60 protein-coding genes (1 of these 60 cut by a window edge) are annotated in these 55,006 nt (G+C 61.4%); 17 read left to right on the top strand and 43 right to left on the bottom strand.

Annotated features, from left to right (window positions below):
- Positions 1-265, bottom strand: the 5' portion of a protein-coding gene (copC, locus tag FHS79_RS13930; protein ID WP_184201306.1) for a copper homeostasis periplasmic binding protein CopC. It extends 137 nt beyond the left edge of the window; the window shows 265 of its 402 coding nt (coding positions 1-265); its start codon is at positions 263-265; its stop codon lies beyond the left edge, outside the window.
- Between the two features lie 155 nt (positions 266-420).
- On the opposite strand from copC, the gene FHS79_RS13925 reads away from it, so the two are divergent.
- From FHS79_RS13925 to FHS79_RS13895, 7 genes are all read left to right on the top strand, one after another.
- Positions 421-708: a hypothetical protein gene (locus tag FHS79_RS13925; RefSeq protein WP_184201303.1), complete on the top strand. Its 288-nt coding sequence runs from the start codon at positions 421-423 to the stop codon at positions 706-708.
- Positions 705-1,148 (top strand): periplasmic heavy metal sensor, encoded by a 444-nt coding sequence (locus FHS79_RS13920; RefSeq protein ID WP_184201300.1) that lies wholly within the window; start codon positions 705-707, stop codon positions 1,146-1,148. Before FHS79_RS13925 ends, FHS79_RS13920 begins: the two co-directional genes overlap by 4 nt.
- Entirely contained in the window at positions 1,145-1,741 is a 597-nt protein-coding gene (locus FHS79_RS13915) for an RNA polymerase sigma factor (protein WP_243453301.1), read from the top strand. Before FHS79_RS13920 ends, FHS79_RS13915 begins: the two co-directional genes overlap by 4 nt.
- An 83-nt stretch (positions 1,742-1,824) precedes the next feature.
- Entirely contained in the window at positions 1,825-3,399 is a 1,575-nt protein-coding gene (locus FHS79_RS13910) for a TolC family protein (protein ID WP_184201297.1), read from the top strand.
- A complete protein-coding gene (locus tag FHS79_RS13905) occupies positions 3,396-4,760 on the top strand; it encodes a multicopper oxidase family protein (protein ID WP_207792362.1) in 1,365 nt (454 codons plus the stop codon). Before FHS79_RS13910 ends, FHS79_RS13905 begins: the two co-directional genes overlap by 4 nt.
- Positions 4,761-4,816: 56 nt before the next feature.
- Positions 4,817-5,341, top strand: a complete 525-nt coding sequence (locus FHS79_RS13900) for a DUF305 domain-containing protein (RefSeq protein WP_207792361.1) — start codon at positions 4,817-4,819, stop codon at positions 5,339-5,341.
- Positions 5,338-5,895: a hypothetical protein gene (locus FHS79_RS13895; RefSeq protein ID WP_184201294.1), complete on the top strand. Its 558-nt coding sequence runs from the start codon at positions 5,338-5,340 to the stop codon at positions 5,893-5,895. Before FHS79_RS13900 ends, FHS79_RS13895 begins: the two co-directional genes overlap by 4 nt.
- 116 nt (positions 5,896-6,011) lie before the next feature.
- Here FHS79_RS13895 and FHS79_RS13890 read toward each other — a convergent pair whose 3' ends face one another.
- Entirely contained in the window at positions 6,012-7,061 is a 1,050-nt protein-coding gene (locus FHS79_RS13890; protein WP_184201291.1) for a Fic family protein, read from the bottom strand.
- Between the two features lie 110 nt (positions 7,062-7,171).
- Between FHS79_RS13890 and FHS79_RS13885 the strand changes: the two genes are divergently transcribed.
- Both FHS79_RS13885 and FHS79_RS13880 read left to right on the top strand, forming a co-directional pair.
- A complete protein-coding gene (locus tag FHS79_RS13885) occupies positions 7,172-10,585 on the top strand; it encodes a DEAD/DEAH box helicase (protein ID WP_184201288.1) in 3,414 nt (1,137 codons plus the stop codon).
- A 400-nt stretch (positions 10,586-10,985) separates the two neighbouring features.
- Positions 10,986-11,807, top strand: a complete 822-nt coding sequence (locus tag FHS79_RS13880) for an IS5 family transposase (RefSeq protein ID WP_184201285.1) — start codon at positions 10,986-10,988, stop codon at positions 11,805-11,807.
- A gap of 30 nt (positions 11,808-11,837) precedes the next feature.
- Here FHS79_RS13880 and FHS79_RS13875 read toward each other — a convergent pair whose 3' ends face one another.
- Together FHS79_RS13875 and FHS79_RS13870 are read right to left on the bottom strand one after the other, a co-directional pair.
- Complete coding sequence (locus FHS79_RS13875; protein WP_184201282.1) at positions 11,838-12,128, bottom strand: type II toxin-antitoxin system RelE/ParE family toxin; 291 nt, start codon at positions 12,126-12,128, stop codon at positions 11,838-11,840.
- On the bottom strand, positions 12,121-12,366 hold the full coding sequence (locus FHS79_RS13870) for a type II toxin-antitoxin system ParD family antitoxin (RefSeq protein ID WP_184201279.1): 246 nt from the start codon (positions 12,364-12,366) through the stop codon (positions 12,121-12,123). Before FHS79_RS13870 ends, FHS79_RS13875 begins: the two co-directional genes overlap by 8 nt.
- 239 nt (positions 12,367-12,605) lie before the next feature.
- Between FHS79_RS13870 and FHS79_RS13865 the strand changes: the two genes are divergently transcribed.
- Together FHS79_RS13865 and recD2 are read left to right on the top strand one after the other, a co-directional pair.
- The gene (locus FHS79_RS13865) at positions 12,606-13,094 is read left to right on the top strand and encodes a hypothetical protein (protein ID WP_243452894.1); all 489 of its coding nucleotides are present in this window, start codon (positions 12,606-12,608) and stop codon (positions 13,092-13,094) included.
- A 157-nt stretch (positions 13,095-13,251) separates the two neighbouring features.
- The gene (recD2, locus tag FHS79_RS13860; RefSeq protein ID WP_184201276.1) at positions 13,252-15,444 is read left to right on the top strand and encodes an SF1B family DNA helicase RecD2; all 2,193 of its coding nucleotides are present in this window, start codon (positions 13,252-13,254) and stop codon (positions 15,442-15,444) included.
- 3 nt (positions 15,445-15,447) lie between these two features.
- On the opposite strand, the gene FHS79_RS13855 is transcribed toward recD2, so the two are convergent.
- The 6 genes from FHS79_RS13855 to FHS79_RS13830 form a co-directional block, all read right to left on the bottom strand.
- Positions 15,448-15,885 (bottom strand): hypothetical protein, encoded by a 438-nt coding sequence (locus tag FHS79_RS13855; protein WP_184201273.1) that lies wholly within the window; start codon positions 15,883-15,885, stop codon positions 15,448-15,450.
- A 14-nt stretch (positions 15,886-15,899) separates the two neighbouring features.
- Positions 15,900-16,550 (bottom strand): hypothetical protein, encoded by a 651-nt coding sequence (locus FHS79_RS13850; protein WP_184201270.1) that lies wholly within the window; start codon positions 16,548-16,550, stop codon positions 15,900-15,902.
- Between the two features lie 192 nt (positions 16,551-16,742).
- Positions 16,743-17,261 carry a hypothetical protein gene (locus tag FHS79_RS13845; RefSeq protein WP_243452893.1) on the bottom strand — a complete coding sequence of 173 codons (519 nt, stop codon included), beginning with the start codon at positions 17,259-17,261 and terminating at the stop codon, positions 16,743-16,745.
- Positions 17,262-17,457: 196 nt separating this feature from the next.
- Complete coding sequence (locus tag FHS79_RS13840; RefSeq protein ID WP_188945112.1) at positions 17,458-17,760, bottom strand: hypothetical protein; 303 nt, start codon at positions 17,758-17,760, stop codon at positions 17,458-17,460.
- Between the two features lie 102 nt (positions 17,761-17,862).
- Positions 17,863-18,168: an SWIB/MDM2 domain-containing protein gene (locus tag FHS79_RS13835; RefSeq protein ID WP_184201261.1), complete on the bottom strand. Its 306-nt coding sequence runs from the start codon at positions 18,166-18,168 to the stop codon at positions 17,863-17,865.
- Between the two features lie 412 nt (positions 18,169-18,580).
- Positions 18,581-19,042 (bottom strand): Ros/MucR family transcriptional regulator, encoded by a 462-nt coding sequence (locus FHS79_RS13830; protein WP_184201258.1) that lies wholly within the window; start codon positions 19,040-19,042, stop codon positions 18,581-18,583.
- A gap of 315 nt (positions 19,043-19,357) precedes the next feature.
- On the opposite strand from FHS79_RS13830, the gene FHS79_RS13825 reads away from it, so the two are divergent.
- On the top strand, positions 19,358-19,915 hold the full coding sequence (locus FHS79_RS13825; protein WP_184201255.1) for an SOUL family heme-binding protein: 558 nt from the start codon (positions 19,358-19,360) through the stop codon (positions 19,913-19,915).
- A 56-nt stretch (positions 19,916-19,971) separates the two neighbouring features.
- On the opposite strand, the gene FHS79_RS19350 is transcribed toward FHS79_RS13825, so the two are convergent.
- The 7 genes from FHS79_RS19350 to FHS79_RS13790 form a co-directional block, all read right to left on the bottom strand.
- Positions 19,972-21,396 carry a UvrD-helicase domain-containing protein gene (locus tag FHS79_RS19350; RefSeq protein WP_184201253.1) on the bottom strand — a complete coding sequence of 475 codons (1,425 nt, stop codon included), beginning with the start codon at positions 21,394-21,396 and terminating at the stop codon, positions 19,972-19,974.
- A 37-nt stretch (positions 21,397-21,433) separates the two neighbouring features.
- Entirely contained in the window at positions 21,434-21,622 is a 189-nt protein-coding gene (locus tag FHS79_RS13815; protein ID WP_184201251.1) for a hypothetical protein, read from the bottom strand.
- Positions 21,623-21,742: 120 nt separating this feature from the next.
- Entirely contained in the window at positions 21,743-24,805 is a 3,063-nt protein-coding gene (mobF, locus tag FHS79_RS13810) for a MobF family relaxase (RefSeq protein WP_184201248.1), read from the bottom strand.
- Positions 24,806-24,836: 31 nt separating this feature from the next.
- Positions 24,837-27,326 carry a type IV secretion system DNA-binding domain-containing protein gene (locus FHS79_RS13805; RefSeq protein ID WP_184201245.1) on the bottom strand — a complete coding sequence of 830 codons (2,490 nt, stop codon included), beginning with the start codon at positions 27,324-27,326 and terminating at the stop codon, positions 24,837-24,839.
- On the bottom strand, positions 27,316-27,600 hold the full coding sequence (locus tag FHS79_RS13800; RefSeq protein ID WP_184201242.1) for a hypothetical protein: 285 nt from the start codon (positions 27,598-27,600) through the stop codon (positions 27,316-27,318). The genes FHS79_RS13805 and FHS79_RS13800 overlap by 11 nt, the downstream gene beginning before the upstream one ends.
- 594 nt (positions 27,601-28,194) lie before the next feature.
- Entirely contained in the window at positions 28,195-28,464 is a 270-nt protein-coding gene (locus FHS79_RS13795; protein ID WP_184201240.1) for a DUF4326 domain-containing protein, read from the bottom strand.
- Between the two features lie 3 nt (positions 28,465-28,467).
- The gene (locus tag FHS79_RS13790; protein ID WP_184201238.1) at positions 28,468-28,701 is read right to left on the bottom strand and encodes a hypothetical protein; all 234 of its coding nucleotides are present in this window, start codon (positions 28,699-28,701) and stop codon (positions 28,468-28,470) included.
- A gap of 433 nt (positions 28,702-29,134) precedes the next feature.
- Here FHS79_RS13790 and FHS79_RS13785 point away from each other — a divergent pair, with 433 nt between their 5' ends.
- The 3 genes from FHS79_RS13785 (at position 29,135) to FHS79_RS13775 (ending at position 30,761) form a co-directional block, all read left to right on the top strand.
- Positions 29,135-29,425 (top strand): DUF6437 family protein, encoded by a 291-nt coding sequence (locus FHS79_RS13785; protein ID WP_184201235.1) that lies wholly within the window; start codon positions 29,135-29,137, stop codon positions 29,423-29,425.
- Positions 29,415-29,657 carry a hypothetical protein gene (locus FHS79_RS13780; RefSeq protein ID WP_184201232.1) on the top strand — a complete coding sequence of 81 codons (243 nt, stop codon included), beginning with the start codon at positions 29,415-29,417 and terminating at the stop codon, positions 29,655-29,657. Before FHS79_RS13785 ends, FHS79_RS13780 begins: the two co-directional genes overlap by 11 nt.
- Before the next feature lie 72 nt (positions 29,658-29,729).
- Positions 29,730-30,761, top strand: coding sequence for a site-specific DNA-methyltransferase (locus tag FHS79_RS13775; RefSeq protein ID WP_184201229.1), 1,032 nt, complete (start codon positions 29,730-29,732; stop codon positions 30,759-30,761).
- A gap of 64 nt (positions 30,762-30,825) precedes the next feature.
- On the opposite strand, the gene FHS79_RS13770 is transcribed toward FHS79_RS13775, so the two are convergent.
- From FHS79_RS13770 to FHS79_RS13745, 6 genes are all read right to left on the bottom strand, one after another.
- The gene (locus FHS79_RS13770; RefSeq protein ID WP_184201226.1) at positions 30,826-31,143 is read right to left on the bottom strand and encodes a BrnA antitoxin family protein; all 318 of its coding nucleotides are present in this window, start codon (positions 31,141-31,143) and stop codon (positions 30,826-30,828) included.
- Positions 31,124-31,420, bottom strand: coding sequence for a BrnT family toxin (locus tag FHS79_RS13765; protein ID WP_184201223.1), 297 nt, complete (start codon positions 31,418-31,420; stop codon positions 31,124-31,126). Before FHS79_RS13765 ends, FHS79_RS13770 begins: the two co-directional genes overlap by 20 nt.
- A gap of 51 nt (positions 31,421-31,471) precedes the next feature.
- Positions 31,472-31,738, bottom strand: a complete 267-nt coding sequence (locus FHS79_RS13760) for a hypothetical protein (RefSeq protein ID WP_184201220.1) — start codon at positions 31,736-31,738, stop codon at positions 31,472-31,474.
- Positions 31,735-32,025, bottom strand: coding sequence for a zinc finger domain-containing protein (locus FHS79_RS13755; protein WP_184201217.1), 291 nt, complete (start codon positions 32,023-32,025; stop codon positions 31,735-31,737). The genes FHS79_RS13760 and FHS79_RS13755 overlap by 4 nt, the downstream gene beginning before the upstream one ends.
- On the bottom strand, positions 32,022-32,714 hold the full coding sequence (locus FHS79_RS13750) for a hypothetical protein (RefSeq protein WP_184201214.1): 693 nt from the start codon (positions 32,712-32,714) through the stop codon (positions 32,022-32,024). Before FHS79_RS13750 ends, FHS79_RS13755 begins: the two co-directional genes overlap by 4 nt.
- Before the next feature lie 495 nt (positions 32,715-33,209).
- On the bottom strand, positions 33,210-33,644 hold the full coding sequence (locus FHS79_RS13745) for a single-stranded DNA-binding protein (RefSeq protein ID WP_184201211.1): 435 nt from the start codon (positions 33,642-33,644) through the stop codon (positions 33,210-33,212).
- Between the two features lie 1,148 nt (positions 33,645-34,792).
- Between FHS79_RS13745 and FHS79_RS13740 the strand changes: the two genes are divergently transcribed.
- Both FHS79_RS13740 and FHS79_RS13735 read left to right on the top strand, forming a co-directional pair.
- Positions 34,793-35,173: a hypothetical protein gene (locus FHS79_RS13740; protein WP_184201209.1), complete on the top strand. Its 381-nt coding sequence runs from the start codon at positions 34,793-34,795 to the stop codon at positions 35,171-35,173.
- A gap of 6 nt (positions 35,174-35,179) precedes the next feature.
- Positions 35,180-36,547, top strand: coding sequence for a hypothetical protein (locus tag FHS79_RS13735; RefSeq protein WP_184201206.1), 1,368 nt, complete (start codon positions 35,180-35,182; stop codon positions 36,545-36,547).
- Positions 36,548-36,655: 108 nt separating this feature from the next.
- Here FHS79_RS13735 and FHS79_RS13730 read toward each other — a convergent pair whose 3' ends face one another.
- The 20 genes from FHS79_RS13730 to FHS79_RS13635 form a co-directional block, all read right to left on the bottom strand.
- Entirely contained in the window at positions 36,656-37,111 is a 456-nt protein-coding gene (locus FHS79_RS13730; protein ID WP_184201203.1) for a hypothetical protein, read from the bottom strand.
- 73 nt (positions 37,112-37,184) lie between these two features.
- Entirely contained in the window at positions 37,185-37,862 is a 678-nt protein-coding gene (locus FHS79_RS13725) for a DUF6927 domain-containing protein (RefSeq protein WP_373289701.1), read from the bottom strand.
- A complete protein-coding gene (locus FHS79_RS13720; RefSeq protein ID WP_184201197.1) occupies positions 37,849-38,046 on the bottom strand; it encodes a hypothetical protein in 198 nt (65 codons plus the stop codon). The genes FHS79_RS13725 and FHS79_RS13720 overlap by 14 nt, the downstream gene beginning before the upstream one ends.
- 90 nt (positions 38,047-38,136) lie before the next feature.
- Positions 38,137-39,081: a DUF2493 domain-containing protein gene (locus FHS79_RS13715; protein WP_184201194.1), complete on the bottom strand. Its 945-nt coding sequence runs from the start codon at positions 39,079-39,081 to the stop codon at positions 38,137-38,139.
- Positions 39,082-39,383: 302 nt separating this feature from the next.
- A complete protein-coding gene (locus FHS79_RS13710; RefSeq protein WP_188945108.1) occupies positions 39,384-39,695 on the bottom strand; it encodes a DUF5983 family protein in 312 nt (103 codons plus the stop codon).
- 13 nt (positions 39,696-39,708) lie between these two features.
- Complete coding sequence (locus FHS79_RS13705) at positions 39,709-41,409, bottom strand: ATP-binding protein (RefSeq protein WP_184201189.1); 1,701 nt, start codon at positions 41,407-41,409, stop codon at positions 39,709-39,711.
- 63 nt (positions 41,410-41,472) lie between these two features.
- Positions 41,473-41,832: a DUF6915 family protein gene (locus FHS79_RS13700; protein ID WP_184201186.1), complete on the bottom strand. Its 360-nt coding sequence runs from the start codon at positions 41,830-41,832 to the stop codon at positions 41,473-41,475.
- Between the two features lie 3 nt (positions 41,833-41,835).
- Positions 41,836-42,342, bottom strand: a complete 507-nt coding sequence (locus tag FHS79_RS13695; protein ID WP_184201183.1) for a DUF6878 family protein — start codon at positions 42,340-42,342, stop codon at positions 41,836-41,838.
- A gap of 56 nt (positions 42,343-42,398) precedes the next feature.
- Complete coding sequence (locus FHS79_RS13690; protein WP_184201180.1) at positions 42,399-43,043, bottom strand: hypothetical protein; 645 nt, start codon at positions 43,041-43,043, stop codon at positions 42,399-42,401.
- Between the two features lie 256 nt (positions 43,044-43,299).
- Positions 43,300-44,271, bottom strand: a complete 972-nt coding sequence (locus FHS79_RS13685) for an ArdC family protein (protein ID WP_184201177.1) — start codon at positions 44,269-44,271, stop codon at positions 43,300-43,302.
- A gap of 125 nt (positions 44,272-44,396) precedes the next feature.
- Positions 44,397-44,822 carry a type II toxin-antitoxin system VapC family toxin gene (locus tag FHS79_RS13680; protein ID WP_184201174.1) on the bottom strand — a complete coding sequence of 142 codons (426 nt, stop codon included), beginning with the start codon at positions 44,820-44,822 and terminating at the stop codon, positions 44,397-44,399.
- Positions 44,822-45,079, bottom strand: a complete 258-nt coding sequence (locus tag FHS79_RS13675) for a type II toxin-antitoxin system Phd/YefM family antitoxin (RefSeq protein WP_184201171.1) — start codon at positions 45,077-45,079, stop codon at positions 44,822-44,824. Before FHS79_RS13675 ends, FHS79_RS13680 begins: the two co-directional genes overlap by 1 nt.
- A 258-nt stretch (positions 45,080-45,337) precedes the next feature.
- Positions 45,338-45,631, bottom strand: a complete 294-nt coding sequence (locus tag FHS79_RS13670) for a type II toxin-antitoxin system RelE/ParE family toxin (protein ID WP_184201168.1) — start codon at positions 45,629-45,631, stop codon at positions 45,338-45,340.
- 24 nt (positions 45,632-45,655) lie between these two features.
- The gene (locus FHS79_RS13665; protein ID WP_184201164.1) at positions 45,656-45,931 is read right to left on the bottom strand and encodes a type II toxin-antitoxin system ParD family antitoxin; all 276 of its coding nucleotides are present in this window, start codon (positions 45,929-45,931) and stop codon (positions 45,656-45,658) included.
- Positions 45,932-45,997: 66 nt separating this feature from the next.
- Positions 45,998-50,341 carry a strawberry notch-like NTP hydrolase domain-containing protein gene (locus FHS79_RS13660; protein ID WP_243452892.1) on the bottom strand — a complete coding sequence of 1,448 codons (4,344 nt, stop codon included), beginning with the start codon at positions 50,339-50,341 and terminating at the stop codon, positions 45,998-46,000.
- 201 nt (positions 50,342-50,542) lie between these two features.
- The gene (locus tag FHS79_RS13655; protein ID WP_184201161.1) at positions 50,543-50,836 is read right to left on the bottom strand and encodes a type II toxin-antitoxin system RelE/ParE family toxin; all 294 of its coding nucleotides are present in this window, start codon (positions 50,834-50,836) and stop codon (positions 50,543-50,545) included.
- Entirely contained in the window at positions 50,833-51,078 is a 246-nt protein-coding gene (locus tag FHS79_RS13650) for a ribbon-helix-helix domain-containing protein (protein WP_184201158.1), read from the bottom strand. The genes FHS79_RS13655 and FHS79_RS13650 overlap by 4 nt, the downstream gene beginning before the upstream one ends.
- 206 nt (positions 51,079-51,284) lie before the next feature.
- Complete coding sequence (locus tag FHS79_RS13645) at positions 51,285-53,279, bottom strand: ParB/RepB/Spo0J family partition protein (protein WP_184201155.1); 1,995 nt, start codon at positions 53,277-53,279, stop codon at positions 51,285-51,287.
- 39 nt (positions 53,280-53,318) lie between these two features.
- The gene (locus FHS79_RS19345) at positions 53,319-54,236 is read right to left on the bottom strand and encodes a DUF7146 domain-containing protein (RefSeq protein WP_184201152.1); all 918 of its coding nucleotides are present in this window, start codon (positions 54,234-54,236) and stop codon (positions 53,319-53,321) included.
- Positions 54,233-54,880, bottom strand: coding sequence for a phosphohydrolase (locus FHS79_RS13635; protein ID WP_184201149.1), 648 nt, complete (start codon positions 54,878-54,880; stop codon positions 54,233-54,235). The genes FHS79_RS19345 and FHS79_RS13635 overlap by 4 nt, the downstream gene beginning before the upstream one ends.
- Between the last annotated feature and the right edge of the window lie 126 nt (positions 54,881-55,006).

Below are 55,006 nucleotides of genomic sequence, written 5' to 3'. Positions count from 1 at the left end.
TCGAAGTCACCGCGCCAACGGACATCGGTGACGTCATCTTCATGCCCGGCATATCGGTCATCAGGACATTCATTCCTGAGAATTGCGCGACCAATGCTTCACTGAATGTCAGTTTGAGCTCGTTGGTGCTGGCGATCGTGCCATTTGCCGCCGGCGACGATGCAACAAGACGAGGATGCGCCTCGACTGCCGTCGCAAGCGCCAGCGTGCCGAGGGCAAAGGCGAACGTGGCGAGCTTGATAGGGGGGCGCGAACGAAACGGCATGACAATGTCTCCTGCTGGTGATCATTGATGATACGCAGCCAGCGCACCTGGCCCTCAAAAACGCGGCCGACGCCCAAAACTTGGGCAAAGCTGCCGGCGATTTGAGGGCCGTTTGCTTGATGTGCGTATCTAGCGTGTCGAGGCGGGAGAACGAGATGACAGACAGTATCGATCGGGCGTTGCAAATGCTCGGGCAGTCGGCTCTGCCGCTGGCGTCGGACGATCTTCAACGCGGCGTGATGGCGCGGATCGACGTGAGGGTGCGTGCGCGTGAAGCGCGTCCATCGTTTGGGGTCGGTTTGGGCGCCGCCGCGGTGGCGATGACCATTGGGTTGGCCAGTGTCAGTGTCACGCCGGTGCCAGAAAAGGTGCCGCTGGAACTGTCGGTATTTTCCGCAAAGGCGGCGTTTGCGCCGGCGACACTGCTGGCGACTGAAGGATGACGCCGAGGCTGCGTCATGCGCTGCTGGTCGCGTTGATCGCTTTTTGCGCCGGGCTCGCCGGCGCCTGGGTCGGGCGGACAATTTTACCTGCGCCAGAGTCTCCGCCGGCCGAGCTGCATGATTTTCTGCATAATAATCTCGATCTCGATGCTGGTCAGCGCGCCAGGCTCGAAGCTCTGGAGTCCGGCTTCGGGGTCAAAAAGCGCGCGCTAGAGGCCGAACTACGTTCCAACAATGCTGAACTTGCCCATGCCATCGACGTGGAACACGGCGAGGGGCCAGAGGTGACGGCGGCGGTCGACAAATCGCATCAGGTGATGGGCGAGCTACAGAAGGCGACGCTCGCTCACATATTCTCGATGCGGGCGCTGATGCGCCCCGACCAGGCGGCAAAGTTCGACGCCGCCGTGACGCGGGCACTCACCGCTGAAGGAAAGTGAAACCTTCCGACCGCCAGGTGGCGGTAAGGCATGACCTTGAATTGTGTTCCGACGGCGAGTTGGCGGTGCTGGCACTCGATCGGGCCAATGCGGCGTTCGCCATTTTGATGCAGCGTTACGAGACCCGTATCTACCGCCTTATTCGCAGCTATGTCGGCCAAAACAATGACGCGATCGATCTTGTTCAGGAAAGCTTTGTTGCAGCCTGGCTTGCGCTGAGCACCTATGACCCCGCGCGGCCATTCGGCACCTGGCTGGCAAGGATTGCCATCAACAAATCGCGCGATTGGGGGCGGCGCCGCGCGGTGCGTGCGTTCTTCACTTTCGCGGCGCCACTCGGCGGTGATGTGCTGGAAATCCCGGATGAAAGCATCGCGGCCGACATAACCGTCAGCGATCGACAACGTATGGCGGCGGTGGCGCGAGCGCTTCCGCAATTGCCGGCCCAGCTGAAGGAGCCGCTCATTCTCTGCACCGTCGATGGCTTGTCCCAAGCGGATGCCGCTTCTGTGCTGGGGATCAGTGAAAAAGCCGTCGAGACGCGGATACGTCGCGCCCGGGCGCGGCTGACGGTGATTTTGGGCGACACTTGAGGGCCGCTATCCTGACATGCGTATAACCCATGACGGTGGCGCAGCCGCACATCAGGGAATGCAGCAACAGTGTTGATCGGCAAATGGTGAAGCAAAAGGGCTTGGTCGTCAGCCTCGTGTCGATTGCCGTGTTGCTTTCGGGCTGTGCAACAGTGCAGCCCGGGCTCGATCCGCCGCAAATCAACCGGCTACTGGCCGCGCGCGGCGCGCCGCAACTGGGGTGGGAGCAGAACGGCAGCGGCGCCGATGAAGCGCTGGTTACGAAATGGCTCGGTGAGCCGATGACGGCCGAGCGCGCCGTTCGGGTCGCCATGCTGCGCAGCCCGCGGCTGCAAGAGGAATATGCCCGGCTCGGCCTGGCGCGCGCCGATATCATGGAAGCTGTTCAGGTCGCCAATCCACGCTTCACAATCGGGAACCTCAATGCGTTGGGGGGTCCCGGTAGTCAGCTGACGCTGGGGCTGGCGATGCCGCTGGTTGACCTTCTTGTCCTCCCGGCCCGTGCTCGGTTGGCCCGGTCCGACTTTGAACGTGCCAAGCTGGCTATTGCGGCCTCTGTTCTTGGCGTCGGGTTCGATGTCGAATCGGCCTGGTATGATTATGTCGGCACCCAGCAAGTCGCCGACATGCGGGCGGCGGTTGCGTCGGGCATGTCAACATCGGCCGAGCTAGCCCGGCGCTTCTACGCTGCCGGTAACATCAGCGAACTCCAGCTGAAGCGCGAGGAAGCTGCCGCTGCTCAAGCGCGGATCGGGGCCGCGCGCGCCCTGGTGGCGGCACGCATGGCGCGGTTGCACCTGAATACGACCATCGGCCTGTCCGGCGCCGATGCCGAATGGCAGACGAGCGACCGGCTGCCGTTGCCGGTCGCCGCCGAGGACGATCCTGTCTTGCTCGAAACCATGGCGAACCAGGGCAACCTCGCTCTCCTGGCGCAGTCGCGCGAGGTCGATATCCTTCGCGACGCTGCCGGCATAACGCGCAAGACAAGACTGATCGGCGATGCCCAGATCGGCTTCGAGCGCGAGCGTGAAACCGACGGCTCGGTCATCCAGGGGCCGACCGGCAGTATCGAAATCCCGATCTTCAACCAGGGCGGCGCTCGGGTTCAGCGCGCCGAAGCGCGTTATCTCCAGGCCCGCGCGCAATTGCTGGCGCTGCAGCTGAAGACCGACAATGCCGTGCGGCTCGGCGCAGAGCGGGTGCGCGTGCTCAGCGATATCGTCAAGACCCACCGCGACGCGCTGATCCCTGCGCGCGAGACAGTGGTCGAACGCAGTCAGCAGGAGCAGAATTTCATGCTGATCGGCGTTTTCGAACTGATCCAGGCCAAAACCCAGGAATATGACGCCTATCAGGGTTATCTGGAAGCGATCCGCGACTATTGGCTGGCGCGCCTTGACCTGATGCGCGTCGTCGGGGCGCGGCTGCCGAGCGAACAGGAAGCCACCGGCCAGACGCCAAGCGTCAGCGAAATCCTGACACCGCGCGGCATTGCTATGGACCATAGCGGGCACGGCGCGGCAGGCGGTGGGGCAGGGGTAGCGCCCCAACCCATGGCTGACATGCCGGGCATGGATCATTCCGCGCACGGCGCGCCGGCAGCATCGCCCGAGCCGCCGCCGCCCGCTCACCGACATCCAGGAAGCCCATCATGATCGTCGATCGTCGCAGCCTGCTGCTCCGCACCGGCGCTGCCGCTGCCGCCCTTGTCGTCGCCGATCGCGCCGCGGGGCAGACACATGACATGGCCGGGATGGACCATTCGACGATGGACCATTCCGCGATGCAGATGCCGGCTACGCGCCCGCCGGCACCAACGCCAACCGGTCCGCGCGATCCGCGCTACACGCCGGTTCGGACTCTTAATGGGTGGACCCTGCCGTGGAAAATGGTCGACGGCGCCAAGGAGTTCCATCTGGTGGCAGAGGAGATCGTCCACGAATTCGGCCCCGGCTCAAAGGCAACCTGCTGGGGCTATAACGGCTCCACCCCCGGCCCAACCATCGAGGCGGTGGAGGGCGACCGGGTGCGCATCTATGTCACCAACAGGCTGCAGGAACACACCACCGTCCACTGGCACGGCCTCATCCTGCCATCGGGCATGGATGGCGTCGGCGGCCTCAATCAGCCGCACATCAAGCCGGGCGAGACCTTCGTTTATGAATTCACGCTGCGCCAGCACGGCAGCCATATGTACCACCCGCACGCCGATGAAATGACCCAGATGGCGTTCGGTATGATGGGCCTGTTCATCATCCATCCGCGCGGAGGGGAGGCGGTGCCGATCGATCGCGACTATGCGTTCATCCTGCACAATTGGGCGCTGCATCCCGGCACCTGGCGGCCCGACCCTTCGGTGATGGTGGATTTCGACCTGTGGACGTTTAATTCGAAGGTCTTTCCCGCCATCGACCCGATCGTCGCGCGGACCGGTGATCGCGTCCGCATCCGCATGGGCAATTTGTCGATGTGGAACCACCCCATCCACCTCCACGGCGTCGAATATGTCGTGACGGGCTCAGACGGCGGTCGCTGGCCGCAATCGCAGTGGCGGCGCGATGTCACCAGCATCGTCGGCGTCGGCCAGATGCGCGATATCGAATTCACCGCCGTCCCCGGCGACTGGGCCTTCCACTGTCACATGGCGCACCACACGATGAACGCCATGGGCCACGGCGTGCCCAACCCCACTGGCGTCGATCAGGATGATCTCGAAGCCAAGGTAAAGGCGATGCTGCCGGGATACATGAAGATGGGCCGAAACGGCATGGCTGAGCACCAGGAGCACACCGATGGTGGCCACCCCGGCCCCCCCAACACCATGGCGATGATGGTCGGAAACGGCCAGTTCGGTAATATCGAGATGGGAGGCATGTTCACCACCGTAAAGGTGCGCGATGATCTGGCGCGCGGCGATTACCGGGATCCGGGCTTCTACCAGTTTCCAAAAGGGACCGTCGCACGCCGGGTCAGCACCGACCCGAATTTCGGCGCGCCGGTGCGCCGCAGCATCTGACGCTCCACGGCGCAGAGCTGACAACTGTCCAGATTGGATGACACGGGAGACGGGCAATGCAGGAACAGAGCGACAAGATGAAAATGGGCTATGGCCGGTTCGCCGCGATGATCGTGACATCTACGGTTGTCATGTTCGGGCTGATGTACCTCAATAGCTATGCGCTCGACCACGTCTTCTACAGCCAGACCCGCACCTGGATGGCGGTCTATATGGGCGCGGTGATGGCGGTCATCATGCTGGGCTTCATGTGGTCGATGTATGCGAACAAGCGCACCAATCTGCTCATTATTGCCGGCAGCGTGATCGTGTTCGCGGGCGCGCTCTGGCTGGTGCGCAGCCAGGAAACAGTCGATGACGTTTCCTGGATGAAGGCGATGATTCCGCATCATTCGATTGCGATCATGACCAGCAAGCGCGCCCACATAAAGGACCCCGAGGTCCGCAAGCTCGCCGATGGCATCATCAATGCGCAGGTTCGCGAAATTGCCGAGATGAAGCGCATGATCGCCAGACTGGAAGCGACGCCGACTCCGAAGGGAGCAGCCGACCTTCCCGCCAACCAGGAAATTTCACAATGATGCGCGCAGCTGTTTGGACAGGTTGGGTTTTGCTGGGCACCACGCCATCAATGGCGCAGCCGGTTGATCCTCATGCCGGTCACGCCATTACCGAAGCGGCAGCCCAACCGGCGATGGATCATAGCATGATGGACCATGGCGGCATGCATATGGCGCCAACCCCCAAAGCGATGGTCCGCACGAATATCGGTCCAGCAGAATTCGCGCTCAAGGCCTTCTCCGACGCCCTCGAGGTCGGCAACCGCAAACTCGCAATCGCCCGCCTGGCACCCGATCTTACAGTCGTCGAAGATGGCGTCGAGGAAAGCCGGGCCGATTATATCGGCGGGCATCTTGCCGCTGATATTGAGTACCAGAAATCCGTCAAGACGGTGCTGCTCGAACGCACTGTTCTCAACGATGGTCCATCAAAGGTACGGATCGTGTCCAAGATCCGCATGATTGGCAATCGCAGCGACAAGCCGACCGATACGGTGATCGAAGAAAACGCCGTATTGGCGAAGATGCCCGATGGTTGGAAAATTATGCGTCTCGAATGGATTTCCGCACAGTAACGGGCTTCAGTCGCATCAAAGTCCTAGTTGAGGACCAAAACCCAATATAGAATCTTGATAATTTATCTTATGTTAAATAATATCAGTAGCCTAGCCGCGTCGATTTCACAGAAAAATCACGGAAGACTATACCAGGTAGAGCGTCCGCCGCCATGACGAACAATCATGCCCTTCGCCACCAAACCACTGAAAACTGTCTTCAGCGTATTGGGACTGCCCCCGTGTTCGCGTACCATATCTCGTGTCGCCACGCGGCCATGCTCCTTGGCGTAGTCGAGGATGTGCACCGCAAGCATGGGGAGCTTTGCCAGAGCGTTCTTCTCGCGCTCGACTTTCACCGCCAGGTGCCGCTTTTGCGTCTGGAGGGCGCGCATGAAAAACAGCAACCAGGGCTGCCAGTCGGGCGCTTCGCTGTTTATGGTAGTCTGCGTCTGGCGGAGGCCTAGATAATAGCCTTCCTTGTTGCGCTCGATGACGCTTTCGAGCGAGCTGTAGGGCACATAGGCGTAGCCGGCCTGCAGCAAAAGCAGGGTCGTCAGGACACGGCTCAAGCGACCGTTGCCATCCTGAAAAGGGTGTATTTCCAGAAAGGTGACAACGAAAAGCGCAATAATGATCAATGGATGCAGTCGCCTGAGATCGCGTTCCTGTGTGAACCAGGCGACGAGTTCCGCCATTCGGCGTGGCGTATCGAACGGGGAAGCCGTTTCGAATACGACGCCGATCATCCTGCCGGATGAGTCAAAGGCGCCAACGTCGTTTCGCACCTTTTTGTATTCGCCACGGTGCCGCTCATCCTTGTTGCTGTGGCGCAGCAGATCGCGGTGCAACTGACGGATGTGGTTTTCGTTGATGGGGATGTCTTCCCAGGCATGAAACACCGTTTCCATGACGTTGGCATAGCCAGCGACTTCCTGCTCGTCGCGGCTGTCGAACGATTTGATCTCCAGCTTGGCGAGCAGTTGCTCGACCTCGCGGTCGCTGAGCTTGCTACCCTCTATTCGGGTTGATGATCCGATGCTTTCAATCGTTGCCACGCGTCGCAGGGCGTTCAAACGCTCTGGTGCGAGGGTACCCAGCAAGCGCCAGGCGCCCTTGAACTCATCGAGTTCCGAGAGCAGCGCCAGCAATTCCGGCGTGATATGAATGGTGCCTGCGTTGAGCATACCGGACTTCATACCGGATTAGACCGGAATGTCCACCCGAATAGAGACCGGATTAGACCGGATACTAACCTTCATGGCCTGGTGGGGCGCTGTATCGGCGATGCCTGCGCTTGATCGCAACGCGCGGCATCGGGCATGTTGATGCAATGATACCGCCGATCACCAACGCGCTGATAGCGGATGCTATTCAAACGACCAACATGGTGAGCGCCGGACACGCCTATTGGCTGCAAGGCCGGGTGGGCGCGCTGGACATCGATATGGGCCTGGCATTGATATCCGCCGAGGTCAGGGGCGGTGTGGCCAAGCCCTATGAAGTGACCATTTTATTTCCCGATAACGTTGGGGGTCCTATGGAGGCCCTTATCGACTGCTCCTGTCCGGTCGGGTTCGATTGCAAACATGGGGCGGCCGTGTTGTTTGCGGCGCAAGCTCAACAGTCCACTGCGCCGGGGGCGTCACAGCATCTTGCGCGCGTCGCGCCTCAAGTGTCTGTCCGCCCGGTGCCGCTACCACAGCCGCTGCTACAATGGCTCGCAGAGGCGCAAAGCGAAGTCCAGGCTGCAAAGCGCAGTGTTTTCGATCTGGTCTATGTTTTTGCGCCGCGCGCGCTGCATGATGGAAAGAGCAAGAAGGGCAAAGCTCTCCCCGCAGCTGGCGAACCACTGGCGCAGCGTCTGGTGGTGAGCGTTTGGCTGTGGGGGCAGGACGCTGGCGGCCAGTTTGGTCGCAGCCAGCCAAAATGTCTCCAGCCCAGTTCCTATGCGCTACGTGACGGAGGTCTCTCGCTTGGACCGGTAGACCAATGGCTGGTCCGCCGCATGAGCAACTATGGCGGCGATCTCGACAACCACGGCACACCAAAAGGTGCGGCCGGTGGCGACTGGATCGAGAAGGTCATCGCCACTGGCCGGGCGCGCTGGCGCAAGGCCGACGGGCCGGTGCTGCACTGGGGCGACGATCAAGCGGCACAATGGCGCTGGGTAACACTCGCCGGCGGAGAGCAGCGGCTTGCGTTGTATGGCCTTGCTCAAAGCCAGATCCTGCTCGCGACAGCGCCGCCGATCGTCGTCGATGAAGAGACCGGCTTGATGCACCGGGTGCAATGCGATGCCGAAGCCACGCTTGCCCAGCGCCTGTTGCTGATGCCGCCAGTTCCGCCGGAGGCAGTTGCGCAATTGGCAACCCAATGGCCCGGCATTGTCGGCGCTGCGGTGCCGGCGCCCGAATTGGACAATTTGCAGAACCTCGGCCGCATTGCCCCAGCGCCGGTGCTGACATTTGTCCAGGAAAAAGTCGATGCCATCTCGCCTCGCCGCCGGGGCTATTACTCATCGTCTACCTATAAAGCCGACATGGCCATCACGCGGCTGAGCTTCGATTATGCCGGCACCCGCGTCACGTCATCGACAAATGGCGCCGATATTACCAGCAACGGGGAAGCCGGCTTTGTTCGCTTTAGCCGCGACCTAGCGGCGGAAGCGCAGGCGCTCGATCGGTTGTTTTCGCATGGGCTCATGCCAGTGGAAGCGTTCGACGAGATCAAGACCAGGCACGCCCAGCGCTGGGATTTTGCACCGCACCCGCTTGCAGAGGCAACGGACTTTGCCGCGTTCATGCAGACCGCACTCCCGCCGTTGCGCACCGAGGGTTGGCGGATCGAATATGGCCCGAAATGGCAACTGACCCTCATCGACGTGGGTGGCGACGACATGCAGTTCGATGTCGCCCCTTCTGGCACAGACTGGTTCGACATTAGTCTTGGGGCTCGCATCGATGGCAAGGTTTTCGATATCCTTCCCATGCTGCGCCAGTTGCTGGCGCTCTACGGACCAGCGCTGCTTGAGCAGGCGGGCGACACCATCACCGTCGCGATTGGTCCCGGCAAGCTCGCGCAACTGTCGACCGAGCAGATCAAGCCGGTGCTGGCGACGCTGCTCGACATGGCGCTGCATGAACGCGAAGCCTCCGGGCGCCTGCGTCTTCCGAGCAGCGACATTGCAGTGCTGGCCGATCTGGAGAACGCCAGCACCGGCCATATTGGCTGGCGCGGCGGCGATGCACTTCGGCTGCTTGCTCGCGCGCTCACCCGTATCGAGATGGAAACAACCGTCACTCCAGTCAGCTTCAAGGCGGTACTGCGGCCTTATCAACAGCAAGGGCTGGACTGGTTGCAGGCCCTTCACAGCGCCGGGTTCGGCGGCATGCTTGCGGACGATATGGGGCTGGGCAAAACCGTGCAGGCCCTGGCGCATATCGCTACGCTCAAAGCTGCCGGCAATCTCGGCGCGCCCGCGCTGATTATCTGTCCGACCTCGGTGCTGCCCAACTGGCAAGCCGAGATCGCCCAGTTTACGTCAGAACTTCGCGTTGTGCTCTGGCATGGTAACGACAGGCAAAGCCAGAACGATAGCCTCGCCGCGGCCGACATCATCCTGTCGAGTTACCCCCTGCTGCTCCGCGACCAGAAGCTGTTCGCCGCGCAAAACTTCGGCTTGATCCTTTTCGATGAAGCCCAGGTGTTGAAAAACCCCAAGACCGCAGGCTTCAAGGCCGCCAAGACGCTGAAAGCCGCGCAGGTGATTGCGCTGTCGGGAACGCCTGTCGAAAATCAGTTGACCGACATCTGGAGCCTGACGGACCTCGTGACACCCAATCTGCTCGGCCCGCTCGACCAGTTCAAGCGCATCATCGACAAACCGATCACACGCGACAATGACCTCGCAGCCAAGGCGCTGCTGCGCCGGCGCCTCAAGCCCTTCATGCTCCGCCGCACCAAGGACGAGGTGGCCCGCGATCTGCCGGAAAAGACCGAGATTCCGGAATGGATCGATCTCGAGAAGAACCAGTTGGCCAGCTATGAGAGTTTGCGGCTGCTGATGCAGAAGCGGGTCCGCGACGAGATCGCTCGCGTTGGCCTGCTCAGATCGCAAATCGTCTTCCTCGATGCGTTGCTGAAGCTGCGCCAGCTCTGCTGCGATCCGCGGCTCGTGCCGCAGTTGAGTGGCAAAGGCGCTGGCTCGGCAAAGCTCGCCCGGCTTCTCGAAATGCTGCCGGAATTGCTTCGCGAGGGACGCCGGATTCTGCTGTTCAGCCAGTTCACCTCGATGCTCGACCTGATCAAGCCCGAACTCGACGCGTTGCAGATTGCGCATGTTGAAATTCGAGGCAGCACCCAGGACCGCGAAACCCCGGTCCGCCGGTTTCAAGCCGGCGAGGTTCCGCTCATTCTCGTCAGCCTGAAGGCCGGTGGCACCGGGCTGAACCTGACCGCGGCCGACACCGTGATCCTCTACGATCCATGGTGGAACCCGGCGGTGGAAGCGCAAGCGATCGACCGCGCCCATCGCATCGGTCAGTCAAAGCCTGTCTTTGTCCACAGACTCATCGCGCGTGACACGATCGAGGAGAAGATCCTCGGCCTTCAGGACAAAAAGCGTGCATTGGCCGCGATGCTCTGGGAAGGCGATGATGCTACGCCGGCCAAGCTGACCGAGGCGGATATCGATTTTCTGCTTGGGTGACATGCCTTCAGCAGCAGGGATGGATTGCCGCAAACCAGTGTGACCGTGCTGCCGAATTCGGCGATGGCTATGGATGGGTACATTCCCGTTTTGTGTCATCATTCGAAAGTTTCGACACCGTCAATTACACTACATAATATCAATGAGTTATAGTAGAACTGTCATAACAGACGTTGCTATGGCTGGACCGGCTCTGGTTGAGAAGTATGTTTCTCTCGCAAAGGAAACCAGCAGCGATGATCGGGTCTGCGGGCACCGCCAGGTCACGGTGCTTAACTTGATGGTTCTTACGTCAGAGGCTGACCCAAAAGTAAGTTGAGTGATATCAGTCTGTTGCGCTTGACGTGCTGACGCATCGTTGATTCAGGAGGTTTTGCGAAGAACTTTCTGGAGATCAATGATGTGGACCGATACCACCCGCGCCATTCATGCGCGCAAGGGGTTGGCTTTGCCAAGCGATTTGACGGATGCGGAATGGGCTGTGCTCGAGCCGTTTCTGCCGCTGGCCTTGCCGGGTGGTCGGCCACGCAAATGGCCGACACGGCGACTTGTGGAGGCGATGCTGTATATGCTTCGAGGCGGTCTCCCGTGGCGGATGCTGCCATCCGGGTTTCCGCCGATGACGACGGTACAGCGCTACTTCTACGCATGGCGCGACAGTGGTGTCTGGCAGAGGATCAACCATTATCTGCTGATGGATCTGCGCGTTGCCGAGGGTCGCGAGGCCGCGCCCAGCGCCGGGGTCATCGACAGCCAGAGTGTGAAAATCACGGAAAGCGGCGGTGTTCGGGGTTACGACGCCGGCAAGAAGATCAAGGGCCGCAAACGTCATATCCTCACCGATACCTGCGGCTATCTCGTTCACGCCGTGGTTCACGCCGCCGATATTCAAGACCGCGATGGCGCGCCGCTGGTGCTGGCCGCCATCATCCAGCGGTTCCCCTGGCTCCGGCACGTGTTTGCCGATGGCGGCTATGCCGGCGACAAGCTCAGGAATGCCCTGGCCAGGATCGGAACCTGGACGCTTGAGATCATCAAGCGATCCGATACCGCCAAGGGCTTCGAACTGCTGCCACGCCGATGGGTGGTGGAAAGAACCTTCGCCTGGCTGAACCGTAATCGGCGTCTCGCCAAAGACTTCGAGCAAAAGATCGAAAGCGCCACCGCGTGGCTGTTCCTCGCCTCCGTCCAGTTCATAACACGCAGAATCGCAAGAGGTTAATCCAAATTAGCGACCTTATGAGTCAGACTCTCAGAGATGGCGCGCAGCGTCCATGCGCTGGTGTAGAATGCGGATGACCGCGATTCCATAGTCCGTCGGCTTCAGATAAATTACGTGGCTGCCAACGCTTTGGCGGCGGTAGCCGATCCGTATCCTGTCGCATTGCTGCGCTCGTTGCGGCGCTCGCGCCAACATAAAAAGTGTTTTCTCGAGGGCTTCGTCATACTCAAGCGCCTTCGTTAATCCCCATGCCGCGACACTCCGATCAAATATCTTGTTCAGGTCCAGCTTGGCCGCCGGACTAAGCCGGAATTCAGCCATGCTGGGCAATCTTGCGCTTTCTGAAGGCATCAAAATCAAAAGGCTCAGGCTCGCCGCTGTCTTCGCCTGCAATCAAGGCCTGGCGAAGGTCCTGCATTGCGACGTCACGCTCCTGGGCGCGGCGGATCAGGTCACGAATGGCTTCGCTGTCGTTGGTGTAGCTGCCACCAGCGATCTGATCGGCAATCCAGGCATCCTGCTGATCGGTCAGCGTGATAGTTTTGCGTACCGTGCCCACTGCTTGCCCTTCCAAAATAACTCGGAAATCATACTATTGGTGCATATTGGCGCGATCATTCCTGTAAATCAAGTGATACGGGGGCGTTCGCGTCAGGCTTTGCGAGACAAAGTTTTCATCGCTTCGGTCACTAAGCCCCCTCGAACGCCGGTCGCCGGGGCACAACGGCCTTTGCGCTGAATTGGGAATGTCCCGGAAACTGAATTTCGCACAATTTACCTCTTTTGTTCTCCAGCAAGATGACTCATAGAATCGTCATGCCGATCCGCCCAAGCCAGCGTTGGTTCTACCCCATCGACTGGCGCGAACTGTCGCAAGTCATCCGCTTCGACCGCGCTGGCGGTCGCTGCGAGCAATGCGGGCGACCGCATCTTCAATGGGTCATCGTCGGCCCGGATGGTGTTTGGTGGAATGAAGAACTGCAAGGATGGCGGGATCATCGCGGGCGGCGGACGCGGACATTGCCCTCCCTTGCCCACCTGGTCGCGCTGCAACCAGCGTTTTCAGGCTTCACGCCGCCGCCATTGCCAAGGTCATATGTGGTGCTGGCCACCGCCCATCTGGATCAGAACCCCGGGAACAACGCTCCGCACAATCTCGCGGCGCTTTGCCAACGCTGCCATCTCGCGCATGATCGATCGGCACATCGCCGGCAGCGCTGGGTTACCCTGTTCTATCGTCGTGCGCTCGGTGACTTGTTCGCTGGTCGCTATCCAGAAGGGCGTTAAAATCTTCTCGCCTGTGTTGCTACAGATTTGAGGCAAAGCCGAACAACCAAGCGTTTGCTTTCGGCTTCGGCTTCAGGTGGCGGTCCGGATATCAGTCGACCCTTATGATCTCGCCGCCGGACTGGCAGGCGGCCGGCTTAACACCCATAGTCCGAAGATGGCCAATGGTGTCGCCTCCTCATCGCAGCCAGCCCGGCGGCCCGGCGCCGAGCCGCTTTCTGGCGCTGTCGAGCGCATCACCTTTCACAGTGCCGAGACCGGCTACTGTGTGCTGCGGGTCAAAGTGCGCGGCCAGCGGGATCTCGTGACGATGGTCGGCCATGCCGCTGCGATCGGCGCTGGCGAGCATGTCGAAGCAATGGGTGTCTGGATCAACGACCGTCAGCACGGCTTGCAGTTCAAGGCAGACTCCATTCGTACAACAGTGCCGACAACGCTTGAGGGCCTCGAAAAGTATCTTGGCTCCGGGATGATCAAGGGGATCGGACCAGTTTATGCAAAAAAGCTGGTGACAGCGTTTGGCCAGGACGTGTTTGACATTATCGAGCGCGAGCCGGCGCGGCTGCGCGAGGTTACCGGCATCGGTCCGGGACGCGAGGCAAAAATCATTCGTGGCTGGACCGATCAGCGCGCCATCCGCGAGATCATCGTCTGGCTTTACAGTCATGGCGTCAGTTCGGCGCGGGCAGTGCGGATCTTCAAGACCTATGGCGAGGAAGCGATCGCGATCATCATGGCGGACCCCTATCGCCTGGCGCGTGATATTACCGGCATCGGCTTCAAGACCGCCGACGCCATCGCCGCCAGCCTTGGCTATGGCAAGGATGATCCACGGCGTGTCCGTGCCGGCGTCGCCCATGCACTGACCACGGCAATGGATGATGGCCACTGCGGTCTGCCGGTGCATGATCTGATCCGCTCAGGCGCCGAGCTGCTCGAGGTCCCGGCACCGCTCATCGAACTCGCGGTGGCGGCCGAGCTTGCCGCCGGTGAGGTCATTGCCGGGATCACTGACGAGCGCGAGGTGATCTTCCTTGCAGGGCTGTTCCGCGCAGAACAGGGTATCGCCGAACGGCTGCGGCGATTGCGCGAAGGACCTCTGCCATGGGCGGCGATCGATGCGGCAAAAGCGATTCCATGGGTCGAGCAAAAAACCGGCGTGACATTATCGGCGAGCCAGTCGCAGGCGATGCGCCTCGCGTTGACGTCGAAGGTCTGCGTCATCACCGGCGGCCCCGGCGTCGGCAAGACAACGCTGGTCAATGCGGTGCTCAAGGTGCTTGCAGCGCGCAAGCTCGACATTGCCCTGGCGGCGCCAACCGGGCGGGCTGCCAAGCGGCTGTCGGAATCAACCGGCATGGATGGCATGACACTCCATCGCCTGCTCGAGACCGATCCCAAGGAGGGCGGGTTCAAGCGCAATCAGGACAACCCGCTGGGTTGCCAGCTGCTGGTCGTCGACGAAACCAGCATGGTCGATGTGCCGCTGATGAACGCCATGCTCAAGGCCCTGCCGGCCGCAAGCGCGCTGTTGCTCGTCGGCGACGTCGACCAGCTGCCCTCGGTCGGCCCAGGGCAGGTACTGAAGGACGTGATCGCCAGCGGGGCCGTTCCCGTTGTGCGGCTGACCGAAGTCTTCCGCCAGGCAGCAACGAGCCGGATCATTGTCAGCGCGCACCGGATCAACAAGGGGTTGATGCCCGACCTGTCGGCCCGGGACGAAGGCGATTTCTTCTACGTTCCCGCCGACGATCCCGGCGAAGTCGCCGACAAGGTCGTCGAACTCGTGTCGCGCCATATCCCGCGGCGGTTCGGGTTCGACCCGGCACGCGATATTCAGGTGCTCAGCCCGATGCAACGCGGCGGTGCCGGCGCCCGGGCGCTGAACGCGCTGCTGCAGGGGCGGCTGAACCCGCCGACAGACCAGGCGATCGAGAAGTTCGGTCACCGGTACGGCCCCGGCGACAAGGTCATGCACATCATCAACGACCGCGAGCGCGACCTTTACAACGGCGATCTCGGCATCGTGACCCGGGTCGACCATAGCGAGGGCGAATTGACCGCCCGGTTCGGCCAGACCGAGACGGTATTCGATTTCGGCGAACTCGACGCGCTTCAGCTGGCCTACGCGATGACGATCCACAAATCACAAGGGTCTGAGTACCCGGTGGTAGTGCTGCCATTGACCATGCAGGCCTACACCATGCTCGGCCGCGAATTGATCTACACCGCCGTTACCCGGGCGCGAAAGCTGCTGGTCATCGTTGGACCCACAAAGGCGCTGGCGATCGCGGTCAAGCGCCGCCAGCCACGGCGGTGGTCGCTGCTGCGTGATCGGCTCTCGTCGTGACGCTCATCGCAGCAAACCGGGCTCGGCGATTTCTTCGGCCTCTTCGGTCGTGGCATAGACCTCCTCGCGAATGATCCTGTTGGTGATCTCGAGAAGGTGGGCCGACAGTGCGTCGCTGAGCGCCTCGAACTCGGGCCAAAGCACACCCTTTATGATGCTCGCCGGCGCCAGGACCATCACCGTCTGGCGGTGCATGCGCGAATAGCGGAAAGGCTTGAGCCCATAGCGGCGGCACAGGGCCGTAAAGAGTTGCCGCGACCAGGGATCCGGGATCGAGAATTTGAACTCTTGCGCCTTTTCGCGCTTGCTCGTCTCGGCAAACTGTCGCCGGATGCGATCGGCCGCGGCGCCAGCGGCCGCCTTTTCACCAGGGGTCGCAGCGCCCGCAAACAGCGCTTCGATCTTGCGCAGCTTTTCGCGAAGGCGTTGCTCGGCGTCCATATCCCGACCTGGGTTCAATGGCGGGTCGACGGCGGTGCGGTAAAGCCCGCGCCCCCCTTCCCCCGAGCCCCCACACACGAAACAACGGCGGCGTGGATTTCAGTCTCCATAATGCCGGTCAAGTCGCGCAGGTTCTTGATGGTCTGCTTGATCTCTTCGCGATCCTCAGGTTCGCCCTTTGTGCGTTCGATCAGATTAGCGATACCGAGCATTATGGCTCTGATTTCACCAAGGTTGGTGACCGCCACATGAGCGCGCTTGGGAAGGCTGGTTTCGTTCTCGCCATTGAAAAAGGCTTCAACGAACCCTTCGACCTCTTGGGCGCGGATCATGCCGAAGTTGCCAAGATTGGCGCTGGTCGGCTCCAGCGGCACCCAAATGGCGCGAAACGGCGCCCTTGGATTCTGATGACGGGCGAGTTCGTTCCACAAACCCATGATCAACGCGCCGAGCAATTCGTTGACATCGTCGACGCTGTCGAATTCAGGCAATTCTCCGCCCCACAGACTGGCGACCACCGTCATCGGTTTCAGATCAGGGTCGAGGCAGGCAATGCTGCCCAGAAACCGTGTCCGGACCGCATGGAAGGGAACCGGACAGGCGTGCCGATCAAGCAGCGCGCGGATTGCTCGCTCGCTTGAAGCTCTGGTTTTCGACTGTGCCATCGGGCTCCCTCGCAGGCATGGATCTTGGGACAAGTCCTGCTGCCTTGGCCCGGTGTATCGAGATTGTATATCGCCGTCGCAGCGGACTTCCATTATTTTATGACCTAGTCGGGGATGGTCTGGCTGGATCTCGCTGGCTTAGTCCGGCGAGATTTCCTTTCCGCTTTGAGAGCCATTCCCCCGGGTTTTTTCCTATCCCATTCTCCCGATCCGCTCCGCTGTGGCCTTTATGATCTGCTGCACCAGCGCCTGGGTTTGCAGCGGCAGTTCGGCGGACTGGAACTGGTAGATCAGTTTTTCGAGGTCGTCGGCCCAGCGCCACCGCGCGGTGGTCAGCCGGCCCTGATTGTCGCCGCGCCCATCGTCGGCGGTAGCCTGAAAGTCGCGCTCCAGATCGGCGGCCGCGCGCAGGACATGGACCAGCGCTGTCTTCAGTGGCTCTGGCAGATCAGGCAGATCGCCATAGGGATGCGTGCCGGACATCGCCATTGTCTGGTTCTGCTCGGACACCTCTTCCATCAGCATGGCGTAGCGCCCGAAGCCGGGGAACCGCTGGCAGAGTTTTCGCAAGTCGCGGTCGGAGGCGGTGTTGTAGATCATTTGCAGATCCGCCATGTGGCCCATCATCTGATTGGCCAACGCCATGCCGGTGACGCCCTGTTTTTCCAGCTGGACGACACGCAGATCGATCGCAGCGACGATCTGGCTCATCCCCGGCATCTGACCCCAGCCCCTTCGCTTCAAACGATCGACTGCACAGTGCCAGATCCGGGTGCGATCAGCAAAGCTCTTCGAACAGCCCCTCGGTCAGACACAAATGATCGGTCGCACGCGTGCATCCTGAAACAAACACCGACTTGTGGCTTTTGTGCAGATTTTCTGCTCCGCTGATTTTCGGACCCTGAAGTCAGTTGGATAGCATGCCATGGCTGAAGTCCCACAACGTCCCCCGCCAGTTCGAGACGCGTCCCTCAGTTCCGCAAGCAGGGCAATGCCAGACAACCGCGTCGTCGTCAGTCATGCCGGTGTCGACGTGGTGGTTGTCGCGCTTTCGACACTTGAAGCAGACAGGGCCGTGCGTGCTTTCAGATCGGTTGAAATCGGACGCATGGGCGATTACCGCGGTGGTGAAGTCTGCCAGTTTGCGGGCGGGACCTTTCTTCGGCTCGATGTCGCCTTTCTCGTCGAGATAGTGCCGGGTGTCGATCACGTAAAAGGTGTTTGCTCTTGGTTTCATGATGCCACCAGCTGCCACCTGTTGGCAGGGTCGGATAAAGCGCTCGGCAACGCGAGTCCCTTCCGCGGCAACGGGCTATCTCAGATGGCCAGCGATATGCTTGTTCATCTCGAACATCGAGCAGCTGTCCTTGCCAAAGATCTTTTTCAGCGCTGCGTCGGCGTTGATCTGCCGCCGGTCAGTGGCGTCCTGCAGGCCGTGCTTCTTGATATACTCCCAGACCTTGGCAACGACCTGGCCCCGGGATAGCGGGTCCGCCCCCACAATCACCGCCAGCTCGGCCGACGGCGTAAGCGGCTTTTGCAGCGCATCGGATTTGCGCGGTGCCTTGACGGCTGCCGATGCCGCCTTGGCGGGTTTTGCTGCTGGTGTCTTTGCCATTTGAACCTCCGTGTGTTCGGCTATTACTGTGCCGTTCCGACCGCAAGGCTGCAAGTCTTTACCCAGACATTTGTTTATGGCGATCGCCCGCTGCGTGTCAGGACAACGTTTTATACGCCGACCTGGCCCATAATGCCTGGGGACCACACCAACGAAGTCGACGCCAGTGCGCCTCCGTTCTCGTACAGCTCGTAACCCTGCAGGCCCTGTCTTTCAGTTGATGCCAGCGTTCGTTGGCTCCCTGAACAGCAGCCGGGCCGCCCGCACAATTAACGCCTGATCGTTGGCGTTGACGACCAGCGCCGATGGGACCTCCCTTTTCAGCGCGGCGATCGTCTTGTCCAGCGGCCTGTGTTGCGATGGGCCGCGGCTCGGTCGCCTGAAGATGTGGAATTCTCACAGGCCTGAGCGGCTATGCGGCCGGAATGGCGATCTTGAGCTTGCGCCGGGCATTGACCGGCTTTTCCTCAACCTTCTTGCGGCCAAGGCCGAGGCTCTTCGCCATCTCGCTGCGCTTGGCCGCATAGGCCGGCGCCACGATCGGATAGTCAGCCGGTAGATTGTAGCGAGCGCGATATTCGTCGGGCGACAGGCCGTGCGTTGTCAGGTGGCGGCGCAGGACGCGATAGGGTTTGCCGTCGATCATCGAGATGATGAACTCGGGCGAAGCCAGGCTCTTGCGGACGGTAACCGCCGGCACATATTCCGGCGCAGCGGCTTCAGCGACAAGGGGCGCAGCGGTCTGTGCCAGCGCCGCATAGGTCGATGAGATCAGCGCCGGCAATTCGGCAGCACCAACCTTGTTATGGGTCAGATAGGCGCCAACAATACTCGCCGTAACCTCGGTCAGCGCCATCACTTCGTCTTCATCCATCGTGCGATATCCTGTTTGTCCGGCGAGCCGGCCCATTGCGCAATCTAACGGCCACGGCTCGCCAAATTACTGTCGATGTTTCGTCGATCACGCCGATCAGCCGCCAGTCGTCGTGATCGTGATAGACGACAGTGAGGTCGGGTGCCACCGCCCAGGATCAATGCGACACACTGCAACCGCAATGCGCGACCCACCTTGTGGTATGAGAACCTCGAACCATGGCGCGCTGAGCGGCGTGGAAAGACCGATCGAGATTTTGTGAAGCCATTGTTCTTTGCCCTGATGCTCGGGCTCAACCTGTTGGGAAGCCCTGCCATGGCCACCGAAGAGCCGCCCTTCACTGTCCACCTCGCCAAGGGCAACTTCGAGGTGCGCGACTATCCTGCGCTGGTGGCGGCGGAAGTCTCGGTGCCGGGTGACCGCAAGGACGCAGCCAGCAAGGGCTTCCGCTTGCTCGCTGGCTATATCTTCGGCGGCAACACCGCCAAGCGCAGCATCGCCATGACCGCGCCGGTGACGCAGGCCGCTGCCAGCGAGAAGATCGCCATGACGGCGCCGGTGATGCAGATTGGCGGCAACGGCACCTGGGTGATCCGGTTCATCATGCCCCGAGGATCGACGCTCGAGACCCTGCCAAAGCCGAACAATCCTGCCGTCAGGCTTCGCGGTCTCGCGCCAGCGCGCGTCGCAGTGGTCAAGTTCAGCGGCCTTGCGCGGCAGGATGATGTCGATGCGAGGACCGCCGCACTATCGCAGTTCGTGAAGGCTCAAAATCTGCAGGTGATCGGGCCGCCGTCGCTGGCGCAGTATGACCCGCCTTGGACGCTGTGGTTCATGCGGCGGAACGAGGTGATGCTGCCCGTGGCGCGCTGAACAAGGAGCGCGGGGGGAGTGAGTGTCTAAATTCGCTTCGAGCCTTCCTGGATTCCTCAGCACAATTCGTTGAAGAGCCCTTCGGCCAGATAGAGCCGATCGGTGGCGCGGGTGCAGGCAACATAGAGCAGGTTGATCAGCTGGTTGGTCTCGTGAAGCTGGCTCGCGTCCTTTCGCCGACGCTTCACAAGTTCGGACGGCAGATCAAAATCGTCGAGCACAACGACGGTGGCAAATTCTCGCCCCTTTGCCTTGTGGGCGGTCGAGACGATCAGCGGTGCGTCTGCCTCGCGCGAGCAATGCAGACGGCCAAGACGATCGAGGATGGCCGGCAGCTGCACGCCATAGCGCTCCACGATTTCGCGCAACTTCCTGGCATCGGGATCGCCGCGCTCGGCGGCATTATCGAGGGCTGGCCAGGACGTGAACCGCGAGACTGTTTCGTCGATGACGAGGTTCAGCCGGTGGTGGCGCAGCGCATAGGCCGACGAGAGCTGGCGCTGCAGGTCCTCGATGCCACCAATCAGATGAAACGGCTTCTGGATGTTGGCGAGGCTTTCGAAAAGTCGTGCGTTGGTCCGGGCCAGAACTGCAGTACCCGGGCCGGTGCGGACATGCCCGCCGTATTTGAGGATTTCTGTAAACCGCGCCGGATTGCCGGTCAGCGGGTGCCGCGGCGGCGCCGAATGATGAAGGAGGATCCGGTTGGCGAGCTTTGCGACGTCAGCGCCGAACCGCCAGCTTTGGCTCAGCGGCATCGCGTCGACCGCGAACTGGTCCATCGCATCAACGGCGCCGCGGAAACGGTAAATGCTTTGGTGGCTGTCGCCAACGACGATCGTTGGCAGGTTCGATTTGGCCGCGATCGAGATCATGACGGGGTTGAGGTCCTGCGCCTCGTCAAGCAGCAGATATTGGAGATCACCCTCGATGCGGTGCCAGAGTTCGAACGCCTTCAGATAGGTGTCGTGAGTGATCGGCAGATCATGCTTTCGGAAGCGCAGCAGCTTGTTGGCCACCGCCAGCGTCATCCGCCTGACGGCGTTGCGTTGGCTGGTGTCGTCGAGAGCACAATGTGCCGCTTTGAGCGAAGTGCCGCCATCGATCAGGAAATTGTTGAGGGTGCGAAGGATCGATGCCCGGACCTGACCGTCCGTCATGCCAGGAACACCGCTGATCAATTCGTCATAGGCGCGAAGATGCTCGAACCGGAACGTGCTGATCAGCTGGCCTCGTTCGTGGATTTTCAGCGCGCGAAACGCTACGGAGTGACCGGTGCGGGTGTCGATGCTCTGGGGAAATTTGCGCCGGGCTTCGTCAGCAATCGACTTGTTGAAGGCAACATACAGGCCTCGTGCCGGCCAGCGCCGGCCGTACTCCGCCAATGTCGACGTCTTCCCGCAACCAGCGCCGGCGGCAACTTTGATCGTCCTGTCTGGAGGGCAAGCAAGAATGGCTTCCTGCTGGGCTGTCGGTCTCACTACGCGCCTTGTTTATCGTGATCGGAGTATCCGGTTGTCAGTATCCGTAGGGTCTCGGGTCCGTATCGGCTTTGTCGCCCGGCGCGCTTTCCCGGATGGAAAGTTCAACGCCGCTCCTGAAGTTGTCGATGCGCATATCATTTTGCGCGATGCCTTGTCGCCGGCACCAGTCATCTGCTTCGGCTGCGGTATTGAAGCTGCCGACCTTGCGCCAGAAATAGCTCATAACTTCGCTCCTTTCAAAGATATGTCAGAGGGTTGGTTAAATCTACAGCAACATCCATGGTCACACCCGGTTTGCGATTGCCGGTCGCCGCACCGTGTTGTTTGCTTGCGAACTTCGGCGTCATAGCCCGATATCCAGTTGCCGCTCAGGGAGGGGCAGCCGCGTCTGCTCGACCGGCTCCGGCCTTGCCGGCCAGACCGACGTCTTGCCATCCTTGGCCGGCTCTACCGCGGGTTCGTTGACTGCGGGTTGCGGCGCCGGGCCAGGGGAAGGGCCCTGGCTCGGTGTCGGGTTTATTGGTCCCTGCCGCCCTGGCGGGCGCGCACCCCGATCGATCGTCACCTCGCCTGTCGTTTCGAGGGCCGAGGTTTTCTCGCCGGCATTGCGCATGACACCGCGTTCGACACGCTCGCCGTTGTCGACGATCAGCTCGAGGCTGTCGCGGACGCGGGTGATGTTGACGAGGAACAGTTTCTCATTGGTAAGCTTGGTCTCGCGGCTGTCGAACACCGCGATCCCGCGATCGGCAGTGAGCCCCTGCGCCATGTGGGCATTGAGCGCATAGCCAAGATCGAGACGCTGGAGCATCGGGTCGCCGGCCGGTAGCGTGACCTGCATCTTGGTTGATGTCTCGACAGTTATACCAGCGGCGTCGATCTTGAGCACCCGCGCCCGGTCGGCGTTGATCAGTCCGCGATCACGGTCGGTTTCCGTCCAGCGAATGCGATCGCCTTCATGGATGCGGAGCGGTTTGGGCCGACTTATTCTTACTGTGTTTTCATGGCGATTTGTTGAAAGTCGCTGAGGGTAGAACTTGTGCATCTGGCCTTTGCTATCGATCAGCGTCACCTGACCTGCCGCCTTGTCGATGCCCACGACATTGGCGGCGCCTGGCGGTATGTTTTGTGACGGCACGCCTCTTTGAAAATCGACCCGCTGGCCTTTGGCATAGGTCTGCGTGAAACGTTCCTCCTCGCGCGTGGTCGTGACCTTGTCGAGAACTGTCAGGTCCGCCGCGTTGCCGCCAAGCTCACCCTTGGCAAGCAGGCCAGCTTGCACCTCGCTGTTGATGTCTGCGCGAACCTGCCGGCCGGATGCGAGCAGCACTGTCCTGTCGCGCTCATCGGCCGGAAGCGCGGTCCAACGCCGGGCGGCCAGTGCTGCCCCGCCATTGGGAACCTCGGTGGTCATTTCCTTCAGTGCCTTGAAAGCGTCGGCCGGCCTGTAATCGTTGGCGGCGGCCGCCGCGCTGATCAGTGCCGCCGAGCGGGCGCGCAGGTTGATGTTCATTTCGGCGGTGGCGGTGTTGGCGGCTTGCAGCACCTCGAATGGTTTTCCGGCATCGATGGCGCCGAGCTGCCGCTTGTCGCCGACAAAGGCGAGCCTGCCGACCTCGAGGCGTTCGGCAAGCGCTGTCAGTTTGTAGACCTGGTCGTTCGAGATCATCGAGGCTTCGTCGACAACCAGCACCGACCCCTTGAACATGGCCTTGGCCATCTCGAGCCGTTGCGGACTGGTCTTGTCACTGAGCAGCCTGCCGTGCGTTCCAAGGAACCGTGCGACCGTCATCGAAGGAATGCCCGTTTCGGTCTCGAGCATACGTACCAGCGTGTTCTGCAACCCAAGTCCGATGACGTTGCGGCCTTCCTCGCGGGCGACGGTGGCAACCGCGCCAAGGGCCGAGCTTTTACCAGCGCCCGCCACCCCCTGAACCGCCACGATGCGGTCTGTTCCAGCCAGCAGAAGTCGCCCGGCTGCCTCCTGTCCCGGATTGAGGGCGAACCCTTTCTTCCCCATCGCCCCGGCTATTGCTGCTGCCTGAAGTCGCTCACCGGCGGCCTCAGGGCGATCGATCACCCGATCGCCGCGGCCGCGTCCGGCGGAAACAAATTCAAGGATCGCTCTTTCGGTCGATATGGCACCCGGCGTGGTCAGCCGGCCCTTGTCGCCGTGTAGGCCGCGCACCAGCTGGCCCATGCGCTCGAGAACAGCGATGCGCTTCTCGACCTCGGCAACGGTGATAGGGAGACCCAGATCGAGTGCCGTCTTGGTGAGCTGCACAGCATCAAAGGCAGCTTCGCGTTCGCTCAGACTGCGAATTGCCGACGCATCTGATTTTGCAGCGCCGATAGCGGTCGGGGTCATTGACCAAAGCTTGTCGGGCATCAGCAGGTCCTTGTCGCCGCCACCGATCCGCTCCTTGATGAACTCGACTACCAGCGCCGCCCGCTCGGCGCCCGAGCGGGCTGCACCTACCGCGCGCTGCCAGACATCCTTGCCCTCGCGCGCCACTTCGCGCGCCGCCGCTACCTGCGCGGGCAGATCGAGGCCTAGTCCTGCCGCGCGCTCTGCCCATTCCGCACGAAGTTCTGCCCGATTCTCGACTGTCGCCTTGCGGGCGCGTGTTTTCAGCGTGGCGGCGTCACGGGTCGTATCATTCTGGATATCGAGTTTGCTGACAGCCTCGTTGATTTCTGCCCGCCTGGTCGAGAATGCCATGACAGCCTCACGGCTGATTCCAACGATCTCAAACTGGCCGTGCTTGGCAACAGGCTCAATCTTGTAACCTAGGCTTTCGACCTCGGTGCGTAGTTGGGCGTTATAAATCGATGCGATCGTCGCGTAATTTTGCCAGATCTTCCCGTTGCGCAGCGCTCGCCACTTGCCGTCCGGCCCGCGTGTGGCATTGGCAATTACCGCATGGACATGGGCCTGAGGGTCGAGATTGCGATTGGTGTCGTGCTGGAATAATGCCGCTACAAGATTGCCGGTCTTGACCGCCTGCATCTTCCCGTCTGCACCCTTCATTCTGGTCTCGGCGAGGTTCCTCTCTGCCCAGGCAATCGCTGTTTGTGCGGCTTTGAGGTTGGCGGCCAGCAGTCTTTCGTCACCGCCCACATAGGCCAGCATCGAGAGTGTCTTTGGCGCGGAGAATGTCATGTCGAACCCGACGGCGCGATTGCCGTCCCTGCCGCCCGTTCCGATCAAGGTGCCATCGGGCATTTTGCCATCGAGAATGGCCTTGAATGCTTCGATCTCGACCTGCCCTGAAAGGCCTGCCTTCTCGGCCCCCTCGCCTGCCCACAGGCTTGTCTCCTGACTGGCATCTGCGGTGTAGTAATTGTCCTTGGTGTAATAGCTCGAAGCAGCACCCGACGAGCCAACGGACGCTATCGAAAGCATAGGCTACCTCCGAAAAGGCGTGGCATCTTTCTCACCGTCCCAGCTCCGCATCCTGTTCGGGCGGTTCCTTGCCGGCGGTAAAATTGCTGCGAGCTTCCTGCTGTGTCAGGTTTTCGGTTTGCTCGCGCTGCCCCGGCGTCTTCTTGAGTTCGTCCTCCTCAAGGCTGAGCGTCACCGGGCGCTGTTGTCCCTGAAGACTGATGTTGTCCGGCGTGTCGCCTTGGTCCTTGATCTCGATCGGCCTGATGACGCCATCATCGTCGCGGCTGCGTTCGATGTCCGATTTGCCCCTGATCTCGCTGCCGATGGCCGCTGATTGAGGCCGGTCCACGGCGCTGCTCTTGTCGGCACCGCTGACGCGGCCGTCCTTGGTTACATCGTTGGCCTTTTCGGCATCATACGGCACCGGCAATGAGAGTTGGACCGGCCCTCCCGATCTGGGGCTGGCGGTTGCCTCGCCCATCACAACCTTGCTGGCAACGACGGTGATCACCCCGTTTACCATTGTCTTGCTGGTATCGATCTTGGCCAGCGCCTCTGGGCTTGTGTCGAGGACGCCAGGCGCCTCGATCTTCGCTGCCTGCTCCTTGGCAAAGTCGATGGCGCGGTTGACGATGCCATAGCCGCCATCGGCAGGAAGCGGGTTGGGGTCACCGCCCTTTGGTCCGTTGCTGATGACGCGAAGATGCTCTTTCAGATCGGGCCGCTCGATGAACCCGTTGGCGATCCTGGGCCAGTGCCGGTATTCCAGCTTGACCTTGGCCGCCGGCATCTTTTGCGGGAACACCAGCCAGCCATTGAGGTCGCGCAGTTTGGAGATGTCGTCGGGCAGCACCAGCGGCTCGAGCTGGCGCTTGTTCGTCAGTGTAATGGCGTCGCGGACGTTCGAGACGCCGAAGCTGACGCCCTGCTCCATTTCGCTCCATTCGCCATTGCCGATCTGCTCTGAACACCATTTCGCCGAGGTGTAGTCGGCAGTCGAAAGAATGAGTTTGGTGCGGGCCAGACTGCCCAGCGTCTCGGCGATTTTGTCACCATAGGTGTCGCGCAATTTGGCGATGGTATGGACACCCAGGACGAAGGCCCCGCCATAGTTGCGGGCGGTCTGCATTCCCTTCTCGATGGCGGGCAAGCGGTGGAGTGCGCCAAGCTCATCGAACAGGAACCAGATCTTCACGTCGCGCGGGCTTGGGCTCCCCGACATCATGGCGTTGATCGTCATATCCATCCACAACGTCAGCAGCACCTTGACCGTCGACAGATCGACATGGCGGGCGGAGATGAACAGGATCGAACCGTGCTCCTTGTCGGCCATGACCCATTCCTTGATCGAGAAGGGTTTGCCGGTGTGAGGGAGGCACTGGATGGCGTTGATGTTGGTATTCATCGTTGCCCGGATTGATTCCGCCATGCGGGCGGCTTGCGGGTCGGTCAGCGGCGAGGCAACCGACCCGCCGACCATGGCGTTCACCTCTTTCAGCGCGGCCGTCATCAGGTGCTCATAAAGCGCACGGTTGGTGGTCTTGCCGTCCTGCGCCAGGGCCACACAGGCTTCGACGAACAGCAACCTGGCTGCCTGCACCCAAAACGGTTCAGCGCCGCCGCCGTCGCTTGGGATCAGGGCCTCGGCCGCCGATGTGAACTCGGCCCGGGACTGACAGTCGTTGAAGATCGACCATTGCGGGCAGCGTTCGTCGAACGGGTTGAGGATGACGTCGCGCTCCGGGTCATAAAAGGATTCGATGAACGTGCCGGTGAGATCGAACACGACGGCTTTTTTGTTGCGCGTGCGGATCTGGTCGAGGAGGTCGCGCATCATTGTCGACTTGCCGGTGCCGGTGGTACCGATGCTGAACATATGGGTCTGCTCGGTGCGCCACGGATAGGACACGCCGGCGACCGTGTAGGGCTCGTACAGCCCAAGCTCGGCGCAATCCTTCTTGCTGGCGAAGGGTGCCTTCAGCGCCCACCAGGGGCCGAACAGGCGACGAAAATCCTCGCGTCGTTCCGCGCGCCGCGCTGCGCTGTTGAACGCCGCGATTTCCTCCTTCAGCTGATATAACTCGGCGATCGTTGCGCCGCGTTCATGGTTGCGTTTGAGGACATTGCGGCCGAGCCATTGCGAGAACCAGGCATAGGCAAAGCAGACCGGCAAGGCGACGAATGCTGTGAACAGGGCAGCGGCGCCAAGGGTTGACATCAATTGCCCCCAAGAGGCGACTACAGGTGGGTATTCATCGACGCTGCCAACGGACATCTGGACGGGGTTGCCGGACGCCCCAACGACGTTGACGGGCTTCAAGGGATTGAGCTTCAGGTAATCCCAAAACCAGCTGTAGCCTTTCATGCCGACCCGGTAGAGATCGGCCGCTTCCATGTTCTTCCAGATAAGGAAGCCCAGGCTCACCGAGAACAGCGTGACGATCACCCACAGCATCGGTTTGAGGCCGGCGGCGAACATCATGCTGAACGCTTCGATGATCTGACTTCCGCGCGTGAAATTGCCGAACTTAGGCTTCATCGGGAGCACTCCCGAGCCTGCTGTTGCGGGTCGCCTTGACGATCCCGAACAGTTCATTGTTGTCGTGGTACTTGAGGAGGCCGTCGACGCCGATCAGTATCTTGATCTGTGTCTCGACCAGCGATTTGGTGACGTCGTCACGCGCTATTTCGCGCTCGATAAGATGCTTGAGATGGCCGCTTATCGAGCGTTGATGTTGGCCCGAGAGCGCTGCAAATGCGGCATAAGTCTCTGGGTCGAGATATGCGCTTGCTTGTTTTAGGCGTCTGTCCATCTGCCACCTTATCGGAAGCGGCAGGCTGGCTCGTCTTACGTAAGGCCTATACAGAATAGCGTCGACGAACTGGCAAACGCAAGTCTTTTTTCACAAGAACAACGTCGTGATAACAAGGGGTTGCGAGGTTGCACCATGCCATATGGTACAGCAGCACCTAAAGTACGGTATTGCAGGCAACTGCCATAAGGTATACCATGTATTGCAGTTGTAATAGAATCTTCTGCATACAGCTTCTAAGCAGTTGAAAAAAATTACACCTGGCTGACACCTTCAGGTGGATGGTGTGTGACGATATACCCACTCGATATGTCTTGTTTGCCACCGTGACTTCCTGGTTTTGGCCGGTGCGTTGGTATCGCTTTCGTGATGGCACGGGGGACCCGACTTATCCTGTTCGACTGTCCATGGCTGGGCCAGGACAATCGTCTTTAGCTGTGTCCGGCGAAGCTGATCCGAGTTGCGTCTCCTCGCCGTTCCGTCGGCAGCACAAAGTGCGGGCGGCGATGGGGGCTCGATGCCCCCGGAGCCGCCTCGCCACAGTCATAAAAAAAGAGGCCGAAGCCCCCGTCCTTTTTGCAGTGCTGACAGCGTTCAGTTGGGCGGCTTGCTGGCCAATCGCACCAGTACGTCGCCCTGACATGAGGCCGGTGCGCACCAGCACACAAGATCCTTGCCAGTGAGCGTGTGCAGCTGGTCAACCAGATACGCGTTACCGAGCAGCCATGTCTCGTATCTGGCGATGACGTCGCTGCGTGATCCATCTTTGCCGATGACGAATGGGTTGCCCCAGATCGACGGTCGACCGATGTAAACCGCGCCTAGCGGGATGCCATGAATGCGTTTGTTCAGCACCTTGCACATGGGTCAATATTCCCCGCTCATGCGTCCAGGAACGGTGTGGACGATCCGGTCGATGAGCCATTGCGGCAGGCTGGTATAGTCGCCCTCGTCGGCGCACCAGTAAGAGCCATCGGTGTTCTGGATGACGTGGATGTCGAAGCTCGAAACCCTCGAGCGCACGACCGCGTTGTCATAGGCCGCCATGAACAGGCTGAGGTCTTCGGCGGTGGTGGGCGTATCGAGCGTTGCGGTCTGCATGTCGTGTCTCCCTGTGAGCGGCGCCGGCGGGGTGGTCCGCCGGTGTGAGCCCCTTTCGTGAGCGGAGCTGCCGGGGCGTGCAGGAATGCGCGTCAGCGCGCCGCTTGCGGGCGGTGGGGGAGCCGATTTAGTTGGGTGTCGGCGGCGGCGAGCGAAGCGCAGACGCGCCGCCGATGCCCGGCTAAATTGGGGGCAACCGGAGCTTCTTGCACGCCCCGGCAGTTCCGCTCAGGGCTCTCTATCACCGGCGGCCTGCCCAGGCGGTGATGCGGGGAGATGTGACGGACTCGTCAACGCTGAGGCTGCCGCCGCTGGGGATCGATGCCGACCGGTGGCGGTGAGGATGCGGCTTGAACTGGCCGGCCTGATCGGGCATTCTGACGCTGGTCCACAAGTCTGCCGCTCGCACCATTGATGCGCGGAGACCTGACTTATGGCTGCTGTAAAATCGACGAGTGTGAAGGCCCTTGCCCGGCTGCGTGCTGAGCGGGAGGCGTTCGACAATCGGGAGCGTGACGCGCGCAGGGACGCGGCGATCGAACTTGGCGAGGCGGTACTGAAGGCCGCTGATCTTGCCCTTGATCCGGTGCAGGTTTCGGACGTCATGGCTGCCGTTTTGAAACATGGCTTCGACGGCGCAATGGCGCTGCTGATGCCGCCGGCTTCGGGTCGGAAATCGCCTGCCACTGCCGCTCCTGCCTTGGCGACCGATCATGTCGGTTAGCGATCCCGTCGCGGTACTCCAGCGCCGCTTTGCCGAAATCACGGCGGGGCGTTCATGCAGTTATTGGCTTCGGGATTCGGTACTGTCGGCGATCGAGCGCGACCCGGTCGATGCGGTCAGGGATGCAGAGATCTTGCTCGAGATTCTTCAAGCGCATTTGATCTGCTGCATGGGCGCCGACCCTGCCGTGACGACTGCGCTTCCGTTATCACCCAGACCTGGCGCGGCGTAGCCGGTGCCGAGGGTCAAATCCTCCGGGCATCTTGCGCTCGATCGCGTCATTGTCGGCGATTGTATCGCTGCGATGAACGCGCTGCCGGAAGGCTGCGCGGACGTGGTTTTCGCTGACCCGCCATATAATCTTCAGCTGCGCCGCGACCTGCAGCGCCCGGAGGGCGGCATGGTCGCCGGCGTCAGTGAAGAATGGGATTTGTTCGACGGCTTTGAGAGCTATGATGCGTTCACGCGCGCGTGGCTGAAGGCTGCTCGCCGTATCCTCAAACCCGATGGCACCATCTGGGCCATCGGCAGCTATCACAATGTCTTTCGGGTTGGCGCGGCACTTCAGGATGCTGGCTTCTGGGTGCTCAACGATATCATTTGGCGCAAGTGCAATCCGATGCCCAACTTTCGGGGTACGCGGTTTACCAATGCCCATGAAACGCTGATCTGGGCTGCCCGGTCGGAGCGGTCAAAGTACCGTTTCAACTATCATGCCATGAAGGCCATGAATGATGATTTGCAGATGCGATCGGACTGGTTGATTCCGATATGCGGCGGCAATGAGCGACTGAAGCGCAGGGGCGCGAAGGCGCATCCGACGCAAAAGCCCGAGGCGCTTTTGTATCGCATTCTGCTTGCCTGCTCCGCGCCGGGTGACGTTGTCGTTGACCCGTTCTTTGGCACAGGCACAACAGGTGCCGTGGCCAAACTGCTCGGCCGCCACTGGATCGGTATCGAGGAGGATTGTGTGTATGCAGCGATAGCCGAGGAGCGCATCGCTGGGCTGCTGCCGCTTGCTGGCGGCGCCTTGGCTGTAAGCCAGGGCAGGCGCGGTGAAGCGCGGATTCCGTTTGGCGCTCTCGTCGAGGCCGGCATCGTCCGGCCGGGGTCAATGCTTCATGCGCCCGCCCGTCGGGGCGAGGCGCTGGTGCGAGCCGACGGCACGGTCGCCATGGGCGACCAGTGCGGCTCGATCCATCAGGTCGGGGCCGCTGCGATGGGAGCTGCCACATGCAATGGCTGGACGTTCTGGCACGTTGTCGAAGCTGAGCAGCTGGTGGTTCTCGACGCCAAGCGCGATGTCTATCGCGCGATGCTGGCGAACGCAGCATGAAAGCATTGGGGCCGCGGTAGCAGTGGAACGAAAACCTATATGAGGGATGTTGCTGCTGCAGCCCTCACTGCTGTTGGTTCGATGCGCGCGACTGGAGCATTTCGCGACGCAGGATGGCGTTCATACGGGTTTGATATCCACGTCCGTCGGCTTTCAGCCAGGCGAGAACATCCTTGTCGAGATGTGCAGTGATTTGCGCTTTTACGGGGCGATAGTGCTTGCCACGGACCGCGGTTTTCCAGTCCTCTTCCGTCAACTCCGGCATGTCGCTGAGATCGATCTCGCTGTCGGGCCGTGCTGCAAGCACAGCAAGCCGTTCACGATCGGCCTCGGTGAGCGGGGGCAGATCTTCCAGCTTCTTGCTAACCATTTTCTCGTTCATATGCTTGCCTTTCATGCCGGGTTGCCACTCGGGCCGAAATAATGCGGATTTTCTCATGGCCGTCACGATTGCGATATGTGTGCGCCACCATGATGACCGCAACGCCGCCAACTTGGCCGAAGGCCCGCCATCGTTCCTCTCCGTCCGTCTCCCCGTCAGGGAACAACACCATGAGCGAGTCGCCAAACACTCTGGCTGCGTCTTCAAAGCTAATGCGGTGCTTTTTCTGGTTCGAAAGGTCCTTGGCCTCGTCCCATTCAAAGTCGGCATCATCCATGAGCCGATATAAGTATAATTTTATAATTATACAAGCTCGGTCATCGCCGCCCTATCGCAGGACGACGTCGATGCTATGGGCCTGGCTGCGCCGGTCCCTCTCGGCAGCGAGGTCTTTCGGTCGCAGCGTGTCGAGCCACGTTGGCCCGCTACAGTTGCGCAAGCGCCGCAGCGCGCTGCCGCCCGGCTCGCTCGCATCGCTGCCATTCATCCAGGCCGTCAGCAGCGCAGCCTTCCAAAAGCGGCCATGCCGCGCGCGAAACGCCATCAAGGCCTCGATCTGGGCATCCTCGATTCCGTCGAACTTTGCTCGGATCATAGCAGCAAAGCCTGTTGCGCCGGCCGCTGGGCAGCCGAAAGGTTGCCGATACCGCAAAGGCCGAGCGGGCAAGCGCCATAGGCGCCTTGCCGGTCGGCCTCGAGGTCGCGGGAGGCGTGGGCATCAACGAACGGCCCGCTGTGCCCTGACGGCCTTTTGCAGCGTACCCCGACGCCGGCACGGCAGTCGGGGCAGCTGACGGCCAGGATGGGGTCTGTCGCCCATTCGCGGTCGCAGCCCGGACGGTTGCAAATCACCGGGCCGCTGTGGATCTGCAGCGCGCTCATGCAGCGGCTGCAAGACGCGGGGTGCGCGAAGCCTGCCAGCGGGTTCCGGCGGGAAGGTCGCCGCGTGCGATCATCGCGAACCGGAAGTACGAGATCGTGAAGTCGCAAACGTCGTTGAAGGCGTATCCCATCGGGTCGCCGGCCTGGCCGTCGCGCATGTCGACGGTCAGTTCGCCGTCCCAGGTAACGGTGTGGCCCGACCCGCAGATATAATCGATGATGCCGATCTGGAAGCGGCCGGTCAGACGGAGCGCCGGATAGGGAGCTTTTGGCAGGCAGAAGTTGGCGTCGACCATGCTGGCGATCGCCAGTTGGCCGCCATAGCTCGCATTGTCGAAGATTTCGACGATTTCGTCGTCGGCGAGCAGCTGCGGGATCGACGGGTCGTGCGGAACCTTCAGGGCGCGCCATGCCGGGGCATCCTCGGGGCGATAGCGCCATGGGCCGGCGCTGGTGCCATGAGCCTTGCCCGAGGCCAGCTTGACGCCTTTGTGCGCCTCGACGAGCGCGAAAAACTTCGGCTTCGAGACATTGAGAAAGCCGAGCACGCGGCCGAGCATCGCGTTGGGCCGCACGTGTTCGAGCCCGAAGCTGGGTGCATTGGCCTCGAGCCGCTCATCCTCGACGCTGAGGTCGTGGTGCAGGCAGGGCAGAATCGCGACTTCGCGCAGAGTGTCGTATTGCGGCATGGTGGTTCTCCGGTCGTGACGGGATCGTCACCCGGTGCCGGCCTCCTCCCCTCTCGTCATTTTTAGACGCACGCCGCCAAGCCAGTGCAGGGACGGCGTCGTGTCATATTCTTGGGCGCGCCATGGGATCGTAACCCGAAGGGCCGAGACAGCGTCAGCTGGCTCGGGGAGCAAGGCGAGTAGAGCCCGGTCGGCCGCGTGCGGCCGAGGCGCCCGGACTGGTTTTCGCATTATCATTCTCGATCAGCAGCCAAGCCTGTTGCTCAAATCCTCAAACGACACAGAGCGTCACAGCCACTCCAAACTGGAATTCAGCGAGGAAAGTCGGCACGTCACTTCATCATCGCGATCATGTGCAATTCTGCACAGATCAACATTGGACCCGGCAGCAGCTTGCGCCCGCAGCACCGATAAACCGCTTCGTGGGCGCTTTGTGTCTCTGCGGAGACATGACAAAACCCCGGCGGGCGAAGCCCGCCGGGGCGTGTGTCGGGGTCAGAACGGAATGTCGTCTGCCAGTTCGAGATCCTGTTCGACCGGCGCCTTCTTGCCGCGTCCCTTGGCGGGAGCCTTGGTTTCGGCGGGCGCTTCCTCCTGGGCCTGCGGGGCCTTGGTGAGGAAGTTGACCTCGTCGGCATAGATTTCGACGCCGTAGCGGTCGGTGCCGTCCTGGTCGGTCCACTTGGTGTAGTGGAGGCGGCCCTGCACCGAGACCTTCATGCCCTTGCGGACATAGTCGGCGCAGATCTTGCCGAGGCCGTTGAAGCAGGTGATGCGGTGCCATTCGGTCTGTTCGGTGGTTTCGCCGGAGCTGTTCTTGAAGCGGCGCGAGGTGGCGACCGAGAGGGAGGTGATGCTGGTGCCGCCCTGGGTCATCCGGGCGATGGGGTCTGCGCCGACGTTGCCGACGAGTACGACGATATTGGTCATTGGTGTTCTCCTGAGCTTATGACGCCGGGCCTTTCCCGGCGACAGGCTCCGTAAAGAGGCGTGGGATGGTGGCCGTGCACCGCGCGCGTCTCCACAAATTCGTGGAGACGATGACGCGCGCGGGAAACCTTTAAAATCGCGGGGTGGTGCGGGCAGCCGGTGCGGCGAGCGAAGCGAAGACGCGCACCGGCAACACGGCCCCGATTATGAAGGTTGCATGGCTGCCATTCCACGACTTAGGAATGCCGGTCGTTCGGGGAAGGCCCGGCCGTTTAAGTGGCTCGCAGGAGAAGTTTTCCGATGGCCATTTTGTCCCGTTCTCGTTCGATCAGGCAATGTCGGTACTGACCCTTGGCCGGTCTGGCCTGTGCGCCAGGTCGCCGTCCCGGTTGCCACCTCGTGCTTCAAGGCGCCGGCTCCACTGACCGGCCGAAGGCGCTGCGCCAGCTTTGGCCTTGGCGACTGCGCCGACCGTCTCGCCGGGTTGCAAAGCCGGTGCATGGTTGCCTTTTCGCCAGTGGACTGGCCGTGACGGTGCTGCTTGGGCGTCGGATCTGCCGACGAGGTTCTTTCGACCGGCCCCGGAGCCGGTGGCGCCTGCCGAAACCAAGGCTCTTGCAGGGATGCGCGGAGGCAATGGTCGAGAGGCGCGGACGTGGAGACGGTGTTCAATTGATCCTCGTCACCCTCGAGCGGCGTCCCGCCGGGGTTGCCGCTTGGAGCAGGCCCAACGGGTTGCGGCCGCTTCGGAGCGTCATTCAATGTTATCTGCCGCCCCAGGGCGGCGGTCCGTTCTACGCTGCTTACATTTGATGGCGTCACCAGCATTCCAGGGGCTGGTTGCTGCCCGCGCCCAACAATATGCCCTCTCCGAAAAGTCGTTGGAGTGGCCGTCAGCCCCGCACCGCGGCGGCAAGCTGGTGCGCCATGGGATCGTGACCCGCAGGGCCGAGACAGCGAAGCTGGCTCGGGGAGTGTAGCGAGTAGAGCTCGGTCGGCCGGGGACGGCCGAGGCGCCCAAAGTTGTGCTTGTCCGCATTTCGTCCTTGTGGGATAAATCTATCCTCGGAAAGGAGCGCGTGATGGGTCGGCCACGACACGGAACGGACGTCAAACGCGCACCGATAAGCGTCAGGCTTGATGCAAACTTGCTGAAGCACCTCCAGGATTCAGCGGCCAAGAGCGGCTGTTCTTTCACCCAGGAGATTGAAAAAAGGCTCGAACTATCGCGAACAAATAGCGTGTCGCCGTCGTCTCAGCCGCACGACAGGCTTTTCGAAATGTTGGGTGTTGTCCTTTCCGATATCGAGCAACTTACTGGTGGGGAATGGTATCGGACACGCGATAGTCTGGCCATGACTCAAGGTGCTGTTTTTGCGGCCATGCGTTTGTTCAGCCGCCGGCCGTCGACAAGGTTTGAGCCTTGCTTCGGGGCTGGCAACGCTTTTCATTCTTCTGCCGCTTGGCGCACGTCAGTGAAGTCGGGTGCTGATGGTGATCATGCCGCCTGTCCAGATTCCGGCTCGTAGACTGTCATGGGGCTAACGCTTGATCGCAACGATACCATCGCTGGTTACCGGCCAGCGATATTCAAGCAGGCGCTCCGCAGCTATGCTCGGACAGAAAATCCCGGCAATCTCGTCGATCTGAAGAGCGTGTTCGCAAATCGCCGCGATGGTGCGATTGTGTTCGAAGAGTGCCTCGATCGTGGACTTATTGATCAGGCGAGCCTGAAACGGACCGATGCAGGCGACCATATGGCGCGAGCGAAGGCCAAGCCCCGGACGCCGATCGCCAGGGCGGATGTGATATTGGAGCAGCTGCTCTGTCGTGCGGAGATCATTAACGCCGACTCTGACGGATTTTCCTTCGTTGATGAGATCTGGCTGTTCGGGAGTGTTTTGCGCCGTGCAGAGACAGTTGGCGATATCGATCTTGCGATGATTTGTTCGCGCAACGTGCCCGATGACGACGACTATGACGCCTATCAGGCTCGCGTTGAAGACCGTTTCGACAGAGCGGGGGCTGACCTTCCGTCTTTGCGCTATTGGTGGGAAAAGGAAGCCTGGCTCCGGGAGCGCAGCCTGTTCGGGCTGAAACGTCATCCCTTGCTCGCGGGCGTCGAGGACGATTTGCTTGATCTTGAAGCGTTGGCTGTGCCTTGTCGGCTTATCTTTGATCGGCGTCGCGGCGGGCGGGTTGATGACCCTATTCTTGAGCGCCATCCTCAATCGCCAGGCAGGTCTGCCGGTATCGGGCCAGCGCCGCACTCGGTGGACCTTACGCCTGGAGCACTACGGCCGATGGATGGTCGCTGGGTTCCCGGTTTCCAGGATTGGGGTGAAGTTTGTCCGTCATCGATATTCAGAGGCTGGACCAAGGATGCGCGCCGCGTCTTTGCGGCTTACCCGTGGAACCTTCGTGTTTTCGCCGATGGCTACAAGCAGAACGACTTTCCGTGGGTGCCAGAGGCGTTGAAGCGCGGTGGCATCGATGGTCGTTCGTTGTTGCTTGTCGTTGCTGTTGATGCTGGTGCCGTCGATTGTTGTGGGGTTAGCGTCGTGCTGTCGAGGCGCATCGAGATCACGGATGATAAGTGGACGCTTTACGCCGAGATGGTCGATGTCGAACTTCACCACGCTCGCCCGGTGGTCGATCCTCAATCCCTGTCGCCAATTGTCGGCGCCATCGCGCTTGTTCTGGCGGCGGATGCCGAGCGTATGGTCCGGCGCGCAGCCGAACTGCCAACTATGCCAGCGATTGCCATATCGCTGAAGCGCGCTGGCCTGGTCGACATGTTGCAGCGTTTTCTGATCGATCAGATCCATAAGAAGATCAAATCGCGAGTCGTCGCTGTGGAGCCGGAGGGGTTTGGCCGAATTGTATCGATCAAGTGCGTCTGATCTGAATTCAGCCCGGGCGCGGTCAGGCCCGCGTTGTTTTAATTCAGTTGAATCAGAGAAGGACCGGCTGCGATGGCAGTCGGCCCTACTCAGGAAGATTGATAGCGTTCAGATCATCGGGGTGCGTCTGGCCGCGTCTTCGCCGAGTTTGGCGATCATCGCCTCGAAGCTGTCGAAACTCTCGATGACCGGTTGCCCCGGGTAGATCTGAGCACCGATCGGAACCCATTTGATCGCGGCGCTGACCTCTTCGACGGCCAATGTCGCGCCGGTTTCATCCTCGCCCTGGCCACCACATGCGATGACACCGCGTCCAGCAAAGACATTGCCGCCGGCGCCGAGCGTGAAATACGCCTGCGGGTCGCTGTAGAGCCCTTCGTCGTCAACGAACATGATATGACCGTTGGGGTCGCCGATCTGGGCGATGTCGAAGCAATTGATCTCGGCATCGGGCAGGCCTTCGAGGGTTGGGCCGGACAGCAGTCGGTAATAGTCTTTGTAATGGCCGTTATGCTCGGCTTCGGTGACGCTCTGGTCCCATGGATTTATGACGATGACGCGCATGGCGGTGATCCTTTCGATCGGTCGGCATTGACCACTCGCCCGCTGCCATCTTCCCTTTTCGCTGCGCGGCCGATCAGCCTGTCATGACGTCGTAGCCGGTTGCGACCAGCGCGGCCTTGCTCGGCTTGTAGAGCCGGCCGCCGTGATCGAAGGCGAACCCGCGCGTGAACAGCCGTTCGACGACCTTGAAGGTGTCGATTTCGGCGCCATCGGTGAACTTCATCGGGTGATGCAGCTTGATGACCATCCCTGCCTTCAGCGTCTTGCACTTCGATTTTCGATGGAGTGCCTCGCGGCATGACGCGCGCCATTTCAGGGCGCTTTCGTTGTCGGTCGGTGTCAAAAAATCGAGGATGCGTGCCGGGCAATCATACCGATACGGCCCCATGTCTTCGCTCATATCCTTGTAACCCCAGCTGCGGTCTCCGTAGCGGTTCTTGGCTGTGCTGGTCAGGATGACGGCGGCAAAGATGGCGTGATAGCCATTGATGCCGTGCTGCTCGACGGCGGCATAATAGGTCGAGCTGACGATTGAGGATGCCAGCACCTTGCTGCGATGTTCGCCGTTCTCGAAAGTCAGCAGCTTGTCGACCTCGGCTTTGAGGGTCGATCCTCTTGGCAGGTCGATGTCCGTTGTCCAGCCCATGGTCTGTCTCCTCGCAGCCGGGCGGGTCTGCGCCGGCGTAAAGCCAGCGCCTGCTTTCCTCTGATGGACTTCCGGACGTTCAGGGCGCCCGTCACGCCACGGCATCGGCAAAGGGGTCTGCACTGAACATCACGTCACGCGGGTCGACCTGATCGGCAAGCGCGAATAGCGCGTGATCATCGATGACGGTGAAAGGCGCGATCGGCTCGCCTGTGGCAACGACATGACAGACATTGCCCGTTTGATATGCCTGTCGCACCGCGAACCGGGCCAGGTGCCTCTGGTCCATGAAGGGGTTGTACACCGCTGTTCTCCGTAAAGGTGATGAGGTTCAAAAAAGAGCCGGCACCGACCCGGAGGTCGATGCCGGCGATGCGCGTCAGGCGGCCTTGGCAGCAGCCTGCGCGGGCGGGGTTCCAAGAGGCCCGCGGCGGTCGACCACGTTGATCCGGCGCTGCTTGGCGTCGATGACGAGGCGCTCGAGGACGCCGTTGCCCGGATAGGCGATGACGTAGCGCGGGTTGAGGCTGAGGAACTGCTCGTTGCGCTTGAACCCGGCGCGCTGCCCGAGCCGCATGTCGAGGTTGAAGATGACCTGCGAGATCTTGTGACGTTCGGCCCAGCCTGCGGCAAAGCGGTCAATGCCCTTGCTGTCGCCGCCATGGACGAGAACCATGTCACCAACGCGCTCGCGAACCCGGTCGAGGGTGCGGAAGAGGTTGTCGGCAAATTCGGTTGCGTCGGCCGCATCGATCTTCATGCGTCCCCCGCTGAACACCACCGGTGTGCCTTGTGGCATTGCCTGGGCGCGCTTGGTGTCGGAGCGAGCCTTGATGTAGGCGCGGCCTTCGACCATCGCCGAAGTGACCCCCTTGGCGTTGCGCGCGCCGCTGAACGGACGCCAGCTGTGGGTGGTTTCGCTGCAGTAGAGCATGGCAGCTTCTTCCCGCATCGTCTGGAAGGCCTGCATTGCCGCTTCGGCTTTGCGTGCCTTTTCGATGGCTTCTTCCAGGTTGCTCGAGGCGATTTCGCTCTGGTCGTCTTCAGCGATTGCCAGACGGATCTGGTCGGTCGCATCATCAAGCAGGCGTTCCTGTTTCTCGGCGGCCTTGTGGAAGATGTTGACGAACCCCCAGGCGAGGTCTTCGCCGGCACGCTCCATTGGCGTGTCCGCGAACAGGCCAAAGAGATCGTTCCAGCAAGCGGTGACGGTCTGGCACATTGCATCGTCGGAGGGGATTTCCTGTGTGCCGGATTCGGCATCGCGGACGTTCAGATTTTCAAGGCCGAGCGCGATAAGCTGGGCGGCAAGACTGGTCTGCATTGAAGGTCTCCTGAGTTACACCTGCGGGAAATCCGTCGGCGTGAGCCCAAAATGACCGGGGCAACGGTGGTCGGGATGCGCCGCAGCGAAGCTGCGCCTCCGGGCGGTGGGGGAGCCGATTTTGTGGTGCCGGCGGCAGCGTTTGCGCCGACGCGGCCACCGCAAAATTGGGGGGACCGCCGAGCCTTCCCGAGCATCGGGGTTTCGGTCAGGGCTCACCTCTCGCCGACGAACCCGCAGGGGACGAAGGGGACTCTCTTCGCGGCCGGCTGCCCGCCCTGGCTATGCCGCCTCGGCTCTGATCAACTGAGCAGCGGCAATTCGGTGCACACTGGTTCGTCACGATCAATGAGCAGCCAGTCACAGCCCTGACGCTCGGCCGCTTCGAGGATCGCCCAAAGCGTGTCGGAGACGTCGACCGGTCGGTCATCTTCCAGAACAAGCGCCGTGTTCAGGAAGAAGCCGTAGCGATGTGCCTCAACAGCGATGCCGTGGAAATCGATTGCAGGACGTCCATCGGTGATCGGCGCCGACCTGATCAGCCGTTCGATGGTGCGCAATTCCGCTGGCGGCAGGTGCCTTGGCGAAAGGACAGCAAGCCCTGAGATACGCATGGCGGGACCCCCTTCAGACTGACGGCGCAGCGGTGTCGGCTGCGTCTAGTGGTTCAAGGACGATGGTCGTGCCGCTCGGGCCATGCTCGAGCCGCAAGACGCGATCTGCAGGGATCAACCAGCGCAGGTTTTCGTGGAACGCTGCTTCGATGCTCGCAACCGTTGCTGCCTCGGCGCCCTGCAGCAGCGAAGTCGCGAGGATGATGCTTTGGCTCCGCCAGTAGCGCAGCTGGGTATCAAAGCTGTCGCAGTCCCGGTCGTCAGAATGGCAGAAGTAAGCAGCATCTAGATAGTCTGCGAGGATGCCGGGGGTGAGCTTGCATGTGGCCGACCCAAACCCCCTGACGACAGCGATGCTGGCGTCTTCGAGGTCCCAGTTGTCGTCGGTTTGCAGCAGCATGTCGGTGCCCAGCTGATAGACCTGTTCAAGCCCCTGCTCGTTGACGCTGAGTTCGGCCGCGATCGCGTCGACGGCAGGATGTTCGAGGTTGAGCAGATCGCCGCAAAGTGTATCGACGTAGATAGACGACCCTTGCTTGATGACGAAGCGCAAGGTGTCGACGCAGGCGAGCCTGTCGTACCAATCATAGCCGGCAAGTCGTGCTTCGGCGCGCACGAGGCGCTCTGAGAGGGCGGTGTTCGATACGGCAAGGGCGCGGGACAGGCTCTGCTCATCGGCAGTGCCCATGGTCTTGATGACGACGAGATCATCCCCGGTGCGCGTTATCCGTTCCTTGTAGTCGGCCAGCGCCGGGTCGGCAGTGATCGCCACAAAGCCGGTCAGTCCCTCGGCGGCCGGTGCCAGATCGAACCCCAGGACCTTGGCGCGGCACCAGTCCTCATAGGCAAGCCGGTGCTGGCCGCGTTTTGCGATGGCCCGGTAAATGGCCTCCTCGACGGCGCGATCGAGGTCCCCGAGGAACCTGGTTGCGACGATTTCCTTGCGGGCGGGCAGCGTCAGCTGGAGTTCCGGGCAATCGACAATGTCGATCTTCGTGCACCAGATTTTGTCGGAGTCGATCTCCTTTACCATCGGCAGCTTGTGCTCGACGGTGAGGCCGTAAAAGTTTATCGATGACCGGAACACGCCGTAGCGATCGGGCGTGTTGAAGACGCCGATCCGCAGGCCTTCGAACGCTGCGATGGTTTCGGCGCCGTCGAGGAAGTCGAGGCGTTCCAGCACGGTGCCGTTCAATTCGACCTCGATCGGATAGTAGCGGGCGCTGGCGGCGATAGCCTTGCAGGCGTCGTCGATACGACCGGCAGAAATCTCGACGGTGAACGTCGTGCCATTGCCGCGCACGCAGCCATGCACTTCGATGTCGCGCCCCGATGTCCAGTCAGCGCCCTCAATGATGGCTGACCAGCCAGGGCTGCTTGTGCTGCGTGTCGTGACGCGGACTCGGCGACCGGCGAGACTGAACACGCCCATGCCGGCGGGGTCTTCGCTGCGCATCGTGTTCTTGTCCCACCCGGATGCGCCCAGGCGGAGCAGCTTGGTCGGGTCTTCGATACCGCGGCCATCGTCGGCAATGGTCAGTGTTGCGCTGTGGTGGCTGTGCTGGGTGGTTGTCACCACCACTCGGGTTGCGCCTGCACGCCGCGCGTTCTGCAGCAGCTCGGTCGCGATGTCGGCTTCGGTCTGATTGAACAGCCGCGTTACCTTGCCGATGAGGCCCGGGTCGACGCTGGCGTTGATGGCATGAACGGTCATGGTGCTGATCCTCTTGTCGAACGAGATGGTTCGATGCGGCGCTGCCACCTTCCCTCTGTCCGGTTATTGGGAATCGCTCGCGTCGAATTGCTGCGAAAGCCGCTGCCCCTTTGTCATCCAGGGTTCGACGCGCAGCGCCCGGGCCCAATCGGCAAAGCTGGGGATACGTCCGAGGTCTTCACGGACATGCTGCTCACCGATCAGCCTGACCGGCACGATCCGGCCATCGCTGTTGGTGAGCGTGGTGCCAAAGATCGCCTCCAGCATGAAGATGCCCTCGGTATGGTGCCGCAGTGCCCGGTGTCGGAGATCGCCGATGTGCGCCTTGCTCTGGTCGAACCAGTCGTGGAGGACCTGGTAATCTTCGGGGTTGCCGCCCCATTGGCGGACGCTCGAGATCGAATGATAATAGCAGTGTGACATGGCTCAGAACGCGCGTTCCGAGGTGTCGTAATCGACAAATCGCGATCGGTGCTCGAGCGTGATCGTTTGGCTGGCAACAGCGAAAGTGATCAATCCGCAGGCGCCTTCATTGTCCTCCCAGCCACCATGGGTGGTTTCGAGAAGGGCGCAGGCAGCAGATTCGATGGCATCACGCAGGGCATGGGTTTCCTCGTTCTGGGTGAGGTTGTCGAAACCAAGCGTGACGATCGCGACCTTTGTGTCCGGGAACTCGAGCGGCTGATTGTCGGCGTCAAAGGCTTGCGGGGGTTCAAGATTGCCCTCATCGCCGCCGCCATCATATTCGATGGTGACACAGGCGATGCTGGCGGCGGCAAGCGCGGGAAAGATGGCGGTCTTGTTGAACGCGATGGTGCTTTCGAGTGCCGCATCGGTTGCCGCCAGAAAATTGACGACGCGGTCAGCAATGTGAGCGCTCGTCGTCGTCGACGTGATTTGCAGCAATGCTGCCGGGTGGATTGTGTCGGTCACGAAAAGTCCTTTCTCGATTGAATGCTGAATGCTGAATGCTGGAGATGGCGTGCTGGTCAGGCGACGAGGCGATCGTCGGAGACAGGCACAGCAAGGCCAAGGTCCCGGCACAGCCTGGCCGCGAACACCCCGGGCTTGGTCAGTTCCCGGATGCCGGCGTAGTGGTTCCGCATCCCGGAATAGTCGCGGCGGCCATTACAGCGGCGGTACATGATCTCGCCATTTTGCGAGAAGCCGCCGCACGACATGGAGACGTAAAGCTCGTCGCTGTGCAGGATGATCTCGCCCGACACGGCAATGCCACCGGGGCTCGACCTGATGTCGAATTCACTGCGCTCAAACCCGAGCGCTTCGGCAAGCCGGCTGAGTGCCTTCCGGCCTTCCGAGTGGAAGGCCTTTTTGGCGTCGGCGTCGTAAGCGACACCGCGGTAGGCCAGGGTAACCAGCATCGGCTTGCGGCGAAGGTCGCTGATGGCTTCCATGCAATCCTGGCGGAGCGCTGCATCGGAGCGGCCGTTTGCGGTGGCAACGGCGCCAAGGTGTCGTGCCAGCATCAAGACAGCGGGGTCGGTCTCGGCGGCGTTGCCAGACCGGCGGCAATCTTCGATGGCGGCAGACAGGCCGTGGACAGCGCTGGTAAGCGTGCTCAGTGCCGATGGGTCGACGGCTTGCTGGAAGCGAAACGCGGTATCGTAGCTCATGAAAGGTCTCCTGGTTGCGGGTTGAGGGCGCTCGCAGGTCGCCCCCTCCCCTCCCGATCAGTCGCCTTGCACGACGGTGATGGTGAACCGCGATCCGTCTTCGAACAGGACGATGACGGCGCCGGTGACGAGGTCCTCGTCCACGAGTTGAATCCTTTCGTCGGACTGGCTGATGATGCTCTCGATAAAGCGGGCGAGCTTTTCTGCCTAAGGCGGCGCCGGAGGTGACTTTCTGGGCGCCGTGGCTTTGAACCTTTCAGGCTGCGATGGGCAAAGCGTCGTCGAAATCTTCCTCGATTTCGGCAGCATCGTTCATGTTCTGTTCTGCTCGCGTCAACAGGTAGCCAGCGGCAGCTTCAGCCTTGGCGGCGGCTGACAGCAGCGCCTTCTCATCGTCCTTCAGGATCTTGATCCAGGACGCGATGTAGCTGGCGTGATTATCCAGATGTGTTACAGGTAATCCGAGTTCAGCGCCTATATAAGCGCTTGAAATCTCTGCTAAAAGTTCTTCCCTCGCATAGTCTTCCGACCCGAAGCCGTTGCTGATCTTGCGGTCGAGTCTCGACGAATGGCCTGTCCAGTGGCTCAGTTCATGCCCGGCGACAGCACCATATTGGGCATAGCTTTCGAAGTCCTGCCAGTGCGGCATGTGAATGACATCTTGACTGGGAATGTAGCACGCGCGCGACCCGCCGCTGATGATCGTCGCGCCTGATGCTGCAATGAATGCGTCGATTGTCTCGCGGTGTTCTTCGTCGGGAATGGCACGCGGCACCGGCGGCGTCGCATAGCGATCGGGAAGGCCGTCGATCTGGCAGACGTTGAAAACGTTGTAGGTCTTCATCACGCGGCGTTGCGAGCGCTGCTCCTCGCCGGTGGCCGGGTCCTGTTCGGTCTTGCCATAGGACTTGTAGAAGACCGCGATTGTAGACTTCTCGCCCTTGCGGACCTGGCCGCCCAGTTCGGTCGCTTGCCGGTAGGTCATCCACGTCGGCATCGAAAAGCCGCGTTCTTCTGCGACGCACCACAGCCAGATGACGTTGATGCCGCGATAAGGCTTGCCACAGGCACGCATCGGCCTGGTGATATCGCACGCGGTTGTCCAAGGCCGCCGCCATGGGCTTGTGCCTTCCTCGAGGCGTTTGATGATCGCATCGGTGATGATCCGTGCCGGCGAGACCGTGTCGGCACGAGATCTTGCGGCAAATCGGCTCTTGGGAGAGGGCATGACGGGGCTCCTTGGGCTTAGCCCGCCGGATTGGCCGGGCTGCTTGCCCACCACCGTCTTTCCTCTGATCGTGTTTTCTTGAGCGGATATGCCTCGCAAAATCCGCTTTCATCACACCCGAAAACCTATCCGTTCATCTCCCAGGGATTGATGAGTTCAACGCCCGTAGCCTCGAAGTCTGCCGTGTTTCGCGTGACGACCTGCATACCGTGAACAAGCGCGGTCGCAGCGATCATTGCGTCCCGGTCCGACCTTCGGTCAGGAACATGCAAGGCTGCACAACGGCGCGCTGCCGCTGTGTCGAACGCGATAATCCGGCCATCGAAAGCTGTGAGGACATTGTTCTCGAGCCAGCCTCGCAGGAGGGTGCCTTGGGCAGGGTCTTTGCGTTCGATCTGCAAAATGCCGATTTCGATTTCGAGGATGGTGATGCTCGAGATGAACAGCATCGGGACCGCCACGCTGGCGGCCCAGGCAACGACATTGGCATTGGCGCGTCCTGATGTGGCTTTGCGCAATTCCGAAACGACGTTGGTATCGAGCAGATACATCAGGAAAGGTCGGCCGGACGATAGAGTTCGCCCTCCAGGCGCTGCGGCTCGAACTCGATAGGTTCTGTTCCTGACATCCCGAGAAGCTCGACGATGCTGCCGGCCGAGGCTGACAGGCGGCGATAATCGTCGATGGTCAACAGGACGTGCGCCGGCCTGCCGCGATCGGTAATGAAAACCGGGCCATTTTGCGCGGCTCGCTTGGCGCCGCTTGCATCCTGGTTGAACTCGCGGCTCGATACTGTGGTTACGCTCATGACATGCGCCTCCGTATAAGTAGATATGTTTCTACATGAGGGCGTGCTTGGTAGCAAGCCTATGCGGCCGCCAGCTCCAGTTCGTACAATCCAATGACAACACCGACGATGTTTGCAGTCTTATCCGGTAGCCGGGATGACCGGGTCTTTTAGGAGATTATCTCGGTGAACCCGCCTGGCGTTTTTTACCAACAGGGGCGGCGGCGCTGACCGCTGATCGCCTGCTGTCCTCTGGGTGATCCCTTCAGATGTCCTTCATCAGCCGTTGAATAACCGCTGTAAGTCTCTGGCGCCGTGCAGGACGCGGACGATCTGGATCTGATCGGCGATCTCCTGAAAGAAGATCAGGTATCGACCGTGACGAGCCGCGCGAAGACCCGGCGCAAGGTCGTCGCGCGCCGGAAAGCTTGCCGGTCGCCGGGCGGTTTCAGCAGCGGTGCTCTGGAGTTCATCGACGAAACTGATTGCGCGATCGGGATTATCATCGGCAATGAACAATGTGATCGCCTTCAAGTCGGCAAGCGCCGCAGGCAGGTAGACGAGGCGTTTCATGGAGGTTGCCGCTGTCCGGATTCTTTAGATTTGCGCTGCCCGGCGTTCGGCGATGATAGCGTGCAGCTCGGCATACACCTGGTCGGCCGGGATGCCCGGGCCACTGTCCAGACCGACACGGATAGCTTCCCGTAGCGTCTCCAGTTCACGACGCTCGGTGTCATGAAGGCGCGTCCAGTCCCGCAAGGCTTCGCGCACCACTTCGCTCGTCGAGGCATAGTCGCCGGCTTCTACGGCATTGCGGACCGTTGCCGCCATTTCGGCGGGCACGGTGATCGTCAGGCGTTCAATCGTCGACATGGGACATCTCCAAATGTGTGCATACTTTATCATACGAATTGGTGCCGCGCGATAGTTTTGTCGGTATTATGCCGCGGCCAACTGGTGCGGCGCGTCGCGGTCAATGACCGTCGATATAATCCCGGCTGCCCTGTCCGCCGGCAGGAACAATCGGGTCTTGTAGGAGATGATCTCGGTGAAGCCGCCGAGCGATTTGTACCAATCGAGCTTCTCGGGCGCGAACCCCTTCAGCTCGATGCGGCGGCTGCCGTTGACCAGTGAGGGCCAGATCGACATCTCCGTGCCTGGCAGGTCGACCTTGCGGCCTTGTGCGATGGCAGATTTCACGAGCACCTCTGGATCGACATCGATCTTGATGGCGATGCCGAGCTTGGTCGAAAGTTCGCCAAGGTCGGCGTCGGGAACGATGCGGCCGAGCCACGATTGACCAGCTTTGTCGGCAATGCGCCAGACGCGCACCTCGTCGCGGGGCAGCTTGTTCCAGATCGGCAGCAAGAGCCCGGTGGCGATGTTGATCGTCTCGATCTCCATGCGTTCAGCGGCGGCAGCTGCTTCGGCGTGCCAGAGCGGCTCGAACATGCCGAGCTCGATTTCCTCCCAGTGGCTTTCTTCGAGGGTCGACCGTTTGATGCGCTCGGCTTTAGTCGGCCGGATCAGATGCTCGACCGGCAGCACGGCACCGTCGTCAGCCATGACGCTGACGCCTGGCACAGCCGCTGCGACCATGTGGGACCGGCCGTTGCGGAGCCAGCGGACACCGCGGCGTGTCCCGCTTGTTGCCATCATCCGCTCGAATGACAGGATGCGCGGACGAAAGTGCATCTCGAGGCGGAGCAGGTGGCTTTCGGCACCGGTATCAACATCGCGCCGAAGCAGATGGCGTTCGATCTCGACCATGCGTTCGGCAACGATCGTCTCGACGCCGACATCGAGCTTGCCAGCTTCGCGCAGCGCATCGATGCGGGCCTCGACGAGCCCGAGATACTCGTCGAACACGGCGTTCTGCAGCGCGATTGGGAAGGCGAGCAGGCGGTTAAGCCAGCGCTGGATCGGCGGCAGATCGTCTTTCAAGCCGCCGCCGTCCACGTCCGTTAGCTTCAGCCCCGACTTCCGCTCGAACGTCGCGAAGTCGATGCTGGTCAGCTTCTTTTCGTAGAGGAGGTGATACCAGCGGTTCAGCGCTTCCTTGGCATGGGCGCTTTCGAGATTGTCGGCCGCATTGAACAGGTTTTGGCCGCCGGTCTGACGCTGGCCGCGGGTCAGGGCGCCAAGGCTGTCGAGGCGGCGCGCGATTGTCGAGATGAAGCGCTTCTCGCCTTTCACATCGGTGGTGACCGGCCGGAACAGCGGTGCTGAGGCTTGATGGGTCCGGTGCGAGCGGCCAAGCCCCTGGATGGCAGCATCGGCCCGCCAGCCCGGCTCGAGCAGATAATGGATGCGCCGCGCCTGGTTCCGGGCGCCCTTGTCGGCATGGTAGCTGCGCCCGGTGCCGCCGGCGTCCGAAAATACGATGATGCGCTTGGCGCCGTCCATGAATGCCGAGGTTTCCGCCAGATTGGTGCGGGGGCTGCGGCTTTCGAGCTTCTGGTTGCCATTGCGGTCGGTGATGAGGCGCTTGGTGCGCCCGGTGACCTCGGCGACCATGTCGGCACTGAAGTGCTTGATGATTTCATCGAGCGCGGCCGAGACTGCCGGCAGGGCGCAAAGCTGTTCGATCAGCCGGTCACGCGCAGCAACCGCCTCGCTGCTGATCAGCGGATTGCCATCCTCGTCATGCGCCGGGCGCGAGCGCAGGAAGCCTTCGGCGTCGGTGTAGATCTCCATGGCGCGGGTTGGAAAGGCGTTGGTCAGATAGTCGATCACATATTCACGCGGGGACAGCTCGATATCGAGCGAGGCGCGTTCCTCGGGCGACAGGTCGGCCAGGCGCCGCCCGAGCATGGCTTCGGCGGTCGAGACAAGCTGGATGACAACGGCATCGCCGCGGGCAAGGTCGGCCTCAATCGCGGGGATCAGGCTTGGCAGCTTCATCGCGGTCAGCATCTGGCCGAAGAAGCGCTGCTTGGTGCTTTCGAACCGGGAGAGCGCCGCACCCTTGGCATTACCGTTGAGGGTCTTGCCCGACATGGCGTCGACGACGTTGGTGGCCTCGAGGATGATATCGAGGTTCTGGTGGATAATCTCCCAGGCGTCGCAATAAGTATCGTAAATGCTGATCTGCGCCGGCGTCAGCTGGTGATCGAGGATGTCGTATTCGACGCCCTCGAACGACAGCGCGCGGGAGGTGTAGAGGCCGAGCGCCTTCAGGTCGCGGGCAACGAGTTCCATTGCTGCCATGCCGCCTTCCCGCATCTGCGTCATGAAGATCTCGCGGGATTCGAACGCAGTGCCGGTGCCCCACAAGCCAAGGCGGGTCGCATAAGCAAGGTTGGCGATGTCGGTCGCGCCTGTCGCCGAGACGTAGAGGATGCGGGCGCGCGGCAGCAGATGCTGGAGGCGGACGCCGCAGATGCCCTGCTCGGACCCCTTGACCGGGCCGCGCGTGCTGGCGGAACCAGCGGCATTGGCCATGGCATGCGCTTCATCAAAGACGATCAGGCCTTCGAACGCGGGTGCAAGTTCCGGCACTTCTGCGTCCCCTGCCCCCAACCATTTCAATATCTGGTCAAGACGGCTCCCTTTGTCAGGGCGCGACGACCGCAGCGTTGCATAGGTCGTGAACAGGATGCCGCAATCCATGGTGACGGGATCACCCAGCCCCCAATCGGTCAGGCTCTGGATGTCGATCCCGATGCCGCCGAGCGCCGCCCAATCGCGGCGGGCGTCCTCGAGCAAGGCGGCGGATTTCGAGACCCAGACATGGCGGCGATTGCCCTTCGACCATTGGTCCATCACGATACCGGCGACCTGGCGACCCTTGCCGGCTCCGGTGCCGTCGCCGAGGAAGAACCCCGCCCGATAGGCGGCACCTTCGGCATGCTCGGTCAGTTGGAGGCCATGCTCATCCGCCTGGTAGCGTCCGGGCAGGTCGCGTTCGAACGATTGGCCGGCATAGATCAGCGTCTCGAGTTGCGCTGCTGACAGGGCGCGGGAAGCAAGGAGTGGCAGCTTGGGGCGATAGTTGGCCGGCGGCGGCGCGATCGACGCCATGGCAAGCGATTCAACCAGCGGTGTCGGGTGGTCGGTTGCATTCTCGAAGTCGATACGGGCGACACGATAGGGCACATAGATGCCGACAGGGGCAGCGCTGGCGCGGATTTTGGTGCGCGAGGTATAGGGAATTTCGCAAGCATCGCCGCCGCTCAAGTCAAGCTGCGGCGGGCGCGGGGCGATCGGCTTCTTCGTCGCGGACGAGGCCAGAAGGCTGGCGCTGCGGACGGCGGGCTTGATCGTCGGAGTCACAGCGACGTGCGGAGCCATTTTGGTCGCAGGCAGAACGAATGGCAGACGCTCCGGAACAAGGGCGATCTTGTGCATCGCTTCGCTGTAATGGGTGGCGACGGCGCGGACGGTCTCGCTTGTACGACCTTTGTCGTAGACCAGGATACGCACGGTAATGCCCGTGCCGTGCTTGGCGTAGAATTTGCCATCGCAAAGCATGTCAAAGGTCGGCGGCACAACCTTGGCGACAGCGCCGTAGCCAGCAGCGCCGCTGGCGTCGGGCGAGAACCATGACGGCATGATGGCGACGCAGCGCCCGCCATCGACGAGCGTCATCAAGGCAGCGCGCAAATGCCGGGCGCCGGCGAAGGCGTCGTCGCCGATCCCGGCGGATTTGGAATAGGGCGGGTTCATCAGCACGACCGATACTGGCTCGCGGATGTGGTCGTGAATCTGCGCCGCATCGTGGCGGGTCAAGCTGAGCCGCTGGAAGACGCGCGCGAGCAAGGCGGCACGCTGGTCGTCGAGTTCGTTGAGCAGCACATTGGCGCCGGCAAGAACGGCTTGAACAGCGAGCAGGCCCGTTCCGGCGGACGGTTCGATGACGGTATCGCCCTTGCCCATCCGGGCAGCGAAGCCGGCGATAAAGGCGAGCGGCGCCGGTGTCGAAAACTGCTGGAGGGCAACCTGGGTTTCGGACCGGTAGGTCTGCGTCGGCAAAAGGTAGCTCAAGCCCTCGATCGCCCCGAGCGAGGATTGGGGGCTGGCGGGAGCGAATACGTCGCTCGTCTCGGCGAGTTGAAGCAGCACCTGTGCCACCTCGGCGGCGTCATAGGCATCACGCATCGACCATGCGCCGCTGGCATCGCTGGTGCCGAACGCGCTTTCCATGAACCCGGTCAGGTCCCGGCGGCTGATTTCGGTGCGGGCTTTCAGACGGGCAGCGATCAGCTGGGCGACCTTGATCAAGAGATCGGCTTTGCGCGCTGTGCTGTTGATTGTCGGGACGAGGTCGAGCTGCATGGTCATCGGGCGTCTCCTGGCGTGCCCGGGCTGTGGATCGCCGGGTCAACAGGCTGCCGCCTTCTCTGCTCTCAGAATTCCATCTGTGGGCGCGCCGCCTCGTGTCCGCCGCGTTGCCAAACACGCCAGACACATCTGACGGTCTGTTCGAGCATGGCGCTCAGGTAATCATAAACGTCGCCTTGGGCGGGGACACGAACTCGCTGGCTATGCCTCGGGCAGATGCCGTTCGATATCCATTGCACCGTGCAGGATCCTCGCGACCGTCACTCGTTGCGCTGCGGGATCGACTTCGAGGATAAGATAATGCGATCGCACGCGCTGAATACGAAATTGGCCCCGCAGCGGCTTTGTTCGTTCGGGGTGTTCCGCCGCTAATTTTGCTGCATCGCGAACGTCTTCAAGATAGCGGCGGGCCACAACGGCGCCCCAGTTGTCGACCGAGTAGCGCTGAAGTGCCTGCATTTCCTGTCGCGCCAGGTTTGACCAGGCCAGCTTCACGTCGTGGCTGACATTTCATCAACAAAGCTGTCGACGTCGAAACTTTCGTCGATACCCGACGCCATTCCTTCCTGCCCAAGCGACACGAGCCGGTCGATGACCCGGGCATCGTCCTCGAGCCGCCGCAGGCCAGCCCGGCACGCCTCGGACAGATTTTCAAATCTTCCTTCAGTCACGAGCCGCTGGCCGATAGCCTTGGTTGCGCCCAGGTTGACGCTTGCCAGACCTTCACGTTGGGTCATCTTCGTATCCTCCAGTGGTATGCTACATTGTATTACATCCTTGGTGCGTCGCCAAGCATCATTGGCCACAATCGACCACGATCATGCCGGTCATAACGCCAAAGCCGGCAACGAGGCCGCCTGCCGCTGCAAGGCCTATTGTCATATGCCCTAGAAAAAGGGAGCCGTCTCGCGACGACTCCCCAGCTGGACGCTCAGGAAACGGGTCAGGCGGCTTTTTCGAGATCGTCGCCTTCGGCATCATCCGTGGTCACCGTACCGGCTTCGACTTCGGTATCGGCGCCCGGCTCGCCGGCCTCATCAGCAATCCCGGCCTCCGTGGTGAACATCATGACGTCGGGGACCCAGGCCAGTGCGGCCTCCCTGATCTTGGCTTCGACAATCGATGCGCCGGCGCAAAGCTTTTCGGCGGCGGCTGCGATGTCGCCCTTCTTGGCATTGGCGTAGCGGCTCTTCAGCTCGGTGCCGCCGATGGCTTCGAGGGTTTCGAGAACCGCCGATTTGCGCACCCGGCCGAAGTAGTTGGCCGCGGTCGGGCGCCACCAGGCAGCGACGTCGATGCCAAGATTGCGACCAAGCAGGTTGTGAAGCGGCGCGTTCACCTCGTCTACCAAAGTGGCCTCGAGGGTGCGTGCCACCGTCCAGCCCGCCCAGGCACCGCGATGTTCGGCGTCGAGGGCGCGAAAGGCATCGAAGCGGGTGCCGATGTCCTTGTGCTCGGTCCAGCCATGGCGAAGACCGCCATGGAAGGTCTGGAGTGCGTCGATCGCCGCGCCTTCGGGTTTGAAGCCGAACGGCACGCGGCCCGGCGAGCCGCCAGAAAGGGTCGAGCCACTGTTGTAGCCGTAGCCGGTCTTGGTTTCGCGATCGGCGAGAAGGAAGATCGCCAGATCGATGGCAGTGCCGGCGTCATTGGCGACGTGCAGCGCCAGCAACTGCGTGCGCTGGACGGCCAGTTCATCGCGAAGCACCTTGCCGATGACCGGCTTGCCGCTGTCCTTGTCGTCGTCTTCGGTTCTGCCAATGACGACCGAGCCATCTTCTGCTGTGGTGCGGGTGGTCTGCGGATCGATGAACACCCGCTCGTAGAGCTTCGGCGTCCCATCATCGCTGATCACCAGAAACGCTGTTGCAACCGCCTTGGTTTCGGCATCAACCTCGGCCGTCTTGTTCTCGATGGCGTCGGCTTCTTCGCGCAGGGCCTCGTACCGTGCATCCTCGTCATCGTTCAGGCCTTCATTCTCGGCCAGCTCCTCGATGACATCGATCTCGGCTTCGATCTCGATGATGCGCTGCTTTTCAGCGTCGGTCAGTTCGACTGGCGCTGTATGAACCGGGCGCAGATATTGCGTCTGGTCCCAGGCCGGGCGGCCATCGAGGACGGTCAGGACAGTCCCAAAGCCTTCGACTGCTGCCGCTGCTGCTTCCATCTTTTCGTTGGCAAGAGTTGCGACAAGTGTGCTGTCGAGCCAGATCTCGCCCTCATCCCCGCTGAACAGGTCGCTTTCGATGCGGCCGCCGGCAGCGACATAGGCGTCCCTACCGACCAGTTTGGCGAGCCGATGATCGCTGTTGATCGTTTCATCGGTCATCATCCGGCGGATGATGTTGGCATCGTGCCGATTATAGCTGTTGCTCATCTGGGCAAAGACCGTTTCCTGCCGGTCGATGTCAGTCGTGGTGCCATAGGCCTTGGCAGCATCGAGGCTGATCTTGCCATCGCGCAGCGCCTCGAAGACATTTGTTGCGAGGCTTGCAAGCCGGATGCGCCCTTCAACGAAACGCGCCGTGAGGCCGAAGCGCTTGGCAACGTCTTCGCACGTCGCGCCATCAACTTCGATGAAGTGGCGAAACGCCGTGCATTCATCGGCCGGGTTCATCGCCTGGCGCTGGTAGTTTTCGGCGAGGCTCGTTTCGCCCGCCGTGCTGCTGTCGTTGAGAACCAGCACCGGCACGGCATAGTCCTTGGGAAACACGCCTTCGGCAATCAGCGCCTGGACGCTGCTCAGGCGACGGCCGCCGGCAGTGATTTCGAACTTGCCGGTCTTTTTGGGAACCGCAAAGCCGATCAGGTTCTGCAAGACGCCGCGCGCGGCGATATCGGCCTGAAGCTGGGCCTGGAGCCCGACTTCGACCGCGGTGAGGCGGACGTTTTGTTTGCTCAAGGTACAATTGCGCGCCTGGATCATCTGGATGGTCATGGTGTCGTCTCCGGTCGAGCCATTGCCACCATGGCTGGCTCAATCGGCCGCTGCCTTCTCCCCTCTCAATCGCATGGCGATCGCATTCCAGTCATCCTTGCCATTGGAAGCTGCCTGCGGTGGCAGCAACAACTCGATCGTTTTTGCAACGCGCGACCTTTGCGCGGCAAGCTGCCAGGCGCGGCGACCGCCATTGTCGGGGTCGGGTAAAATGACCAGTCGGCGCACGATTGGCGGTATCGACACGATCCCGAACCGTTCATTGCCAACGACGGCCCAGACCGGGAAGCCAAGTCGCTCGCTTGCCGACATGGCAGTCTCAACGCCTTCGGCAAGGCCGAGCGTTTCGCCGGCAGGCTGAAGCCTTACTGCGCCGGTGCCCGGTCGGCCGAGCAGCCGTTTCGGATCGCGAATGTCTGCTTTCCAGCCTGTTTTTTCATCCAGAAACGTCCGATGAACGGCAACAAGCCCGCAATCATCTCGAATGGCTGCAATCAGTGCCGGCAAGAACCGGGCGTCAGCTTTGCTTCCGAGCTGCGCGCGGGGGTGAAAGCGGAGCTGGTCACTGCGCATGCTGATGGCACGGTACTCAAGATAGGCCTCGGCAAGCGTGCCGGCGACAGGATGGGTTGTGTCCCAGAGGCGCAGCGCCATGCCGCTATCGGTATACGCTTTCTTGGGTCGGTCCTCGTTGGTTGCCCCAAGGCCGTCCCTCCCGACCTGACCGCCGCGCCGCAGCGCGCGGATGACGTCAATGGTTTCGCAGCCTGCGAAGCAATGAAACAAAAGGCTGCGGTCGCCGACGCGGACGGACAGGCTCGGCGATGTATCGTTATGCGCCGGGCAGCAGCACATGCCGCCCCCTCCGCTCCCATTGCTCGACCATTTGCCGCGAAGCGATTCAACGAGGTCGCGACCTTCGACTTCGAGGCTGGTTCGCGAACCAACGGTTGTCACAATGGATCTCGGCAAACAGCTGTCGCGGAATAAAGCCGGTGATACTGATGCTCGAGCGCCGACAGCCAGCGCGCAGCAGCGTATTCGCTTGGCCAAGGCTCCCAGGGGAGGAACTCGCTCGTGTCGAGGGGATCGGTCTCGAGCGGTGTTTCGGCGATGCTGAGCGATGTGCGGATTTCATAGCGCGACCATTTGACGACATGAAGTGCTTCACTGGCCGCCGCGATCCGATCGGCCTTTTTGTGGCAACGCCAAGAAGCTTCCATCAAAGGCATGAGACCGTAGCGTGAAGCGACCGCGCGGTTGAGCTTTTCGCACATGTCGGAAAATGGCTTGCCCAGAAACGGTTTGAGCGGCGCAATGCAGTCAAACCCAATCAGGCCTTCCTCGGCATCGTGGAGCAACTCGTAAAGCGCGGCCTGCGGGGTAAGCGGTCCGAACATCGCTTCACTGATCGCATGCACTGCGAGGCTATGCTGTGCGACTGACAATGGGCGCGGCCAGGCCGAATGCCCACCCCAGCGGAAGGTACGTGACAATCCGACGGCAAGGTCTTCGTCAGTCCAGCTGCCGGGGTCAGGCGCCGCGAGATCGATGATGGCACCGCTACGCAGCAGCACGAAAGGACGCTGGATATCAGTCATTGTTGACGACGAGTTTAAGGCCATCGGAATCGTAACCGGGGCAGATTGCCGGGCGTTAGGCAGCAGCGAGCCTGACGAGGCTGGGCAGACTGGGGATGCTCGACGCCCCTGGGACAGCGAAGCGGT

This window comes from Polymorphobacter multimanifer (genome assembly GCF_014205635.1).
In the GTDB taxonomy this organism is placed as follows: Bacteria; Pseudomonadota; Alphaproteobacteria; order Sphingomonadales; family Sphingomonadaceae; genus Sandarakinorhabdus; species Sandarakinorhabdus multimanifer.
Note: the sequence above shows the minus strand (reverse complement) of the source record. Positions and strands in the feature narration are given on the sequence as shown.

Excerpts from the sequence above, each read along its gene's own strand:
- FHS79_RS13925 (WP_184201303.1), top strand. The coding sequence starts at position 421 with ATGACAGACAGTATCGATCGGGCGTTGCAAATGCTCGGGCAGTCGGCT.
- FHS79_RS13920 (WP_184201300.1), top strand. The coding sequence starts at position 705 with ATGACGCCGAGGCTGCGTCATGCGCTGCTGGTCGCGTTGATCGCTTTT.
- FHS79_RS13910 (WP_184201297.1), top strand. The coding sequence starts at position 1,825 with ATGGTGAAGCAAAAGGGCTTGGTCGTCAGCCTCGTGTCGATTGCCGTG.
- FHS79_RS13905 (WP_207792362.1), top strand. The coding sequence starts at position 3,396 with ATGATCGTCGATCGTCGCAGCCTGCTGCTCCGCACCGGCGCTGCCGCT.
- FHS79_RS13900 (WP_207792361.1), top strand. The coding sequence starts at position 4,817 with ATGCAGGAACAGAGCGACAAGATGAAAATGGGCTATGGCCGGTTCGCC.
- FHS79_RS13895 (WP_184201294.1), top strand. The coding sequence starts at position 5,338 with ATGATGCGCGCAGCTGTTTGGACAGGTTGGGTTTTGCTGGGCACCACG.
- FHS79_RS13890 (WP_184201291.1), bottom strand. The coding sequence starts at position 7,061 with ATGCTCAACGCAGGCACCATTCATATCACGCCGGAATTGCTGGCGCTG.
- FHS79_RS13880 (WP_184201285.1), top strand. The coding sequence starts at position 10,986 with ATGTGGACCGATACCACCCGCGCCATTCATGCGCGCAAGGGGTTGGCT.
- FHS79_RS13875 (WP_184201282.1), bottom strand. The coding sequence starts at position 12,128 with ATGGCTGAATTCCGGCTTAGTCCGGCGGCCAAGCTGGACCTGAACAAG.
- FHS79_RS13865 (WP_243452894.1), top strand. The coding sequence starts at position 12,606 with ATGACTCATAGAATCGTCATGCCGATCCGCCCAAGCCAGCGTTGGTTC.
- recD2 (WP_184201276.1), top strand. The coding sequence starts at position 13,252 with ATGGCCAATGGTGTCGCCTCCTCATCGCAGCCAGCCCGGCGGCCCGGC.
- FHS79_RS13855 (WP_184201273.1), bottom strand. The coding sequence starts at position 15,885 with ATGGACGCCGAGCAACGCCTTCGCGAAAAGCTGCGCAAGATCGAAGCG.
- FHS79_RS13850 (WP_184201270.1), bottom strand. The coding sequence starts at position 16,550 with ATGGCACAGTCGAAAACCAGAGCTTCAAGCGAGCGAGCAATCCGCGCG.
- FHS79_RS13845 (WP_243452893.1), bottom strand. The coding sequence starts at position 17,261 with ATGAGCCAGATCGTCGCTGCGATCGATCTGCGTGTCGTCCAGCTGGAA.
- FHS79_RS13835 (WP_184201261.1), bottom strand. The coding sequence starts at position 18,168 with ATGGCAAAGACACCAGCAGCAAAACCCGCCAAGGCGGCATCGGCAGCC.
- FHS79_RS13830 (WP_184201258.1), bottom strand. The coding sequence starts at position 19,042 with ATGGATGAAGACGAAGTGATGGCGCTGACCGAGGTTACGGCGAGTATT.
- FHS79_RS13825 (WP_184201255.1), top strand. The coding sequence starts at position 19,358 with ATGGCCACCGAAGAGCCGCCCTTCACTGTCCACCTCGCCAAGGGCAAC.
- FHS79_RS13815 (WP_184201251.1), bottom strand. The coding sequence starts at position 21,622 with ATGAGCTATTTCTGGCGCAAGGTCGGCAGCTTCAATACCGCAGCCGAA.
- mobF (WP_184201248.1), bottom strand. The coding sequence starts at position 24,805 with ATGCTTTCGATAGCGTCCGTTGGCTCGTCGGGTGCTGCTTCGAGCTAT.
- FHS79_RS13805 (WP_184201245.1), bottom strand. The coding sequence starts at position 27,326 with ATGAAGCCTAAGTTCGGCAATTTCACGCGCGGAAGTCAGATCATCGAA.
- FHS79_RS13800 (WP_184201242.1), bottom strand. The coding sequence starts at position 27,600 with ATGGACAGACGCCTAAAACAAGCAAGCGCATATCTCGACCCAGAGACT.
- FHS79_RS13795 (WP_184201240.1), bottom strand. The coding sequence starts at position 28,464 with ATGTGCAAGGTGCTGAACAAACGCATTCATGGCATCCCGCTAGGCGCG.
- FHS79_RS13790 (WP_184201238.1), bottom strand. The coding sequence starts at position 28,701 with ATGCAGACCGCAACGCTCGATACGCCCACCACCGCCGAAGACCTCAGC.
- FHS79_RS13785 (WP_184201235.1), top strand. The coding sequence starts at position 29,135 with ATGGCTGCTGTAAAATCGACGAGTGTGAAGGCCCTTGCCCGGCTGCGT.
- FHS79_RS13780 (WP_184201232.1), top strand. The coding sequence starts at position 29,415 with ATGTCGGTTAGCGATCCCGTCGCGGTACTCCAGCGCCGCTTTGCCGAA.
- FHS79_RS13775 (WP_184201229.1), top strand. The coding sequence starts at position 29,730 with ATGAACGCGCTGCCGGAAGGCTGCGCGGACGTGGTTTTCGCTGACCCG.
- FHS79_RS13770 (WP_184201226.1), bottom strand. The coding sequence starts at position 31,143 with ATGAACGAGAAAATGGTTAGCAAGAAGCTGGAAGATCTGCCCCCGCTC.
- FHS79_RS13765 (WP_184201223.1), bottom strand. The coding sequence starts at position 31,420 with ATGGATGATGCCGACTTTGAATGGGACGAGGCCAAGGACCTTTCGAAC.
- FHS79_RS13760 (WP_184201220.1), bottom strand. The coding sequence starts at position 31,738 with ATGATCCGAGCAAAGTTCGACGGAATCGAGGATGCCCAGATCGAGGCC.
- FHS79_RS13755 (WP_184201217.1), bottom strand. The coding sequence starts at position 32,025 with ATGAGCGCGCTGCAGATCCACAGCGGCCCGGTGATTTGCAACCGTCCG.
- FHS79_RS13750 (WP_184201214.1), bottom strand. The coding sequence starts at position 32,714 with ATGCCGCAATACGACACTCTGCGCGAAGTCGCGATTCTGCCCTGCCTG.
- FHS79_RS13745 (WP_184201211.1), bottom strand. The coding sequence starts at position 33,644 with ATGACCAATATCGTCGTACTCGTCGGCAACGTCGGCGCAGACCCCATC.
- FHS79_RS13735 (WP_184201206.1), top strand. The coding sequence starts at position 35,180 with ATGGGGCTAACGCTTGATCGCAACGATACCATCGCTGGTTACCGGCCA.
- FHS79_RS13730 (WP_184201203.1), bottom strand. The coding sequence starts at position 37,111 with ATGCGCGTCATCGTCATAAATCCATGGGACCAGAGCGTCACCGAAGCC.
- FHS79_RS13725 (WP_373289701.1), bottom strand. The coding sequence starts at position 37,862 with ATGCCGTGGCGTGACGGGCGCCCTGAACGTCCGGAAGTCCATCAGAGG.
- FHS79_RS13720 (WP_184201197.1), bottom strand. The coding sequence starts at position 38,046 with ATGGACCAGAGGCACCTGGCCCGGTTCGCGGTGCGACAGGCATATCAA.
- FHS79_RS13715 (WP_184201194.1), bottom strand. The coding sequence starts at position 39,081 with ATGCAGACCAGTCTTGCCGCCCAGCTTATCGCGCTCGGCCTTGAAAAT.
- FHS79_RS13710 (WP_188945108.1), bottom strand. The coding sequence starts at position 39,695 with ATGCGTATCTCAGGGCTTGCTGTCCTTTCGCCAAGGCACCTGCCGCCA.
- FHS79_RS13705 (WP_184201189.1), bottom strand. The coding sequence starts at position 41,409 with ATGACCGTTCATGCCATCAACGCCAGCGTCGACCCGGGCCTCATCGGC.
- FHS79_RS13700 (WP_184201186.1), bottom strand. The coding sequence starts at position 41,832 with ATGTCACACTGCTATTATCATTCGATCTCGAGCGTCCGCCAATGGGGC.
- FHS79_RS13690 (WP_184201180.1), bottom strand. The coding sequence starts at position 43,043 with ATGAGCTACGATACCGCGTTTCGCTTCCAGCAAGCCGTCGACCCATCG.
- FHS79_RS13685 (WP_184201177.1), bottom strand. The coding sequence starts at position 44,271 with ATGCCCTCTCCCAAGAGCCGATTTGCCGCAAGATCTCGTGCCGACACG.
- FHS79_RS13680 (WP_184201174.1), bottom strand. The coding sequence starts at position 44,822 with ATGTATCTGCTCGATACCAACGTCGTTTCGGAATTGCGCAAAGCCACA.
- FHS79_RS13675 (WP_184201171.1), bottom strand. The coding sequence starts at position 45,079 with ATGAGCGTAACCACAGTATCGAGCCGCGAGTTCAACCAGGATGCAAGC.
- FHS79_RS13670 (WP_184201168.1), bottom strand. The coding sequence starts at position 45,631 with ATGAAACGCCTCGTCTACCTGCCTGCGGCGCTTGCCGACTTGAAGGCG.
- FHS79_RS13665 (WP_184201164.1), bottom strand. The coding sequence starts at position 45,931 with ATGTCGACGATTGAACGCCTGACGATCACCGTGCCCGCCGAAATGGCG.
- FHS79_RS13660 (WP_243452892.1), bottom strand. The coding sequence starts at position 50,341 with ATGACCATGCAGCTCGACCTCGTCCCGACAATCAACAGCACAGCGCGC.
- FHS79_RS13650 (WP_184201158.1), bottom strand. The coding sequence starts at position 51,078 with ATGACCCAACGTGAAGGTCTGGCAAGCGTCAACCTGGGCGCAACCAAG.
- FHS79_RS13645 (WP_184201155.1), bottom strand. The coding sequence starts at position 53,279 with ATGACCATCCAGATGATCCAGGCGCGCAATTGTACCTTGAGCAAACAA.
- FHS79_RS13635 (WP_184201149.1), bottom strand. The coding sequence starts at position 54,880 with ATGACTGATATCCAGCGTCCTTTCGTGCTGCTGCGTAGCGGTGCCATC.